At 34.1% G+C, this 47,209-nt stretch carries 43 protein-coding genes and 2 riboswitches (1 of these 45 running past the window's edge); of the genes, 38 read left to right on the top strand and 5 right to left on the bottom strand.

Annotated elements, in window-relative coordinates; all coding sequences use genetic code 11:
* The first annotated feature begins 191 nt into the window (after positions 1-191).
* The 5 genes from AN964_RS27555 (at position 192) to istB (ending at position 3,900) form a co-directional block, all read left to right on the top strand.
* Positions 192-515 (top strand): phage integrase N-terminal SAM-like domain-containing protein, encoded by a 324-nt coding sequence (locus AN964_RS27555; protein WP_083489406.1) that lies wholly within the window; start codon positions 192-194, stop codon positions 513-515.
* A gap of 95 nt (positions 516-610) precedes the next feature.
* Positions 611-784, top strand: coding sequence for a tyrosine-type recombinase/integrase (locus AN964_RS27550; protein WP_152982402.1), 174 nt, complete (start codon positions 611-613; stop codon positions 782-784).
* 449 nt (positions 785-1,233) lie between these two features.
* Positions 1,234-1,482 (top strand): hypothetical protein, encoded by a 249-nt coding sequence (locus AN964_RS18375; RefSeq protein ID WP_055741078.1) that lies wholly within the window; start codon positions 1,234-1,236, stop codon positions 1,480-1,482.
* Between the two features lie 373 nt (positions 1,483-1,855).
* Positions 1,856-3,142, top strand: coding sequence for an IS21 family transposase (gene istA / locus AN964_RS18370; protein ID WP_055738371.1), 1,287 nt, complete (start codon positions 1,856-1,858; stop codon positions 3,140-3,142).
* A gap of 5 nt (positions 3,143-3,147) precedes the next feature.
* On the top strand, positions 3,148-3,900 hold the full coding sequence (gene istB, locus AN964_RS18365) for an IS21-like element helper ATPase IstB (RefSeq protein WP_055741248.1): 753 nt from the start codon (positions 3,148-3,150) through the stop codon (positions 3,898-3,900).
* Between the two features lie 418 nt (positions 3,901-4,318).
* Here istB and AN964_RS18355 read toward each other — a convergent pair whose 3' ends face one another.
* Positions 4,319-4,930, bottom strand: coding sequence for a hypothetical protein (locus tag AN964_RS18355; RefSeq protein WP_055741076.1), 612 nt, complete (start codon positions 4,928-4,930; stop codon positions 4,319-4,321).
* A 1,120-nt stretch (positions 4,931-6,050) separates the two neighbouring features.
* Here AN964_RS18355 and AN964_RS18345 point away from each other — a divergent pair.
* The 22 genes from AN964_RS18345 to AN964_RS18260 all read left to right on the top strand — a co-directional run bounded on the left by AN964_RS18345 (position 6,051) and on the right by AN964_RS18260 (position 26,538).
* Positions 6,051-6,389, top strand: coding sequence for a hypothetical protein (locus AN964_RS18345; protein WP_055741074.1), 339 nt, complete (start codon positions 6,051-6,053; stop codon positions 6,387-6,389).
* 1 nt (position 6,390) lies between these two features.
* Positions 6,391-6,696 (top strand): hypothetical protein, encoded by a 306-nt coding sequence (locus tag AN964_RS18340; RefSeq protein ID WP_055741073.1) that lies wholly within the window; start codon positions 6,391-6,393, stop codon positions 6,694-6,696.
* A 433-nt stretch (positions 6,697-7,129) separates the two neighbouring features.
* Positions 7,130-8,107, top strand: a complete 978-nt coding sequence (locus AN964_RS18335) for an ABC-three component system protein (protein WP_055741072.1) — start codon at positions 7,130-7,132, stop codon at positions 8,105-8,107.
* Complete coding sequence (locus AN964_RS18330; RefSeq protein WP_055741071.1) at positions 8,094-8,321, top strand: ABC-three component system middle component 6; 228 nt, start codon at positions 8,094-8,096, stop codon at positions 8,319-8,321. The genes AN964_RS18335 and AN964_RS18330 overlap by 14 nt, the downstream gene beginning before the upstream one ends.
* Entirely contained in the window at positions 8,312-10,045 is a 1,734-nt protein-coding gene (locus AN964_RS18325; protein WP_055741070.1) for a DUF2326 domain-containing protein, read from the top strand. The genes AN964_RS18330 and AN964_RS18325 overlap by 10 nt, the downstream gene beginning before the upstream one ends.
* A gap of 850 nt (positions 10,046-10,895) precedes the next feature.
* Complete coding sequence (locus AN964_RS18320; protein ID WP_055741069.1) at positions 10,896-12,872, top strand: S9 family peptidase; 1,977 nt, start codon at positions 10,896-10,898, stop codon at positions 12,870-12,872.
* A gap of 214 nt (positions 12,873-13,086) precedes the next feature.
* Positions 13,087-13,491: a GNAT family N-acetyltransferase gene (locus AN964_RS18315; protein ID WP_055741068.1), complete on the top strand. Its 405-nt coding sequence runs from the start codon at positions 13,087-13,089 to the stop codon at positions 13,489-13,491.
* Between the two features lie 617 nt (positions 13,492-14,108).
* Positions 14,109-14,381, top strand: a complete 273-nt coding sequence (locus AN964_RS18310; protein WP_055741067.1) for a hypothetical protein — start codon at positions 14,109-14,111, stop codon at positions 14,379-14,381.
* Positions 14,382-14,460: 79 nt separating this feature from the next.
* Positions 14,461-16,395, top strand: a complete 1,935-nt coding sequence (locus tag AN964_RS18305; protein ID WP_055741066.1) for a DUF2075 domain-containing protein — start codon at positions 14,461-14,463, stop codon at positions 16,393-16,395.
* A gap of 263 nt (positions 16,396-16,658) precedes the next feature.
* Entirely contained in the window at positions 16,659-16,820 is a 162-nt protein-coding gene (locus AN964_RS26775; protein ID WP_163258581.1) for a hypothetical protein, read from the top strand.
* Positions 16,813-17,127: a type II toxin-antitoxin system PemK/MazF family toxin gene (locus AN964_RS18300; RefSeq protein ID WP_055741065.1), complete on the top strand. Its 315-nt coding sequence runs from the start codon at positions 16,813-16,815 to the stop codon at positions 17,125-17,127. The genes AN964_RS26775 and AN964_RS18300 overlap by 8 nt, the downstream gene beginning before the upstream one ends.
* A 183-nt stretch (positions 17,128-17,310) precedes the next feature.
* Entirely contained in the window at positions 17,311-18,588 is a 1,278-nt protein-coding gene (locus tag AN964_RS18295) for a DUF2399 domain-containing protein (protein WP_055741064.1), read from the top strand.
* A complete protein-coding gene (locus AN964_RS18290; RefSeq protein WP_055741063.1) occupies positions 18,564-19,973 on the top strand; it encodes a hypothetical protein in 1,410 nt (469 codons plus the stop codon). The genes AN964_RS18295 and AN964_RS18290 overlap by 25 nt, the downstream gene beginning before the upstream one ends.
* Positions 19,930-20,640 carry a hypothetical protein gene (locus AN964_RS18285; protein ID WP_083489405.1) on the top strand — a complete coding sequence of 237 codons (711 nt, stop codon included), beginning with the start codon at positions 19,930-19,932 and terminating at the stop codon, positions 20,638-20,640. The genes AN964_RS18290 and AN964_RS18285 overlap by 44 nt, the downstream gene beginning before the upstream one ends.
* Positions 20,621-21,328: an ATP-binding protein gene (locus tag AN964_RS27160; protein WP_235950503.1), complete on the top strand. Its 708-nt coding sequence runs from the start codon at positions 20,621-20,623 to the stop codon at positions 21,326-21,328. The genes AN964_RS18285 and AN964_RS27160 overlap by 20 nt, the downstream gene beginning before the upstream one ends.
* Positions 21,329-21,364: 36 nt before the next feature.
* A complete protein-coding gene (locus tag AN964_RS18280; RefSeq protein ID WP_235950502.1) occupies positions 21,365-23,842 on the top strand; it encodes a coiled-coil domain-containing protein in 2,478 nt (825 codons plus the stop codon).
* Between the two features lie 484 nt (positions 23,843-24,326).
* Positions 24,327-25,145, top strand: a complete 819-nt coding sequence (locus AN964_RS18275; RefSeq protein WP_235950501.1) for a DNA replication protein DnaD — start codon at positions 24,327-24,329, stop codon at positions 25,143-25,145.
* A 43-nt stretch (positions 25,146-25,188) separates the two neighbouring features.
* Entirely contained in the window at positions 25,189-25,368 is a 180-nt protein-coding gene (locus AN964_RS27420) for a DnaD domain-containing protein (RefSeq protein ID WP_367591797.1), read from the top strand.
* Positions 25,365-25,511 (top strand): hypothetical protein, encoded by a 147-nt coding sequence (locus AN964_RS26490; protein ID WP_161809280.1) that lies wholly within the window; start codon positions 25,365-25,367, stop codon positions 25,509-25,511. Before AN964_RS27420 ends, AN964_RS26490 begins: the two co-directional genes overlap by 4 nt.
* Before the next feature lie 102 nt (positions 25,512-25,613).
* Positions 25,614-25,919 carry a DnaB-like helicase C-terminal domain-containing protein gene (locus AN964_RS27345; RefSeq protein WP_083489404.1) on the top strand — a complete coding sequence of 102 codons (306 nt, stop codon included), beginning with the start codon at positions 25,614-25,616 and terminating at the stop codon, positions 25,917-25,919.
* 26 nt (positions 25,920-25,945) lie between these two features.
* The gene (locus AN964_RS27340) at positions 25,946-26,287 is read left to right on the top strand and encodes a DnaB-like helicase C-terminal domain-containing protein (RefSeq protein WP_055741061.1); all 342 of its coding nucleotides are present in this window, start codon (positions 25,946-25,948) and stop codon (positions 26,285-26,287) included.
* A gap of 11 nt (positions 26,288-26,298) precedes the next feature.
* The gene (locus AN964_RS18260; protein WP_161809279.1) at positions 26,299-26,538 is read left to right on the top strand and encodes a hypothetical protein; all 240 of its coding nucleotides are present in this window, start codon (positions 26,299-26,301) and stop codon (positions 26,536-26,538) included.
* Positions 26,539-27,023: 485 nt separating this feature from the next.
* Here AN964_RS18260 and AN964_RS18255 read toward each other — a convergent pair whose 3' ends face one another.
* Complete coding sequence (locus AN964_RS18255; RefSeq protein WP_055741059.1) at positions 27,024-28,373, bottom strand: reverse transcriptase domain-containing protein; 1,350 nt, start codon at positions 28,371-28,373, stop codon at positions 27,024-27,026.
* Positions 28,374-28,638: 265 nt separating this feature from the next.
* Here AN964_RS18255 and AN964_RS18250 point away from each other — a divergent pair, with 265 nt between their 5' ends.
* A complete protein-coding gene (locus AN964_RS18250; protein ID WP_055741058.1) occupies positions 28,639-30,522 on the top strand; it encodes an RNA-directed DNA polymerase in 1,884 nt (627 codons plus the stop codon).
* Between the two features lie 814 nt (positions 30,523-31,336).
* On the opposite strand, the gene AN964_RS18245 is transcribed toward AN964_RS18250, so the two are convergent.
* The 3 genes from AN964_RS18245 to AN964_RS18235 form a co-directional block, all read right to left on the bottom strand.
* Entirely contained in the window at positions 31,337-31,918 is a 582-nt protein-coding gene (locus tag AN964_RS18245; RefSeq protein WP_055741057.1) for a hypothetical protein, read from the bottom strand.
* A gap of 311 nt (positions 31,919-32,229) precedes the next feature.
* Entirely contained in the window at positions 32,230-32,661 is a 432-nt protein-coding gene (locus AN964_RS18240) for a DUF4279 domain-containing protein (RefSeq protein WP_055741290.1), read from the bottom strand.
* Between the two features lie 452 nt (positions 32,662-33,113).
* On the bottom strand, positions 33,114-34,538 hold the full coding sequence (locus tag AN964_RS18235) for a vWA domain-containing protein (protein ID WP_055741056.1): 1,425 nt from the start codon (positions 34,536-34,538) through the stop codon (positions 33,114-33,116).
* A 376-nt stretch (positions 34,539-34,914) separates the two neighbouring features.
* Between AN964_RS18235 and yiaA the strand changes: the two genes are divergently transcribed.
* From yiaA to AN964_RS18185, 10 genes are all read left to right on the top strand, one after another.
* Positions 34,915-35,385: an inner membrane protein YiaA gene (yiaA, locus tag AN964_RS18230; protein WP_055741055.1), complete on the top strand. Its 471-nt coding sequence runs from the start codon at positions 34,915-34,917 to the stop codon at positions 35,383-35,385.
* 255 nt (positions 35,386-35,640) lie between these two features.
* A riboswitch (cyclic di-GMP riboswitch) is annotated at positions 35,641-35,727 on the top strand.
* 142 nt (positions 35,728-35,869) lie between these two features.
* Positions 35,870-36,238 (top strand): hypothetical protein, encoded by a 369-nt coding sequence (locus tag AN964_RS18225; protein WP_055741054.1) that lies wholly within the window; start codon positions 35,870-35,872, stop codon positions 36,236-36,238.
* Between the two features lie 48 nt (positions 36,239-36,286).
* Positions 36,287-36,997 carry a hypothetical protein gene (locus AN964_RS18220; protein ID WP_055741053.1) on the top strand — a complete coding sequence of 237 codons (711 nt, stop codon included), beginning with the start codon at positions 36,287-36,289 and terminating at the stop codon, positions 36,995-36,997.
* A 43-nt stretch (positions 36,998-37,040) separates the two neighbouring features.
* Positions 37,041-38,195 carry a methyl-accepting chemotaxis protein gene (locus AN964_RS18215; RefSeq protein ID WP_055741052.1) on the top strand — a complete coding sequence of 385 codons (1,155 nt, stop codon included), beginning with the start codon at positions 37,041-37,043 and terminating at the stop codon, positions 38,193-38,195.
* Positions 38,196-38,528: 333 nt separating this feature from the next.
* Positions 38,529-38,613: riboswitch (cyclic di-GMP riboswitch) on the top strand.
* 121 nt (positions 38,614-38,734) lie between these two features.
* Positions 38,735-40,102, top strand: coding sequence for a sodium-dependent transporter (locus tag AN964_RS18210; RefSeq protein WP_055741051.1), 1,368 nt, complete (start codon positions 38,735-38,737; stop codon positions 40,100-40,102).
* A 35-nt stretch (positions 40,103-40,137) separates the two neighbouring features.
* Positions 40,138-41,787: a pyridoxal phosphate-dependent decarboxylase family protein gene (locus AN964_RS18205; RefSeq protein WP_055741050.1), complete on the top strand. Its 1,650-nt coding sequence runs from the start codon at positions 40,138-40,140 to the stop codon at positions 41,785-41,787.
* Between the two features lie 260 nt (positions 41,788-42,047).
* Positions 42,048-43,217 (top strand): DUF4317 domain-containing protein, encoded by a 1,170-nt coding sequence (locus tag AN964_RS18200; protein WP_055741049.1) that lies wholly within the window; start codon positions 42,048-42,050, stop codon positions 43,215-43,217.
* A gap of 273 nt (positions 43,218-43,490) precedes the next feature.
* A complete protein-coding gene (locus AN964_RS18195) occupies positions 43,491-43,988 on the top strand; it encodes an LURP-one-related/scramblase family protein (RefSeq protein ID WP_055741048.1) in 498 nt (165 codons plus the stop codon).
* Between the two features lie 365 nt (positions 43,989-44,353).
* The gene (locus AN964_RS18190; protein ID WP_055741047.1) at positions 44,354-45,430 is read left to right on the top strand and encodes a mechanosensitive ion channel family protein; all 1,077 of its coding nucleotides are present in this window, start codon (positions 44,354-44,356) and stop codon (positions 45,428-45,430) included.
* A 230-nt stretch (positions 45,431-45,660) separates the two neighbouring features.
* Positions 45,661-47,209: the 5' portion of a ribonuclease J gene (locus AN964_RS18185; RefSeq protein ID WP_055741046.1), read on the top strand. The gene runs 125 nt beyond the window's last position; the window shows 1,549 of its 1,674 coding nt (coding positions 1-1,549); it begins with the start codon at positions 45,661-45,663; the stop codon falls past the right edge of the window.

The following is a 47,209-nucleotide window of genomic DNA, read 5'->3' as shown; positions in this document are numbered from 1 at the left end:
GGAACCGCCGTATACGGAACCGTACGTACGGTGGTGTGAGAGGTCGGGGGTTAGTCACCTCCTCCTACTCGATTTCTTCCCCACTACTGGAATTTGCTAAATTCGTGTGCATCGAATCTTATGCATAGGGGAGATATGATGGCAAGAAAAGGACAACTTTCAGATTAAGAATTGAGAATTGTTAGTCGAAAATTACTGACGAGGAAGCATTTAAAAAGTTTGAACGTGACTGTCTTTTAAGAAACCTCAGACCTGCAACAATTAAGTACTACAGACATGAATTGGCTGCAACGAAAAACTGTCTACTTGAAATAGGTATAGACAAAGAAGTTGTAGAACTTGACCAGGAAGACATTGAGTCTCTGATACTTTTTCTAAAGGACAAAATCAAAGTTGTAAGTATTAATACGAGACTTCGAGCTATAAAATCATTCTTTAACTATCTAGAGAAAAATAAGCTTCTTTACTCCAAAAATCCAACTAGGAATATAAGGCAGCTTCGGGATCGTCAATAGATAATGGAAACTTTAGATGACGACGAAATAGTTGAAGTGGCCAGACATATTAAGAATCAGAAAAGCTTTGTTGGTTACAGAGACTATGAAATTTTATGCTAATGATTGATACTGGAATAAGACTCTCAAAATGCATTGGCATTAAGACAGACGATGTTAGAGGGAACAAAATCATTATCAGAAATACAAAAAACTTAAAAGAACGGACTGTATATCCTACTGCAAAAACTCAAGATGCTATTACAAAGTACATGAGGCTTAGAAAATAACTTCATCATAAGTTTTTGTTCATTAACAGTGACAATGTACCTTTACAGAGAAGAAGCGTACAAGGTGGTTTGAGAAGTATAAAGAAGTATTGAAATTCAAGAAACAGCTTAGTCCTCACGTTTTCAGACATACATATGCGACGAGGTCAATTATGTCTGGAATGGATGCATTTACTATTGCAGCTTTGCCCCTTCAATCTTTTCTTCTTCATAATGCAACAACACTTTCCAACCAAATTAAATATCATAAAGTTCAGGTAATTCCTCTTTCATTGCTACTTCTATTATGACAAGACAGCTCAGCTCATAAATTCACTCCTTTTCTTTTAATTATGGACTGATATGAAAACGGTTTAAATATGTACAATGTATGAATTTAAAAATGTTTATAGTTTGTTTTTTAAGATATAGATACTATGTAAGATGAAAACTAACTTGGAGGTCATATCATGGAACAAAACATTGAACAATTAAATCTAATTTATACTCGTCTAATTAAAAAGAAGAAAGATATTGAGGCTCAAATCTCTTCTGTTCAACTTCAAATAGCTGTTCTTTTTGAACTAATAAGGAAGAGACAACTAGAAAATCAAGGGGAATGGGAAATTGAGATGTTTAAATCTAGAGAAAAAGATGGTGGATTTGTAAGTGATTTAGCCTTCTATCCTACTTATGGATTTCCAAAAAGTCGAGCTTAGTCAAAAAAGACTATTTCACCCCAAAAATACACCTATATATTGATATTTTATTGTAAAAAATCTCCTGAAAACACATACATATTGACGAGTTTTTTTATTTCGTTTATTTTCAGTCCAGATGAATAGTTATTAAGGTCAGAGTAAAAATAACGAAGATTATTATAAAATCAATATTTTATTAATAGAAAAACAAAAAGGACCTAATGGGTCCTTTTTACGCTACATCAAGGTTAAATTAATTTTTAATCTTTCTCTTGTAAATTTTGCTTTAATCCTTTAAGGTAGAAATGCTAATTTAAATATGTACAATCGTGCTTGAATAAAGATGTACAAAATGGATTGCTCATTTCATACTAATCTTGGGGTGATTAGTATGTATATGGCGCTAAATGTTGAAACCAATTTTGAGATTACTAGTCTTTCAGACTTACCAAAATTCAAACAACTAATGGAGCATTTAAAAATGAAAATCAATAAGAGTAAATTAGCAGAAGAGTTAGGTGTAGATCGTAGGACAATTGACAAATACCTAAAGGGATTTGTGCCGAAACGGAAGAGAGAAAAGCCATCCAAAATAGATGAGTATTATGAGATCATTGCAGCTCTCCTCTCCGAGGATTCTAAACAAGTTTTCTATTACCGACGGGTACTTTGGCAGTATTTAAAAGATAATCATGGGTTACAATGTTCTGACTCTGCATTTCGTGCTTATATTGCACGTACACCAGAATTTAAAGCTTATTTTGAGGAAGATAAACGGATTGCCTCACCTAAAGGAGTGGTTCGATATGAAACACCACCAGGAAAACAAGCCCAGTTGGATTGGAAAGAAAGTATCCTATTTGAAACAAAGGATGGGGAACAAGTAGAGGTGAATGTGGCAGTTTTTCTTCTCTCTTATTCGCGATTCCGTGCTTTTCATTTAAGTGTCTCAAAATCTCAACGTGTGCTTCTATCATTTCTAACGGATGCATTTGAAACATTTGGGGGAGTACCTGATGAAATTGTGACGGATAACATGAAAACCGTAATGGATGAAGCACGAACAGAGTATTTCGCTGGAAAAGTAAATCCTAAGTTCGCTCAATTTGCGAAAGACTTTGGCTTTAAAGTGAGACCATGTATAGCTGGTCGACCAAGAACAAAAGGAAAAGTAGAAACAACAATGAAGCTACTGGATGAAATCCATGCTTATCAGGGACAGCTAACCCTCGAAGAGTTACATCAGTTTGTGCAAGATTTAAGTAATCGGATAAATCATGAAATGCATCAAGGTACGGGGAAGATTCCTATTTTTGAATTTAAAAAAGAAAAGAACCTCTTACACCAGCTACCAACTGAGAAAGTAAGAGATTCTTATCGCATCAAACATACGCTTGTCAAAGTCAATGCCTCAAACATGATTTCCTACAAATCGAATCAATACTCGGTACCCGCAAAGTACCAAGGAAAGAAAGTAGGCTTACAAGTGTATGATGATCAATTATGGATTTATTATAACACAGAGCTGATCGCCCAACACCCTATAAGTAACAAGAAGCTAAATTATCAGGAGGCTCATTATCAAGAAGCACTTGGTGTATCTATGCCTTATTTTCCAGATATAAATGATTTGGCCAAACGAAATTTAGCGGCGATTGGAGAGGTGTATAAAAAATGAATCCAATGACAACGAATTACCAACGACTCCTACAAAATTTAGAGTATTTAAAGTTAAAGCAAATGACATTGCATTTAAACGAAGTCATCGATTTCAGCGTGAATAATCAAATGTCGTTCATTGATACACTTATCAAATTAACGAATTATGAGATCGATGTACGCGAGCAAAATATGATTCAATCGATGGTCAAAGTGGGTGCGTTTCCGCACTTAAAAGAAATAAAGGATTTTGATTTTAGTTTTCAAACGTCCGTCAATCAGCAACAGATTTTAGACTTTTTAACGCTTCGCTTTATTGAAAAGAATGAGAATATCGTTTTTCTAGGTCCAAGTGGCGTCGGGAAAACCCATTTGGCCACTTCCATCGGAATTACGGCAGCAAAGAAACGAACTAGTACTTATTTTATAAAGTGTCATGACCTCATTCAAAATCTAAAGAGAGCACGCCTAGAAAATCGATTAGAAGCCCGTTTAAAGCATTATACAAAATACAAGCTGCTTATAATTGATGAAATAGGTTATTTACCTATTGATGCCGAAGATGCGAAGCTCTTTTTCCAGCTCATAGACATGCGTTATGAAAAACGAAGTACCATATTGACAACGAATGTGAACTTTAAATCATGGGATGAAATCTTTCAAGAGCCGAAGTTAGCAAACGCGATTCTAGATCGAATTTTACATCACGCGACTGTCGTTACAATCGTGGGAGAATCGTATCGCTTAAAAGATCATTTAGCGAAAGAAAATGAGTAATTTTGTACATTCTTATACAAGCGAAAGTGTACATATTTGTGTTGACATTTATATTTAAGGTAGCGCTTTACAGTATCTGTCTTTTTATTCCCGATTTTCTGGTCAAGGATATTGAGTTTCTCTGCAATATTAAGATAATAGTCTACCCAGGTAAAAAGAATTTCATTTCTTAGCTTGATTTGTTCTAATCTTAATTCACTACGGTTTCAAACTCTTGTTTGCTAAGACTATTAGCAATATCTTGAGAATAACTTTTATAATTTATTGATGAAATTGCAAATAATGGGTTGTTTTTGAACTCTTCATTTAGCCGTTTAACTAGGGACTCTAATTCCCTATCATATTGAGTCCATTCCTGAATATCTATTTTGTCCTCTATATCTAGGTTAAGCAAAATAGCCTAGTCTTTTCACAACAATTATCTAATAAAAAGGTCTGGTCCATATTGATAGTCTGGATAAGGAACTCTTCCCAATAAGTCCATTAAGAATGATAGATATTTTTTAACCTGATTTCTGAAGGTATTAAAATCGTCAATTTCCCTATCCTTGTAAGCATGAATCGCGTTTCTTTTTGCCTGTATTTCTTTAAGCCAGTCATTCTTATCTTGGCGCTCAGTATCAATCCAAACACTTTTTTCAAAGAAGGTTCTTAAGCCATCAAACATTGCTCCATCGGGATCAACTTGTTGTCCTCTTCTCTTCATTGCATTAATGTCATTCTTGTAGTCCTCATAGAAAACAGAAAGAAAAAATTTCATACTTCCTTCAACTAATGTTCCAAGATTGGCCCATGCTAAAATTAAATCTCCATACTCAGCTTCATTTTGAGGATTGATTTCCCATTTATACAAAGAGTAACTTAAAGATACCAACCAATCTAATCTGGATTTACTAAGTAAATCTGCTGCATCAATTGGTGCCCAACCATGAGCATTAGACCAAAAACTTCGAATATGCTTATTAAGTTCAACAATTTTATCCACAGTTTCTTTATAGGATAAGTCCTCGATTGTTCTACGGTTAAACATATGTAAACCCTCTTTCGTAATATTCCTAATAAATAGAATACCATTGTTTGCTAATAGAATAAATTGCTTTTTATGTAGTATATAAAATTCTCATTTTATAATAAAAACTTTCTTCGATTGATTTACGTTTTTCATACCGCAGATATATTGCATATGTGGGAAAATAAGGTATTGTGGGAATTTTCATTAAAGAAAAAATTGAATTTAGGTTTCGAAGAATCGACAAGTTGGAAAATGAACTTTGCTCAAATATCCAATAATGTATTTTGTCTTTTAAAAGGAAAAGCAACTGCTTATATGGTCTACAGTTATTTGAATCATCGATATAATGCGAGTATGAATTTTGCCCTTCCTTCAATAAGTACAATTCAATAAGATTTAGGTATTGGGAGCAATAAAACAGTTGTTAAGGCAATTGAAATTTTAGAAGAAGAGGGTCTAATAAAGGTCCTACTAGAAAAGACAAGTGCTAATAAAAATGCAGTAAATAAATATGTGGTTTATTATCCGGTCGAAGTAAATACTTTAACTAAAGAAGAAGAAGAGCTTGCACCAGAAGAATTTTAAAAATGGTTGCTTTATAGGCGACCTTTTATTTATTCAATTTGAGTAGTGTAATAAGTGCACTTTAATTGTGTAAAAAATACACTCTAATAATATTTAAATAATAATATTTAATTTTAAAAATTTATTTATGCAAGAAAAACAAGTTTTTCTTGCAATGAATTTCTTTTTAAACAACATTGAAGTCAATCGGTGTTGATGAAGTTAGTTATAGATTTGTTAGAAACTTTTGTTAGGACTTGTAAGTATCGCCTATACTGCCAAACATAAAGCCTTCGAAAGAGAAAATAAACGCGGGAGATCCACTTTTAACGACTGTACATATTAATGAACCTTGTGAAAATAGAAGAAAGGAATTATTTTATGAACATTAAACCAGCTTATTTGAAGCAAGATAGTAAACTATACCGACAGAAACAGAATGAAAAACAGAAGCAAGAAATGAAAGAGCAATTCAAGCAGTCGAATTGACCCCACCAAAGCACTTCCATTTACGAAACGAACTTGTGATCGTATTCACCTTTCGAACCTTGAGAAGCTTTCCCTAAACGTTTATTTGAAAGATATTGACACATTTTCCTTGGTCTCTATTGCAAATACGATTGACTTGCTAAGTGAGATTGAAAGAGATTTTCAAGGGAATGGGACTACGACTATTGGTAAAGACAATCAAGGAAACAAGAAAATAATTGCAAGTCCATTAGTACCAATGGGAAATACGACCTTGAATACATCGAATCAACAGTTAAAGAACTTACAATTAGACCCTTCTTCAAGACTAATGCTAACAAGCTCAGTTCTTAACGATGTGAATATGTTCGAAACAGACTTTGATTCGATTGAAGATGATGAAGACATTCAAAGCATAATTGCTAAAGCAGTTGGAGGTAAGTAATATGATTTTAGACTTGATAAATATACTAAATGGAACAGTAGAATCTGAGACATTCGATAAATCTCGGGAGTATCTATCAAATGCCAGGAAATACAGTCCAGAACAAGCTATGAGTTTACTGTTGAAAAAACCAACTGTTTTCTTAGCTCCAGTTACTTTCATTATGTTCAGAGCAGATACTGGACTTAATATTTCTATTAAAGACTTTGCAAGGATTATCATGAAGCAAGCTAGGAAAAAGAACAATCAAAAGCTGTTTGAAGCAGCAAAGGCAACATATGAAATTGGAAAGAAAGCTGACTTTTAGCAGCACTGGTCATTATATTAATTGGTACTGCCCTTGTTTTCTTATTTATGATTCAATTTTTTAATTGGTTTCAATCCTTCAATTTCTCCAATCCTTCACTTAAACTTTTTGTAGCACTGAAAAATTTAAAAAGGCGGTCCTCGTGTAAAGCAAGTTTTTTATTTGTGTTTCTTTAAAATAATTTAATTCTTGTAAAGCTTCTTGTTGTTGCAATAGTAATTCTTCTAAAACAGTTTCAATATAAGATATCTGTACAATCTTTGGTATCTCAATTAAAAACTCTTAGTCTTCTATTTTTCATTGGTATGCCTCCATTCAAGCACATTTTACTACAAGTCAACTAAAAACAGCTCTTTTTTATACATGTCCTTCAAAATTTAATGTTTTTGTAGTAAAATTAGGAAAAAAGTGTTTTTAATCAAAGGGTGTATCTATGAATAGGGACTTCTATTTTTCGTATATTGCAGAAAAAATTGAATTGCTTTGTTATAGAATTAAGAGTATGGGAAAATTAAATATATTGAATCTTAACATCCACGCAGAGTTTTTTTATAGAGATTTATGCAATAAAGTGTATGGTTACAACTTACAAAATGCAAATGTTGAAAGCCAAAATATTGCAGCAATTGATTTGTTGGATAATAGTAATAAAATCCTAATCCAGGTATCTTCAACGTGTACTAAACAAAAGATAAACAGTACTCTTTCTAAGAAAAATTTACTAGAATTTAAGAAACAAGGTTATTGTTTAAAATTCCTGTTTTTTTCAGATGCCAGTAATTTAAGAGATAAGGAATATGAGAATATACACGAAATAAAATTCAATCCTCAACAGGATATCTTAGATAAGGATACTCTACTAAATAGTATCTTAGAGTGTGAAGTTGAAAAACAAAGGGAAATATACGAATTAGTTAGGGATGAACTAGGGGAGAAGCCTGATCCATCAAGGATATCATCTAATTTAGCGGAATTAATTAATTTACTTTCAGAAGAAGACTTAGGAGAAGCTCCAAAAGAAACAAATTTACATGAATATAATATTGATAATAAAATAACATTTAATAGTTTAAAAAAAGTAAAAGGTATAATAACTCAGTATAAAATATACTATCCAAAGATAAACAGCATATATATGGAATTTGATAAGCAAGGAATAAATAAAAGTCTCTCTGTATTTAATAAACTAACACGATTTTATACTGAAGAACTCATGAATGATGATACAAATGAAAATCAAAAGTTTTTCAATATAATTAATAAAACCATCGCTCACATCCGTCAAAGCTACAACTATAATGTATTACCCGATGAAGAACTTGAACAATGTGTTTCAATTATAGTTGTTGATGCATTCATAAGATGTAAAATCTTTGAGAATCCGGAGGGCTATATTCATGTTATTGCCTAGAGATATTAATCCTGAATTAAGCATATATTACAATGGAGCCATTATCTTACAGCAGCTTATAAAAGAAGATAATGTAGATATAATTAATTTATACAGAAATGTGAAGAATGAGAGCAACATGTCTCTAAACACATATATGCTTTCATTGGATTGGCTATTTTTATCAGATATTGCGGTTGTTAATGAAAGTGGTGAAGTTAAGTTGTGTTCATAAAGTACCTTAATATTGAAGATATAAATGGAATAGTTAGAGATATTCAGTTCCATAAGGGAATAAATTTAATTGTTGATGAAACTGTGAATGTTACGGAGAAAGAAACGGGAAACAATGTTGGAAAAACAACTGTGTTAAAATTAATAGATTTTTGTCTTGGTGCAGATCCTAAAATAATTTATACAGATAATGAAAATAAAAAAGAAATCGAGATAGTTAAAAAATATTTAATTGAAAATCAGGTTTTAGTTACACTAGTATTATGTCAAGATCTGGATGATGAGAAGTCACCAGAAATAGTTATTGAAAGAAATTTTTTAAGTCGTAATAAAAAAATAATGCGCATTAATGGAGAAAATTTAACTAAAAATGATGGGAAAGATTTTGAAAATAAACTCGACACCCTAATAATTGGTGAAAGAAGTGAGACGAAACCCTCTTTCAGGCAAATCATATCTCATAGTATTAGATATACCGATGAACGGATAAATAATACACTAAAAGTTTTATCAGCATATACGTCCTATGCCGAATATGAAACTTTGTACTTATATCTTTTTGGAATTTCAATAGCGGATAGATCAAAAATACTTAAAAAGATAAAAACTGAAAAAGACTTTAAAAAGAGAATAGAGAAAAAGCAAAGTAAGACTGAATTAGAACTATCTCTTGCTATGATAGAAGATACTATTTCAAATCTAGAGCAAAAGAAAAGAACTTTAAATATTAATTATAATTACGATCAAGATTTAAGTGGCTTAAATGAAACTAAGTATCATATAAGCAGAATTAGTTCTAAGATTAGTGAATTGACTCTTAGAAAGAAAATTATAAGTGAAGCCGAAAAGGAGCTATTACAGAATAAGTCTAATATTGATTTGCAGCAATTAAAAAGAATTTATAGCCAAGCAAAAGAAAACATGGGTATAATACAGAAAACTTTTGAGGATTTAGTCCACTATCATAATAATATGATAGTGGAAAAAATTAGATTTATTACCCAAGACATTCCAGAAATCGAATCTGAAATTTCGAGTTTAGAGAATAGTTTAAAGGATTTATTATCAAAAGAAAAAGAGTTATCACTAAAAATTTCTAAGAGTGACACTTTTCAAGATCTAGAAATAATTATTACTGAACTGAATGAAGTATATCAGCGTAAGGGAGAAATAGAAAATACACTATCCCAAATTAAAGATGTCGATAGTAAAATTTCTTCTTTAGAGGAAGAACTTTCTGAAATTGATGAAGGCTTATTCTCTGATAAATTCCAAGAGAAGTTAAAAAAACAGCTGATGCAGTTTAATAAGCACTACTTCTCTGAAGTATCAAATGAATTATATGGTGAGCAGTATGGAATTTCTTACAGAGTTAATGTAGATAAAAAGACTGGCAAGAGTGTGTATGTATTTGATTCGTTTAACGCTAATAGCAGTTCAGGAAAAAAGCAAGGTGAAATCTTATGCTTTGATTTATCATATGTTTTATTTGCTGATGACGAGGAAATACCCGTTTTACACTTTGTCCTCAATGACAAAAAAGAACTTATGCATAGTAATCAATTAATCAAGGTAGCTGACTATATTAAAGATAAAAATATTCAGTTGGTATTTTCCATTTTAGAGGATAAACTTCCTGAGGAATTAAACAATGAAAAGAATATTATTCTAAAGCTATCTCAAAAGGATAAACTTTTTAGAATTGAAAGCCGCAATTTGAATTAATTTTACTTGTATGAAATAAAAATTTCTTCTATATATACTTTCCATTTCTGATCATGTCGATATAAGGATATCGAGGTGATTTTTAATGCTGCCAGCAACTGATACAACATTTATTAGAAAAAATGACTATTCAAGATATTGCAGAGATTTACGGAACTACTTTTCAGAAGGTAATCCAGCTTATAAAGAAATACAAGCTAAATACTAACGAACTACGAAAAGTGGTTAATTCATTGTTTATGAACATTCTATTGACGATGAGGTTGTTTATGTTGGAAGTGGAGTTTGGTATCGATGCAGAAGGTATACTAATAGAAGAAATACGGTGCATCGAAAGCTCATGAAAGATGGAAAGATTGAATGCTTCGGTTTTAGTTAAATTTGAATGAACTGTTGATATAACTTGTCCGGTGTGGCGGAAACATAAGGTCGTGACTCAAAATCGTGTTCCTTCTGGAGTGTCGGTTCTACCCCGACCACCGGTATCAAAATAGTTGAAGACCATGAAATACATTGAATATAAATGTATTTTATGGTCTTTTTCTTTGTATTACTTTTCAATACAATTCATTAGTGATAAATATTGTAATTGTGAAAAACTAAATACATTTACGTACTGAGTTTTTATACGTGTAAAAATGACCTACGTTGGAGAATGAGAAATTGGAAGCGTATAAATCCGTCCTAGAGAAAATAGGGGACAAGCCAGTTGTTGTTCGTACATTGGAGGGAAAGTGGGACAAAGTGCCTGTCCCTCTGTCCCACTAATTAAAGTTTTTTAGTTAAAGATGATTTTTTAAACTAATGTCGAATAGATTAATAGATAAATATAAATTAGGGGGAAAATGAAATGAATAACAATGAGCAAAGGTATTTAACCATTGAAGAAGTTATATCATTACCTCAATTTAGGGATACAGCTATTTGTCCTGATGGAAAGAAAGTAGCCTATGTTAAGCAAACCTCGGACTGGGATGGTAACTCCTATCCGCAGCATGTTTGGGTTTATGATAGGCAAAAAGAGACACATTACCCTGTAACCGCTGGCAATATTGAAAGTATCCATCCACGGTGGTCCCCGAATTCTCAGCAGCTTGCTTATTTAAGTTTTGTTGGAGAAGGTGATAAAAAAAGAAAACAAATTTTTCTCCACTCGAGTGATCAGGTTGACCGTATCCAAGTTACATATTCAGAAAATAATGTTGATAGTTTTAAATGGTCACCGGATGGAAAAGGAATCTTTTATATTACACAGCGCGGGGAATCAGAGAAACAAAAGAAGCGTAAGGAAATGTATGGTGAATTTAGTTATATAGATGAAGATTTTGAGTACAATATGCTGTATTACTTGGAAGTTGGAAATAGCCAAAATAGAAAGTGGAACCAATATCCAAAAGATTTACGTGAAAAGAATGAAGAAAAAGCCATAGCCCTAATAAGCGATTTAGATGTTCACATTCAGGGGTTTGATGTTTCTCCAGATGGGAAAAGAGTTGTATTTATTGGGACACCTACCCCTCGTATAATAGATCATCTTGAGCAGACCCTTTATATGCTAGATGTGGAGACGAAAGGAATCACCACATTAGATGTATCACCACTACTTGCTGGGAATGTGTTATTTTCACCTGATGGTTCTAAAATTTGTTATACACGTTATTTAGAGGAAAAAGCCTTTTTTAACAACATGATTCTAGAAACCTATCATTTGGAAAGCAAAGAAACGACTCGTCTTGCTAAGAAGATTGATGAGAATATTTTCCCTATTGTGTGGACAAATCTTGGTATTCTAATTTCCTGGCAAGCTAAGACAAATATTTTAGCAGGTCTTGTTTCAGAAGAGGATGAGTTACTTTATCTAGTTGACAAGGAAGACATGGTTGCGACAAGTCCAACGATCACAACGGAGGGGGATGTTTTTGTTTGCGTAAAAGCGACATCCGAACAAGCAGCAGAAGTTTATGTTAATGATCAGAAAATAACGGATCAATATAAGTTATATGAAGGAAAATTGAAAAGTAAGAAAGAAGTAATTGTCTGGAAAACGAAAGATGGGTTAGAAATTGAAGGAGTTCTTTCACTACCTGTCGATTACGATCCTTCTAAGTCCTATCCACTGATCGTTGCTGTCCACGGTGGGCCGACTGGGACATCCTTTGCCACACCGACTACACACAAATATCAACCTATTGAATCATTTGTGGAAAAAGGTTTCTTAGTGCTCGAGCCTAATTACCGAGGCAGTGCAGGATATGGTGAGACGTTCCGAAAAGCGAACATTCGAAAGCTTGGGCTTGGAGACTATGAAGATGTTATATCTGGAGTTGACTACCTCATCGAAACAAGAGGTGTAGACCCTGAGAAAGTTGGTATTTTAGGATGGAGTCAAGGGGGATACATATCTGCATTCTGCGCGACATATAGCAATCGATTTAAGGCAATATCTGTTGGCGCTGGAATTTCCAACTGGATGACTTACTATGTTAATACCGATGTTACCCACTTTACGCGTTTCTATTTAGGATCGGATCCATGGAAGGATGAAGCCATTTATCGAGAAACATCACCGATGACTTATATCAATAATGCCTCCACACCAACTTTAATTCAGCATGGAGAAGTGGACCCGCGAGTTCCTGTTCCCAATGCTTATGAACTATACCGTGGTTTAAAAGACGTGGGTGTTGATACAAAGTTAGTGATATATAAAGGCATGCAGCACGGATCGACGAAACCAGGATTAAATCGAGCAATTCTCAAGCAGAATTTAGATTGGTTCTGTCATTATATTTTAGGAGAACCGCTGGATGAAGAACGGGTATATTAACAAAGGCTCTTTACGTAAACTTTGAATTAAGGTTGAAAAGATATCTGGTGAACAACAAAGTTGCGAAAATAGTTAAAACTAAAAGGATTTTTAGATTTTATGTCGAACAATTGTATAGGATTCTAGAAATGCTTGGGGGACACTCTTTTGTTACTTTACTTTTGATACAAATCATCTGCCTAAAATTCTAAAACAAATTAGGAGATGATATAGTATGATATTTAAAAACTCACTCGAGGGTATATCCTCTAATATGCTTAAAGGTTTCTTTGTAGGCTGGCCTAACCCGCCAAGTCCACAAACACATTTAAACCTCTTAAAAAAAAGTAGTAAAGTGGTTCTTGCGATGGATGATAATACGACTCAAGTAGTTGGATTTATAACCGCTATTAGTGATGGAATTCTTTCGGCTTACATTCCGCTTCTTGAGGTTTTACCAGAATACAAGAATAAAGGTATTGGCAAAGAATTAGTCAAGCAGATGCTAAAAGAACTTGATAACATATATATGATTGATTTATGTTGTGACGATGACTTGGTTCCTTTTTATGAAAAGTTCGGTATGATGAAGGGCAATAGTATGATTTTTAGGAACTATCAAAGGCAATCAGGAAGTTAAAATAAGATTAAAATGAATACATGTAGTGTAACGAGTTCTCTTTTGAAGATAAAAAGTAAAAAAGGTTAAATAAGAAAACAAAAAAGCATGGTAATATAAATTCGCCATGCTTTTTGCGTCTCATTAAACTTGTATAAAACTAATTCAAAAGCAAAATCTTCCGAATAGATATTCTCTATCTAATAATTGAATTGCTAAAAACAGATATTTCATTCATTGATGTGCAAATTTTTTTGCATGGATGTCTGTTATAACAGAATGTTGATTCCACAGTGTTTGAAAAATAAACGGAATAATTCCGCTTAAATTTGGGAAAATACCCATATTTCCTTAAAAATAAAGGAAGTTTTTCCGGTTATGTTATCCAATTCTTTGGATTTCTTCTTATTTAGAGCAGGTTAATCGGAAAATCTCCGCTTATTTCTGCTTCAAAAGCCTCCTATCTATACATTAACCGGAAAATCTCCGCCTAAAAAGCATGCATCTTAAGGAGTTAACTGTTTGAGAACAGCCCTAACGCTTTGTGTAGAGCTGTTTTTTTTATAAAGAAAATCATTTTTCTATTATTTACAAAATAGTCTTAATATATGTATATTTGAATTTAGGGAGGGAGATTTTTGAAAAAAGTCATTACAACGATAATTATTGGGGTATTTTTCTTAACTTTTAGTGTGAATAGTGCATCCGCTCATTCCGGTAGAACAGATAGGTTAGGTGGACATTTTAGGACAAGTGATTGTGTTTATATGTTTCATCATCCGACAAGTAAAGTTTCGGGGAAATCAAAGGCTAAAATTGTTTCTCTTATAAAACAATATAATAGTAACTATAGATGTACTAGAACATTAACAACTAAAAAGGTGTTGTGGAATACAGTAAGACATAAATAGTATTACCCACCATATACGGTGGGTTTTTATGTATTATTAATGATATATAACTAGAATCGTAAATAGGGGATAGAAAACATTGATTATATATGAAGCTACTAAATCTGAATTTATTTCAGACGTTACAAATGAATTATTAGTTGAACGTTTATATACTTCTTATCAAGAAAAGATAGGTCGTACATCTAAGCAGGAAATTTTATCATGGGAGAATTCCCTCCAAAGAATGTCAAACGTTATGCAAGATAAGGATATCCCTCAGGATGCAGCAGTTGCGATAGAATTCAAAATTCCTAACACATCCAAACGCGTAGATTTTATTGTAGCTGGTAATGACGGAAAAAAAGATCATGTGGTGATTATCGAATTAAAACAATGGACAGAAGTAGAAAAAATAACAAGTAAGGATGCTCTAGTTAATACTTACCTCGGAGGTTCTAAAAGGGCTGTTACGCATCCTTCCTATCAGGCATGGTCATATGCCGCATTAATAAATGATTTTAATGAAAATGTTCAGAAACAACAAATAGAGTTAAAGCCGTGTGCATATTTACATAATTATAGAAAAAGTGAAAATGATCCATTAACAGATAAACATTATCAAGAGCATTTGATGAAAGCCCCAGTATTTGCAAAAGGGGAGATTCAGAAATTAAGAGATTTTATTAAAAAATATGTTCGGATAGGTGACCAAAATAAGTTGATTTATCAAATCGAGCACGGTAGAATTCGTCCTTCAAAATCTTTGCAGGATTCCCTTACTCTTATGTTAAAAGGGAATGAAGAATTTATCATGATTGACGAACAAAAAGTGTTCTATGAAGAAGCATTTCATCTGGCAATAGATTGTGTGAAAAATAATAAGAAACAAGTAATGGTCATTGAAGGTGGTCCTGGAACTGGAAAATCAGTAATGGCGGTTAATCTTTTAGTAAATCTGCTTAATCAAGATTTAATGACCTTATATGTTTCAAAAAATTCAGCGCCTAGAGAGGTGTATGCATCGAAATTAAAAGGCACAATCAGAAAAACGGAAATTGATAATTTATTTAAGGGATCGGGAAGTTTTACCGATTCAAAATTAAATGAGTTTGATGTCATTATCGTTGATGAGGCGCATCGCTTAAATGAAAAGTCCGGTTTTTATGGGAACAAGGGAGAAAATCAAGTAAAGGAATTAATTCATGCATCAAAATTTACTATATTTTTTATTGACGAAAACCAAAAGGTAACCTTAAAGGATATTGGTAGTGTGGATCTAATTGAGAAATATGCAAAAGAGTTTGATGCTGATATTATCAGAGGAAAGCTAGTATCACAATTTCGGTGTGACGGATCAGATGCATACATTTCCTGGTTAGATGATGTTCTTCAAATTCGGGAAACAGCAAACAATGATTATTATGGTGTAGACTATGATTTTCGTGTGTACGATAACCCGCATGATATGTTATATGAAATTGAAAAATTAAATAAGGAAAATAATAAATCTCGAATGTTGGCCGGTTACTGTTGGGAATGGCCCACTGCTGAGAGAAATAATACAGAGCATAAAGATATCGTAATTCCAGAATTTGATTTTGAAATAAGCTGGAATCTACAAGATAGTATCTGGGCTATTGATCAGGATTCTGTTAGTGAAGCGGGATGTATTCATACCTCACAAGGTTTAGAGTTTGATTATGTAGGGGTGATCATTGGACCAGACATGAGATTTGAAAATCACGAAGTAATTACAGACTTCACAAAACGTGCAAAAACGGATCAATCTTTAAAAGGGATTAAGAAAATAGAAAAAGAAGATTCAGAACGAGCTAAAGCCATTGCAGATCAAATTATTAGGAATACATATCGAACTCTTATGACACGCGGACAAAAAGGCTGCTTTATCTTTTGTACTGACCCAATGCTGAACAATTACTTCCAAAACCGTCTTATAAAGACATTAGCATATGGTGATTTATCGCCGAGTTTGGTATCTAAAGTAGCAGAGAATACAGAAGGTTATAATTAAAAACATTTATTTAAAATTGATATAGATTATCTATTGGCAACTAAATTGAGAACAATCCCCAAAATTTGGTGTCAACCCCTTAGTAAATTAAGTATAACGCACTAGGGGGAAGGCACCACAATTAAAATATATCCCCGAAAGATACTAGCTTCATCGATACTTTTACTTTACTCTGTTTTAACGTTTGCTTAATGTTTCATTAATATTTAATACTACTGTATAATTGATTAAAATCAATTTATTCAAAAATGAGGTGGTTATAAATGACTGCTGATGAGATCATGAAAGCAATTAAAGAAATGGATAATGGGGAACGGATAAAATTACTCAATATGTTATTTGATAATTACTTTGATAGCAGACCTCCTAAAGAGCAAATAATAAAAGAGAAAGAAGAAATGTTTTGGGGTAAAGAAGATGAGTAAGACAGGCAAACGCGGAGAGGTTTGGACTGTAGAGTTAAATGGAAAAAGAAGACCAGTCGTAATTGTGAGTAATGAAAATGTAATTGTAGAATTAGATCATTTGATTGCGACAGTTACAAGTCAACATGCAAGAAATGAATTTGATGTTATCATAGAATATTGGAAAGAAGCAGGATTAGATAAACCTTCTGTTGTCAGATGTTCAAAATTAAACACGGTACATTTTAAAGAGTTATTATTTAAAATCGGAAAGTTACATGAACATGATTTAGATAGAGTGTTAACCACAATACGAAGCTATTTTTAATTAATGTATTTACAAAATAATTGATGCGGGAAAGTGAGGAATTGCTCTCCCGTTTTTTACGTTGTTTGAAAGTTACATTCCCAAAATGAATATGTCCAATTTACATAAATTGTTATTTCTTTTGAAAGAAAGTCAATCCTTGCTCTATGATAAAATAAAAGTACGTTAGAGGGGGACTAAAGTTTGATAAATAATGCATGGAAAGATTATTTGTATGAATATATTTTATTGAAAAATGAGGAACTTAACTTACTAGATATTAGAGAGAATAATGGAATTATGGATATTCCTGTTGTAAAAAAGACTGCCCGAACTAGAAGGACGGTTGCGATGTTGACGGTGGGGGTTCATAACCAAAATGTTCCACCAGATAATTTGGTTAAAAATTTTACAAGCCCAAAGACAAAGAAACCATTCGAACTTACAAATGAAACGTATGAGTGGATTCGAAACGGGTGGATCATTAGAGAGTATCGCTTGGCAAAAGACGAACGAACTGTTAAAAGTGAACATTATCGAATGGGGTTATCTTTATTCCAGTATAAAAAGCAAATCGAGCATGACCAAGAAACAGAGAAAATGGAATCCATCCTCGAATGGAAAAATCAATGGAATAAAATAAAGAAATCCCCTTCTTCATTTAACCTTAGACGTAAAGAAATACTCAATAGATTAAAAGATATTTTAGATGAAATGGTAACAGCAGATAGAATAAACCACAGTAATTCTACTTGGAGGTTTCAAAAACAACTGTTATTTTTACACTTTTTAGTTGCCTTTTATCAAATTTCAATGGTCGAACATCATTTTGATTGGAAGCAGATTGGAGCAAGGTATTATCGGAAAATTGGGGGCTCAAAGGAATTCGATTCCTATAAAAAGGAATTCATTGAGGGTGCTGAAGAACTGCTTGAGTATCCACTGCATTTACTCGGGCTAAGCAGTTTAGGTACGATTACCCCGATTTATTTTACTGGACCAATGCATGGGGAAAGCGTCTCATACGACTATGGACCAATTCATGCAACAACAGATATAGCGGTTTTTACCGAGGAATTTCAAACAGACGCGCAAGTTTTGTGGTTGGTTGAAAATCGAGGGATTTTAACACGGATGGCATATGAAAAGGACTTTTTATTAGATTCAAAGAGTCTTGTATTAGGAATCGATGGCCAGTTAAGGTCTGCACACCGAAGATTGATTGAACAGCTTGTTTCCAATGTGAAACAAGTGATTATTTGGACGGATGTTGATGAAGCAGGACTCACTATTGCGAAAAATGTAGGAGAAACCGTAGAAAAATGTCAGGTAATAATTAAATGGATTGTTCCTCCATTAGAAGTAGTTGTAAATGTTGAAGAGTTTAAATCACGGTATGAAAAAGCAATACAGGTTCAAAAGGAAGAACAGGAGCAAGAGATTGGGGGAGTAGAACAGTGGAAAAAATGGATAAGTCCTTAATCTCTATTTTTAACATGGATGTGGACAAACCAGAGCTTCTCCAAACGATGCGCGACATGGCTGCATTAGCAGGTGTTTTAAATGATTTAAGTGATAAAGAATCATTTCATGCTCCAAGGAATGTATTACGCTTCATACGAATACTTAATCTCATTAATCAAGAAGCGCTTGGTATGACGGATCCGATTGAAAATGAGGACACACTCTTTTATCGGTATCGCCACACGTATGGCTATGACGAAGAGATGACTATTGAATATGTGAAACATTTAACCTATGTATTAGGGAAGTTTAATTGGATAACGAAGACTGCAAAGCGAATAAAGATGCGAGATCTAGGAAAAAGAATGATGGATGTTTTAATTCGATTGGCCAATGATTCGCTTGCTTATTATATGAATGACGATGTTGCTAGATCCTTGTTCCAAGCAAAGAGAGATGCAGAAATTAGTGAAGCCTATGATGACAAGGGTATTTCAGGTGGAAATAAATTAGCAAGTATGATTAAAAATGTAGAAGAAGCCATTTTGCTGCTTACTGAAAGGGAGTTAGAATATTTAGCTGATCGAAATGCATTGTCCCAAGTAGAAGTAATTCATCAATTGATGAAAGAATTGGAAACGAAAATGGTCGAACGTCTGGCCAAATTTGAAACATTTGATCAGGAATTAGTGTTTGCTTCTATTAAACAAAGAGGTATGACTGCAATTAGTGAAGGAACAAAGATTAGCCTTGGCACCATTAACAAAATTCTGAAGTTCGCACATCTACAAGAGACAGATTTTATTGAAACGATTCAACCAGATTTACTTAGAAACTTTATCGTGCAATCGTTTGATCCGCCAATTGGTTCAGAAATTCCAAATGCCCATCAAATCCTTAGTTTTATGGAACAAGGTCAGTATGAGGGCGAAGAGTTGGATGGCCTTTGGGCACCAGTTAAATTCGCTAGCCCCTTATCTCCGAACGCCATTGATGAGGGAATAGACTATATCGAGAATTATGAACCTGTTACAGATGCAATTGAGGAAGAGGTGGAGGAGGATTTTCAAGAAATAGATGAAATCATGGAGGATCAATTAGAAGAAATAATGGGTGATTCAAAATGGCAAATGACGAAACAAATGATTCATACGGAGCACATTGAAAAATACCTTGATGAGGTAGAAGAAGCGGGATTAGATGAGTTAGTTATTCAAGCTGGGTCTGACAAGTGGAGTGATGTATTAAACGGGTTAATAGGAGTGTCTGCGCTAGTTGCGAATAAAAAGGCAGATATTGATGAAAAAGCAAACCGAAAAATAAAAGGTCATATGGAAGAAAGAGATTGGAGGTGGGCAGATGATAAACAAGGAAGCTATGCAATTAGAAAACGAAGAAAATGAATACATGAACGATAATCCCTTGAGTGCATTACAGTCGATTCAAGGATTTTTAACGAAGGAAGAAGAGCTTACTTTTATGCAAATTTTATTTTCCTCTTCTGCTACGATTCGAATGGGAAACTTTGGGCTTTCCCGCAAAGAAGTGGAGAAATTACTAGGTGTAAATAATGAGGAGGCATTTTTCTCTTTTTTAAAGCGAGTGAATCAAGCTGTTAGCCGTTATTTTAAAGTGATTTATGATGAACGGAGGAATCAAGTAGTGGCACTGATGCGTGTTCCCGCAAAACAGGCCAGAAATGTGTTAAATAAGGAAAGCTTGGCCATTCTTATGTTTATTTTTTATCATCAAGAAGTGCTGCAGAATGAGTATACATTGTTCTCACAATTGATCAATAGTTTTGGTCATGAATCCCTACAGGTAACAAGGAAAATTCAAGTGAATCTTGACCCCTTGAAAAAAATAGGTGCCATTGAAGTCTATGACACCAACTCAGATGAAGAGGCGTATCAGTTAACCGCGATTGGCACCCATCTTTTTTCTGATTCGTTTTTACGGAGGTATGCCGAGTTCAGTCAATCGAATCAGCTTCATATGGAGGATGTTCTACGATTCTTTAAACGCTACAACATGAATGGAGGGGTGACGGATGATTCCTTGGAGGCTTAGATTTTCTGGGATTCGAGATTATGTTCCAACCGTATTAGATTTATCGGAGGAGCATGATCATATTCTTATCTCCGGCCCTAACGGAGCGGGTAAATCGACCGTAACCTTTTGTATGGGTGGGGTTCTTTACTCAAGTAAAGTGGACGTGGAAGGACTAAAATCTAATAATCTACCATCCGACCAGACTTGGCGGGCAAAAATTGATCTTTTATTCAAAAATGCAGGGAAAATGAAGGTGGATGCACCTCAATATGTACAATTCCGCCTGGAAATAGAACAAAAACCTGGTGACCCCATTAAACGAGAGTTTTATATTGAAGAGGGGGATGAAATCGACAAATGGGAGCGTACCACGAAATTTACTAGTGGCGGCAATTTGAATTTTTCGGAGTATAAAAATCAGGTGCTGTATAAGTATGCGGTCGACCCAGATGCATTTTATTTGATTTGGTACCAAAAAGAAGTCAACCAGTTTGCTATCATGCATCCAGAAGAACGTTTTCGGATTTTTAGTGAGATGAACGGCATCGATAAAATCCAGAAAAACTGGGAAGAAAGTAAAGAACTTGTAAAGGAAACGGAGCAAAGCTTGCAAGAAGCAGAAAGTAAACAAGGCCTTAATAAAATGCATTTAAAGCAAAAGAAAATGGAACTTGATCGGTACCATGATCGCAATCGCCGGCGTTAAGAGGGCTTTACTCAATATTACCGAGGATTAAAATGGTTGGAAACATATTACCTAAAACAAATCGATTCCTTAAAAGTACAAATAGAAGAATTGTTAGCAAATAAAAAGGAAAAGATGGATGCCAAAAGAAAGACGAAAATTCATTTCGTGGAGAAAAAGGAAGAACTTGAACAGTTCAGGGTGCTGGTCAGGGAACTTGAAAACCGGGAAGAGGAATTGGAGCTAGAATTACAAGCAATAAATATACAGCTAAAAGAGACGAACGAGAAGATAGATGCAATTTCTGAACAAATTGCCGAGATCACAAAGCAGGTTGACCGTATTGGAATGTCAGAAGATGAAGTAAAGGTAAGGCTAAAGGAAGCGGAAAAGAAATATAATGAGATAGATGCTTCTATAAAGGCAATGGTTACAAAGGCTAATAGTCTATCAAATCGGTTAAACGATCTAATTCCCGAACAGGCGAAATTGTCTCTAGAAATAGATCAGGATAAAGTTCAAGAAAGAAAGTATAAAGATTTAATCGACACGTATCAAAGCAGTAATACCATTCAAGCTGAAATGGATAAAAATAATCTTGAAATCGAGTATAACAAAGATAGATTACGTGATTTGAATGAAAAGGAAAGAAAGATTGAAAAAGTACTGACACTTCTAAAAAATAATAAAGTGTATAATCCGCGTCAGGAGCAGTCTATCCAATTTTTTAAAAAGAATCAAATTGAAGTTTACCCTTTACGTGAGCTTTTGGAATTAGATGAGACAGCGGGGCAGCACGATGAATATTTATTCGATACAATCAAATATACATTATTCGTTAATAAGAAAGTTTTTCAAGCACCTAATGACCTTTATCACGTTTCATTACCTAACCTAATTCCAGACAAAACAATCATGCATTTACCAGACAAGCATCTAAAGGTTAAAGATCATCTGGATGAACGCCTTTATCCATACGCAATAAAAGCACTTTGGTGGGTAGAGTCCTTTTTTAAAGATGAAAAGCCTTTAATTGCTAACGGTCAACTGGTGGATGAAAAAGGAATTCGAGGACCACAAGAGGAAAAGAGAATTATTCTAAGCGAAAAAGTATTGCAATCCCATCAGTTGAAACTGAAAGAAGAGCTAACACAGATAAAGGATGAAAAGGTTCAAGTTGAAAAGGATATTCATGAACGTAACAATCGAAACTCTATCCTATTTAGCAGGAAAGAGTCCCTTAAAGAGGCTGAAGCGTTTTTTACGAAAGAAAATGAAAGAGAATGGCGGCAAAGTCAGCTTGATAAAGTAACGAAAGAGATAGAATCAATTAAAATTGAAATTCAATTGATTCAAGATGAGTTAAACGAACAAAGAACGTCATTAGTTAGGTGGGAACAATCCTTATCAACTTATCAAGAGTATCTAGAAATCTACCAACAATTTCGTAAAGAACAAGCAAAAATAACGGAAGTTCAAAGATTAAAGAGCGTCCTAATAGGGCTTAATCAAAATAAAAAGGAAAAAAACAAGCAATTAGATGAGCTTTCCAATGCGTTAGATGCAAAAAGACGTTCCGAAAAACAACTATCAAGGAAACTAGAAGATGTAGAAAATAATCTTTTTGGTCAGGATCGAGAAATAGAACAAATGGAGCGGCAAATAAAAGCCAAGTCAGAAGAGCGATTATCAAATGAAGAGGGATATTCTCGTACAAGAAAAGAAGTACTAAAGCTTCAAGAAACCGCGAAAGACTTAGTTACTAACTTTAACGATGAGATGAGGCGTTTTTCCGAGTTGACAAAGCGTCAAGCGGAGGACTTATGCAATAATGGAAAAACTACCTTTGAATTTGCGATAAACCAAACTGGTATAGATGAAGCGGCACCTGAAAACTATGCAAAAATGAAGGAAGAATATGATCGGTCAGAGAATGAAGTGAAAAAATCAAAAATCTTACTTGAAGAATACTCAGAACGAATGGAACGGTTTAAAGAAGATTTGGAAGATACCATCAATATGAAGATCATTGGTGTGAACCAGAAATTTGTTAACTATATGTCTTTATTCGGCTTTGAAGGGAAAATTGAATGGGATATGAACACCGATCGGCGAGGCCAAATTCGGTATACACTATTTATTAAAGCAAGAAAAGAAGGTCACCGAGGAAAATTAGAAGATGTTAGTGTGAAAGCACGTGGCGGTAAAGTTGGAAAAGGTGTATCAGGCGGTGAGGAATCACTCAGTTCTTTATTGTTTGCACTGGCATTATTGCAAACAATCGAGGCATCACCAGGATACATTGTACTAGATGAATTTGATAGTGCCCTTGATGAAGGGCGAAAAGAAAAAGTGTTTGGATTATATGAACAAGAATTGCAACGAAAAATGATTATTCTTACTCCAAAATCTCATGAAGAAGAGTACTTGTATCGTTTCTCGAAAGCATATGTCGTGCACCATAATCCAAATATACCTAAAAGTACAGTGTTTAAAGTGAAGCGGGTGTGTAGGGACAAAGAAACAGATTCATAGTATCAAAAGGGACGAAATACCCCGTTTTTTATAATGAAAAAAATTAAATTTGTTATGCGTTCTTGCCTTTGAACTTGGAACTAATTTTATAATATATGGATGGACTCAATCGTGGAGTTTTAGTTCAATACTGGAGAATGTGAAGCAATTCTTATTAAGTATACTGTTAGAACCTATGTATTTATGATTGGCGGGGTTATTCTGGTTTTTCTTGATACTGTCATAGATGTAGTAAAAAAACTTTTGAATATTAGTTGAAGTGAATATTTGAAATAAAGTAGAGCTTAGGGCAGACCTTAAGCTCTTTGTTTTGTGAAATATAATTCTTGCCATTACGAAATGCGATTATCTGTGTTAAGTACCACAGAATGAATTTGTCACAAAATGTTCATAATCCCATAAACAACATAGTGTCCTTTTTCTCCCTAAAACCCTATATCAAATAAGAAGACTATTATATTTGAAGATTGGGGAGTGGAGAAAAATGGCAAAATACAGAATGGTGCGTACTGATTTTTGGAAGAGTCCGATTGTTTTAGAGGAGATGACCCCGGAAGATAAGTATTTCTACCTTTATCTACTTACGAATCCGCATACGACTCAAATTGGAATCTATCGAATTACGAAAAAAAAAATGGCTTTTAATTTGGGATATTCCATTGAAAGTGTTCATTCATTAATGGAGCGTTTCAAGGAACACTTTGAGTTGATTCGTTACAATCCTAAAACAAGGGAACTGGCGATTAAGAACTGGGGGAAAGAGAATCTCCAAAAAGGTGGAAAGCCGGTCATGGATTGTATTATTTCCGAATTGAAAGAGGTTGAGGATCACTCACTTATCCAATATGTTGCAGAATCTATACATAAGGAAGAGATTAGAAGGTTATATGAAGCATTTTATCGTGAAAAAGGGATGCTCATGAATACAGAAGAAAAAGATCCCAGTGAAGAATTGGACGATGCGTTGCCACCTCGTTATACGACAGGTGTTCAAAAAGAAGAGGCTGAAAAAGATCTCTTTATGGAATTGGATGATACGTTTTCGTCTCGTTTTACGACACGTGGGCAAAAAGAAAAACAAAAAGAAAAACAAAAAGAAAAACAACAACAACAAGATCTCTATCCAAGTAAAGAGAATAATCCAGGCATCGTGAGTCCGTCACAGAGTCATCCAAAAACAGATGATGTGAAAGAAATTATCGAGTTTTGGGATGCGAATGGATTTGGTTTTACAAACATAAATGCGAAACAACAGTTGTTGTCATGGTTAGACAATTCTTGTTTTTACAGCCAAAGGAAATGATACTAAAAGCCATGAATATTGCGTGCGCCAATAACAAGCGAAGCTGAGTTATATTACGGGAATCCTGAAAAACTGGGAAAATGAATCTCTACTTACGGTTGAAGAAGTGGATTCGTATGATGAAATCCAAAAGTACTCTAAACCATCAAACGTTTCATTTCCTGCCGGAAGAGCGATACCAAGCGAATTTGTATTTGATCCAACGGCAGGTGAAACGGAATGAGTGTGGTGGAAAAAACGTTCTTAGGAAGCTTCATGAAGGCGGATTATTTACTTCATGATACCTATCATTCAACCCGACCAGCTAGAAAGTGCACGCCTTATGGAATTAATGCGAAAAATGGTGGAGTTAAAGCGTGCTGGTAAGGGGATTGGTTTGCTTACCTTCACCACCTGACCTGACCTGGAATCATTTGGCAGAATTTCTTATCTTACAAATATCGGGTTCGGCAAGGTTTCTGCCACGTAATGCCAAAGAAGCTTATCACCTCACGATTAATGGCTTCAACAGGAGGGTTTAAACGCTCAAAAATGCGGGATCCGAAACGAATGCTAACTCAAAGTCAAAAGAAGAGATGGTCAGATGTCATTGGAGATCTCGATGAAACTGATATGCAAATCTTTGATGGGGCTGGGCAAACAGTAGCTGAAATAAGAGTGAAAACAAGAAAGCTCATGCATGAATTCCCATCCAAGAAACCAGTTGTTTTTATCGATTACTTAACCTTGATCCAATCAAATGAATGTTATGGGGGAATCCCCATTTACAGGTAACGGAAGTATCAAAATCTCTCAAAACGATGGCAAAGGATTTTGATTGCTCCGTCAGTTGTTTGGCACAGCTCAATCGATCAGTGGAAACGAGAGCGAATAAACGGCCGATGATGTCTGATATTCGGGAATCGGGCAGTGTGGAACAGGATGCCGATGTCATTTTGTTCTTATATCGTGAAGCCTATTATGACAAGGATTCCGAGGATCATTTCCTTGAAATGATTGTCTCGGAAAATCGGAATGGTTCAGTTGGAACAATCAGTTTACAGGAGCTATTGAGGACCAAAACGGACAGAATTCGGCTGCCAGTTAACCCATATGCAGCTCTTTATAAGGGGGGGCCATGGTTGATGAAATCTAAAAACTGAGGTCTTATCACATGTTGGTGAGAGAGATGTATGAGAATCTTATTCTTTATGAGGAATCCACATTGGCTCATTCCCTATATTATTTATTAGCGGAGAAGAAAATCTCATTAGATGACGATGTATCCAATATAGACATGAATCGAGTAAATCATGAGAAAATAGTGCAAAAGAATGTATTAGATATTTATAAGATTGGCATCTACTCCCTTAAGATGGACCAGAAAACCTTTATTATTATCTATAACAGGTAGCGAGGAAGAGGCAAGGCAAATACAATTCTATCAGAAATCACTTCGCAAAAAACTATTAAACTGCCACGAATATTCGCTAGATTTTGAGTTTACTAGAGGAAATGTGTAATTTCATTTCGGGTAATGAAGCAGGAATTTGATTGTTTTCATGTGAAGCAGGATATTTTTTGAGGGGGAGTATACAGGAATTGTTCGAGTCTATTCACTAGATTATTATAATCAATAAAACAAAGCCAAATATCCTGAGTTAAGCAATGTATTGTATTTGCCTTTTTGTAAGCATCTGGCAATCATTTCTCGACACAAGTACGGATTTGGGACCTGTGAAAAAATAACTTTAGAGAGCAACTTGGATTTATAATAGATGCAGTTTTATTTAAATAGTAAAGTATAGATATAAGCACCCTATAAGGGCGCTTTTTAACAGCGAGTGTTTTATTAACCAATTCAAAATTTATCCTGATAAGATTAATATATTTACATTATTACAACATATCCGACCTTAAAAATTTAAAATACATTTTTGAGAGTTCCTTATAACTATAATTCTTTAACTCATTAAACGTGTACATTGGATTTATATCTATTAACTTTTTAATGTAATCTTCTTTTTTATAACGATATATTGCATTGTAAATATTCATATTTTTTGATAATGAGATACTAAATAGCCTATGTTTACTTTTATTACTAATATTGAATTTATAGGAATTTAAAATAAACTTTATACTATTTATTTCTGACTTTAGTAGCTCATCTATATATTTTGAGATTCTGATACGTTCATTTTCACTAATCAGGTTATAATTTTCCATAAACCCATAACAAATTTTCTTCTTCCTATATCCAATTTCTTTATTTCTTGAGATAAATTGCTCTTTCTTAATAATAGCATTTTTTTTTGTAAGAAAATCTAATCGATGTATTAAAAGTTCCATGTTACGGTTTTTCTTGAAATCAACAAAACAAAACTTGATTTTTTCAATATACTTTCTGATTTTTTCTTTAGTAATCGAATAGGAAAGTTTTTTATTTTCTATTGTAAATCTATAACCAAGAAAATCAAAACCATATTTATCATCTTTTTTTGGGTTTAGAAGTGGAAATAATGTAAATGAAAACTTACTCTCATTAATTTTTAAGTGATAACGTTTGAAAATAGTGGCGATTTTCTTTTGAATAAGATTGATTTCACTTTGAGTAAGCTTTCCATTGATTATGAGTAGTATGTCATCCACATATCTACAATAATAGTTTAGTCTATTATGGATTTGTTTTAAGTCTTGATCAAAATGTTCTAAATAAATTTCCGATAGAACATTACTAACTGAAACTCCTTGCGGCAGTCCTCTGTGAGATTTTCTAAAAAGTTCTTTTAGAATAAAATATTCGTGAGAAGATAATAAAGATTTTTCTTTTATTTTACTTAACAATATATTGTTGGGTATTGAGTCAAAAAAATGTTTAATATCGAGTCTTATTATATAAAAATCCATTTCAAAATTAAATTTTAATTGGATTGTTTTTATAATATCATCCCTATTTGGAAAGTTTATATGATATTTTTGTTTTATTCTGTCTTTTAAATATTCTATTACAAGTCTATCTCTTATGGTTGGAATAAAAACTTTTCTGTGTGAAGGTAAAATTATTTCCTTTAAATCAGTGAATTTATAACTTTGATTATCAATTTTTTTTAAAATTAAATTAAACTCAGTCTCTTTTATTTTATTAAAATTACTTGGATTAATTCTGTCATTACCTGTTCTTAATTGGTCATAATAAGTTGAAAAGTAATTTCTTAATAATTCTTTTGTTAATTGATATTTCACCATTAGACAGCTCCTATATACATATGGCTAGGCGAACATTTTGGGTTGTGTATATCCAACAAGGTCAGAAATATTAATCGATTATTATTTCTTTTTAACCTGTTAGGCAAATATTTTTTATTTTATGAGTTCAAAATCTTGATGCTATTGAATAGTAGGGCAATAAAAAAGCATTACTCTACTATACTGACGCCTAACCATACAGTATAATATTACCATATTTATTTGTTAGGAGAGAATAATTATTATTAAAAAAAGTAGATTTTTATTGACTGATGTATTGCCCTATGAGCTACCGCTAATATTTTCAAATGATAATCTTTATGAATATTTACAAAATCTAGATCCTAATAAATTAACTTATTGGGAGGAATATTCCATTGATAAGCTTTTTAATAAAAGAATTGAACAAACCGAACCTTTTAACTATGTAATTTACAAAAATGATACTAGTACAAGACTAATCAGCCTTGTTCACCCACTCTCTCAACTTTATATGCTTAAGGTAATTGAGAAATATGATTTAGAAATTGTTAACCATTTAAGACAAAATGCAATTTTTTCAGTAAGATACCCACACATTATTAGTAATAAGTATATTAGTTCATTTGATTCAATATCAAAAAGAATGTTATCAATATTAAATGATGAAAATGAAGAATCAACTACATATCCTAATAGTTACTTTGTAAAGCGAAAGTTTACTAAAATAAATCACTTTTATAAATCAAATTTATTAAGAAATCTTGAGATTAAATATTCAAAGTTGCTAAAGCTAGATTTTCAAAATTGTTTTTATAATATATATACACATTCTTTAGATTGGTCTTATTTGGGAGATATAAAATTAGCTAAAGAACTAAGAAACAGTTTAAGAGTTTCATCCATTTTAGATAAAGTTATGCAATCATCAAACTATGGAGAAACAAATGGTATCGTTGTAGGTCCCGAGTTTTCAAGATATATTGCTGAATTTGTTCTTTGTGAAATTGATAAAACAATATACCATGAGTTGAAAAATAGTAAAATAATTCACAAAGTCGACTATGAGATTGTTAGGTTTATGGACGATATATTTATTTTTTGTAATGAGGATACACATGCTATTCATATTAAAGAGGTAATAGAAAGAATATGTTTTAGATACAGGTTATCTATAAATGAATCAAAGAGTAAACTTGAAGAAAGGCCATTTTTAAAAAGTAATTTGTGGGAAAGTAAATTACGTCTAAAACTTGTTAATTTCAGTAACATGTTAATTGAAAAAAGTGGGGAAAATTATAAAGTTATTGAAAATGTAATTCAGGAATTAACTGATGAAATAAAATCATTGCTAATAAATTTTTCAAGTGAACAACATAAGATAATAGGGTATTCTTTAAAATTTTTTGAAAACAAAATTGATTATATAATAAAACAAATTTCTAATAAAGAAGAGTCGATTAGAAGGTTTACCTTGGCTAAATTAATTGATTTATTTCAATATATCCTCATTTTTTCAATTAACACACCAAATATATTAAAATATATTAAATTAACATTATTTTTATATCTAAATGAAAATGAGAAAAGTGAAGATATTACCGACTTATTATATAAGAAAGCTTTAGAGATACTTAAATTTCACTCTAGAAAAAGAATAGAGGTTTTAAACTTATTTATTTGTTTAAAGTTTATATCAAAGGATTTGCCAGAGAGCTTATTATTAAAATTTCTTAAAGAATATGATGATTACTTTACTTTGGCAACTATTTCTTTTTATCTAGGAACAGAAGATAGAAAATATAAGTATCTGAAAGTAAGAAAATTAATAAATCAAGCGATTGATAAAAAAATACGTAGTATTTTTGAAAATGATATAACAAACAAAAACTATATAAAAAAAATTCTCCTTTCAAAAGAATTCTATTTAATATTTGATTTTTATACTAGTGAAGTCTTGTTTAAAGATACAAAAGATAATTTAACTAAATTCAAGAATATAGTGGATAATATAAATATTGACTGGTCAGAAAAAAACTTATACAATTTTTTTCTGGATTTTATAAAGGGATTTAATAAACCTTTTATTAATTGGCATGCTGGGATAAAGGATATTGTTGAAGTATTAGATAGGAAGTCTGCTAAATTAGATACACGTGCTTCAGATTAGTAGGGTTGAAAATGGGGTAAAAAGTGGAACCAAAAATAAGATTCAATGGTCATCGAGTCAATTCTGCATCAAAAACGAAAATGATAGATCATACTAATAATATTGTACTAGAACTTTAATAACTAAGAAGGTATTAAGGAATACCATAAGGCATAAATAGTATCACCCACCATAAAAGGTGGGTTTTTGTGTATCAGTAATTTAAAATAGGGATGTTAAATAATGGTTATATTTGAAGCCATGAAACTGAATTATTCCCAGATTTCATAAATGAATTATTATCTTGAACGTTTATACACTTCTTATCAAGAATAAATAGTCGTACTACTAAGTAGGACATTTTATCATAGAAGAATTCCCTTTAGGAATGTCGAATGTTATGTAAGATAAGGATATCCCTCATGACGCAAAAGATGCGATAAACAAGTAGCAAAGCAAAGTTAACAAGTAAGGATGCACTACTAGTTAATATATGTCCTGATGGTTCTAAAAGGGCTGTTATGCATCTATCCTATCGAGCACGGTCATATACACCCTTAATTATTTGTATTTCAATAAAATAAAAAAAGAAGAAAATGATCTATTAACAGATGAACATTATCATGAGCATTTGAAGAAAGTCCACAGTATCGCAAAAGGTGAAACTTAAAAATTAAGAGATTTCATTACAAAATATGTTCGGATAGGTGACCAAAATAACTTAATCTATCAAATCGAGCACGGTAGAAATTGTTCTTCAAAACCTTTATAGGATTCACTTATTCTTATGTTAAGAGACAGCAATGCGAATTAAGATGTTCCAAATCATACTTCATTAATCAACCACACGAATATTCATGGCATAATGACTGTTCGGTAAATAGAGAACTTCCAGTCTTTTCCCTTTCATATTTTTTTCAAAATAATCTTGGTGTATCCATAGATGTATAGCTTCAACTGTTACATCTTCAAACATGATCTCATAAACCCTATTCGGTCCAGACTCTGGATTATCATATTCCACCTCTTTCGGGATGCCAACGATCTTTTCGAATTGCTTATTTTCATACGCGACCTTATCGTTATAAATCATTTTCACATCTACCATGAGTGTAGTTGCAGCATAGAAAAAAGCGATTGTTATCAAAACACCTAATAGTTTCCAAATCCAATTACGAGTCATAAAAATTATTGTAATAAAGGCCGAACAGAAAACAAGTGTGAAACAAATCCCACTAATCAACTGAATGATCTCATGAACAATCCAATCATCTTTGAAGAAAAATGAAATTCCATAAATGATAAGCGTCAAAATGAAAAATATGGCGCACACGATCATAAAAAAAGTGCCAATTCGTTCCCCTATGGTTTTTACATTATTGGATTTATATAATCGTTCGATAAACTTTGGTTTCATTGCTTTCACCCTTTCACCAAAAAACTAGTTAATAATTATACGTTAAATATGCAAATAGGTTTTAAAATTTTACGATAAAGACCAGTTGCTTTATGTTTAAAATCCTATTTATTTCCTCAAAATTGAGAAAAAACTATGGTATTTCCTAGTGAAAAGTGTTCCCCATGAAAAAGAGAGTTCGCAATAAAATTAACGGGTTCCATTTTTAAGTGCAAACAAGATAAAACACATCTTGTTTCTCAAAGAAAATCTCAAAGCAATTCATCACATTAGAAAACGCTGTTGATTCCAACATCAACAGCGTTTTTATTTTAACTAAATATATATAAATCAAAATGAATTTCCGCTTGAATTGAACTAGCGAAATCAATAATGACTTTCTGTAAATACATTGCTGGCGATTCATTATTCTCAACTTGAATCACTACCATAAAAAGAAACTCTAAACCATATTTCTCCTTGAGATGTTTTAATTGTTCCGTTTTCCCTTCAAGCGATTTTAGAATTACATTCAACTGATTATTTATATCGTATGATTCTTGGTATCCAGTGCTTAAAGTCCAATCAGTCTCTTTTCTATATCTGATTTTGGTGGATACAAGATTAGGATTATCAGGTCTTTCGATAGCATCTCCTTTTTTATAAGTATTTGTAGGCTCAATACCAAGAGCTTTGGTAACTGCCACCACAGGAAATTCATCACCCACAGCACTAAAATAAGCCTTAACTTTGGTTTTATCCAGATAATTTCCTCCTCCATTTTTAGAATGGTTTTTATGCAAATTCACAACCATTTTCGCACGTAAATTCTTAATGGACAACAAGTGTTGTCACATTGAAAAAAGTCGTTGTGATTTTCTTGCTGTTTTTTCAAGCGATATAGAGAAAATGTTGAAATATAAGAATAATTAAAAGCGTGAATTCGATTGTGAATTCACGCTAAAAACATATTTCGATTTTCTTTTTTGCACCCCGTATCGGAACCCGTTACAATAAAATGCAAACTCTCTTTTTTAGTTGCCCCTGCCAAGGAATTTAATTTTACCATAAACCGATAGAAAAGTTTATAGTGGACTAGGGAATCTTTGTGGAAATAGAAAATCTGATTTCATGAACACAGCTTTGATATCGATTGGCCCAGAATAATTTTCATGCCGGGGTAAAAATGTTCAAATCATGTTCGTTTCTTACTTTACTACCATACCTTCCCGCTTTCTTTTCTCAGCTTCCACATTCTATCTGTCCATTCTTTTACCTTTTTACTAATTTCACTCGCTCTGTCATCGATTTCTTTATATTTTTCTTGACTTAATTGGGAAGCGAAATTTCGTAATTGTTCGTTTCTTTCCGATAACCACTTCCGCAGGGTAGAAGATGTCTCCGAATCAATCCAATGGTTTTCCTCCAGTAACTGGACTGCCTTCGTATACCTGTCATTTTCCCGCGATATCATATTTTTCAGCGGTTCATTTAGTGCATCAAATCGTTTATACTCTGCTAAAACTTCCCATGGATCAGGTGCCTTCGTAAAAGAATAAGCAAGATCGAGCGCGGAAGGAAGCCATTGTTCTTCAATAGTTTTACTTAAATCGTTCGGATTATTAGCGGAATAATACTTGCCGTTCCCCGCGTCCGCCACTTTCTTTAATTGATCTTCCGATTTGGAATCTACATCAAAGCCGATGATGTTTACTTTATACTCATTATTTACAGATGCGAATGCTTCGGCTTCTTTTACTGGATTGCCTCCGCAGGTTTCCGCACCGTCACTGACGATATAAATCGTCGTATCGGCTTCATAGTCTTTTGCCATTTCCTTCGCTTTCTTTATCGCTCCTGCAAGCGGTGTCCACCCTTTCGCTTGAAAGGAGTTTACCGCTTTGACAAACGTATTTTCGTTGTATTTTCCCATTGTATATTTCTCTTCAATTGCGCTGCACGACTTTTTCATATCTTTATCAGCAGAACTTCCGACATGACCATATACAATGAGAGAAACATCACTGGATTGCCCGATTGTTTTCGCAAAACGTTTGACCGCATCTTTGGCAATGGCCATCTTCATTTTGCCTCCAACTTTCTGCAGCATACTGGAGCTCGCATCCAGTAATATGATTGCTTTTGAGCTTTTTGCTTTCCCCTTTTCTGTTTTAGTCATTTTTTCCGGTTCCGGTAAATCCGGTTCTTTAAAGTCAGGTTTAAATGCTTCTGCTGTTTCAATGACATCCTTATAATAGGGACTCCCAAGTAAATAGAGTAATCCTTTTTCAAGCTTTTCCGGGTTCTTCGTTTCCTCGGTTAATGACTTTAATTGTTCTGTCAGCTTACCCTTCAGTTCACTGTCCATATCAGTCGGGAACAATGGGACATCTTTTGTTTCTTGTTCCTTCGTATTATCTTTTACTAATATTCCAGCTTTTTGATCCTTTAAAGCTTCTTTGGTTGAATCCAGCTGGATATCGTTTAGTATTGATTGCCAATTATTCTTCTCTTTCTTTTGCGCCGCTTCCGCCTTTTTTGTTTTTCTGGAATGATCGTTTTCTTTATTGGCGACTTTTTCTCCGTTGCAGCCGACAAGTAGCAAACTAACCGTTAAAAAAATTCCAAACAGTTTTTTCATTTCCCCCACACCCCTTCAAGCAAAAAAATGTGATTTTTGCACTAACAAAATTGTAAATACATACTATATCTTCCAATTATAGCGAAAAGTTTTTGCCTTTTTTCCTTATAATTAAAAATTCCGACTTTATACCTATAAGACTTCTGCTTTACTCTTGATGACAGGGTGTTCTGGAATACAAGTTGTAACGAAAAAAAAAGACTAGGCAGTGTGTTTTCCCTTATTTGCGAGTATAAAAATCATAAATAGGAATTAAATGAAAATATATACCATTCCGAAAAGTCGCTATATAATAGATGTAAGCAGAACACGATCATGTAACTATGGAGATGGTGTTCCACTTTTTTAGATATGAATATGGGGGGAGAAACTTTCGATGTCTGTTGATAATGAGATTTTAATGGATAAAGAAAAACAAAATGAACCAAAGGTGAAAGTGGAAAGAAAAGAGGGAGAACCGACTCCAGCTTTCAAAGGTGCTTCTTGGGCAGCGCTGTTAATAGGTGTTGCTGCTTATCTTATCGGTTTGTTTAATGCAACGATGGAATTGAACGAAAAAGGGTATTACTTTGCGGTTTTAATATTTGGACTCTATTCAGCGGTATCCTTACAAAAAGCGGTCAGAGATAAAGATGAGGGTATACCGGTTACCAATATTTATTATGGCATTAGTTGGATTGCACTTATGATATCCATTTTATTAATGGCCATCGGTTTATACAATGCGGGAAGTATTGTTTTAAGCGAAAAGGGTTTTTATGGCATGGCATTTGTCCTTAGTTTATTTGCGGCCATAACAGTTCAAAAAAATATTAGAGATACACAGAGAGCAAGAGTAAGAGATTGAACACGCGGGGACGGTTCTGCCGTTTCAAACTAACGAGAAAGCGCCACATCCATAAAAAAATAAGATATCTCTAATGAAAAAGAAGCATTCGTCATTTTATGTCGAATGCTTCTTTTCCTATATATAACGATGCATTGGGATTTGCCTAATCATATGCAAACAAAGTAAAAAATTCTAGTTCGACAAAAAATTACAAATAATTTATAATGTAATAGTTCAATATCATCATGAACTTAGTACTGCTTTTTTGTCTAAAATTGAAAAAGGCAAACTTATCGAAAGGTAAGGACGCAAAGCTACGAGTCTAATATCCTCTAGGATAATGATAGTCGGGTTGCCAAGAATAATAAACATGCGATTATTCGATGATTTGGCTGTCCTTATCTGTATCTGGGATAGCTTTTTTTATTGCACTCGTTCGAAAAGAATGTGCAAAGGTTAACAAAGAAGTATAGCAGACTATAGAGAAAAAGGAGATGAAGAGATGATAGTCGTAGATAAAAAGAAATACAAAATGGCAATTAATGAGACCGCGAAGGAAGTTCATGTACAGGTGCATGGGTTAATAAGGGAGGAAGACGCAGAAGGTTATATGAAAGATTTACAGGATACGATTAATAAAGTATCGAGACGTGAGTATACGTTAGTTGTTGATTCAACTCACCAAACACCTGTCCCATCCAAGGTTTTACCGCAGTTGGAGGGAGCGATGCAATTTTATACTACCTTAGGTTTTAAGGATATCCTTGTAGTTAAACCTTCCTCTAAAATTGCTCAAGTGCAAATTAGGAATGTACTTGAAAGAATTGTGTTCACAGGTAAATTAGTCGATAAAATACCTCATTCTATGTAATCAATAGCAAGGGAATTTTTAATCAGAATTTGAAAGGAAGTTCAATCAATGCAAACAACACTAGAATTGTATACATATGAAATTATAACGAAGGAACAAACAGATTTAATAGAGAAAGCAGCTGAATGTCTAGCTCGTACATTTATTGGAGTGGAGGTTGCTGGGAAATGGGTTCAGGAACCGATGGTAGGTCAATTAAATTTAGGCTATGAAGATTTCTATCAGTTTACCAAGGATTATTTAGACTCTACAGTAGACCAGGGATATTGCGTAGTCGCAAAGGATGCTCAGAATAATGTTGTTGGTGTGCTTGCTGGCGATACAAATGCACCAGAAATTATTGGAGAAGATATATTTGAAGGTTCTTTTTCTAACATGAATGTCATTCTGCATGTTTTGGAGGATGTGGATAAACGTTTCATGGAAGATTATCAAAAACGAAACGGAAAAGAAATCGAAGATGGAGAGTTATTACACCTATTCATGATAGGAGTGATAGCAGAACATGGCCGTCACGAAATTATTCAGGAATTAGGAAATAGTTTGATCACAAAAGCGAAGTCACAAGGGTTGAAGGCTGTTTTAGTCGAAGCGACAAACCCGAAATCAGTACGAATATTCGACAAATATCATAATATACAAAAATATAAAGATTTAGAAGGAAATTATATTGTTCATAAATATCAGGAAAATAGTAAATTGAATGGTATTCCTGAAAATGTAGCGGATGGAACATATATTCTATTAAAAGAGCTTTAAAATAATGATCAATAATTAAAAGGAGTTAGGGGATTTATATATCATGGAAGCTATTTTGCTAGGTATTATTGTTATTTTATTGGTGGTATCAGTCTATTTTGCTTACCGGTATTATTCAATAAAACGTCATCAAATTAATAAAGAAATAATAAATGGAATGAAAGAAGTAGCAGCAGGTAATATCATAAATAAAGTGAATGAAAGAAGTTCTGATCATACTGTATTTAATCAATTAATTGAGTTTTTCAGCCGAGTTAGGGAAACGTTTTTTTCCTTTTCAAAAAATGTCAATGATATAGGAGAAAATCTCGCTAAAACGGGTGAATATGCTTCTGAGAAAGCCGATATTGTAAGAGCGGCAATTGATGAGGTAGGCAGAGGCTTACAGAAACAATTAGTCGCCACAGAAGAAAGCGCAGCATCTATGGAAGAAATGGCACAGGCTATCGAAGATCTATCAGTGAGATCCAATCAAATTTCAGAACAATCGAATACTACCTTAGCATTGACGCAAGATGGAAACGAGAAGCTAAAGAATTCCTTAGAAAAGATGGAGCAATTTAATCAAACGATAAATACAACATCTGATGCAATAAATAAACTCGGAGAAAAATCTCACGAAATCGGCACTATTGTAAAAGTGATTACAGGGATTTCAGAACAAATTAATTTATTAGCATTGAATGCAGCAATAGAAGCTGCCCGTGCGGGGGAACATGGTAAAGGATTTGCGGTTGTTGCGGATGAGGTTCGAAAATTGGCCGAACAATCACGCCAGTCTTCTTCTGAAGTATCAAATATTGTAAAGAATATACAAGAAGAAACGGAAATAGTTGTCGAGTCCATGCAACAGGGAACAGAAGAATTTAAAGAAACAAATTCGACTATTGTCGAGGTTGGAGCCATGTTCGAAAAGATACTATCTACTACAAAGATCATTGCTGAAAATAATGAAAATACTTCCGCAAGTACAGAAGAATTATCTTCTGCTACTCAGCAGATAATGACAGCAATTGTGGAGATAGCTTCTATTTCTCGGGAATCTGTTGAAATGTTTGAGGAACTAATTGAAATTAGTGATGATGAACTACATACAATGGAAAAACTTGTAGAGGAAGCAAAAGATCTTGTAGAGTTAAAAAATGATGTAAACAAATTACTTGTATGGAGTAATGGTGTTGAAACTGCTGAAGCTTAAGTAGGACAAGATGGTGAAAATAAGGTCAGTGCAGCAATATAAAGATTTTCACCTTGCTGGCTGATAAGTATATGTTGCTTCTCAGAGGTTTATCCAACTTGTGGGAAGCTTCTTTTTTATGCGTGGGCATGAACGGATATAAAGTGCAAAAGGAGCAAGTTGTTTTATTTTGAAGCAAGCAAATGTGACCACAGAAATTATATTAGGAAAATTTTATCTTTTATTAGGATAATAATAATGGTAAAATAATACTATTAAAAAATGCGTTTATACCAACAATTTCATATTAGTAACTTTTTCAGGGTAAAAAATCATTAGTATTTTGTTTTATTCCTTCGACAATAGCAAACCCATTGAAAGATGGGGACGCAAAGCTACGGGCCTAAAGGAAGATTTCTATGGCAGCCGGGTTGCCGAAAAGGTTGGATATCTACTTATGGAAGCAATGTTTTGCTTTTTTATGTCCACCTGTGTGGGCTTTTTTTGTCGATTTTTATGAAAAATGAGAAGGAATGGTATTCAAAAGGAAAGGGAATAGAATGTCACAACAAGAACAATGGAAATCAAAAATAGGCTTCGTTTTAGCAGCAGCTGGATCAGCGATAGGTTTGGAAGCAATCTGGAAATTCCCTTATGTCGCGGGAACAGGTGGTGGAGGAGCTTTCCTTTTAATATTTTTAGCTTTTACACTAGTCTTAGGGATGCCCTTATTACTAGGAGAATTTATGATTGGGAGAATGGGTCAAAGTGATCCGATTCAAACATATGGCAAACTTGCATCCAATAAGAAGTGGAACTTTATAGGGAAAATCGGTGTTTTTACATGCTTTGTCCTTCTATCGTTCTATAGTGTCGTAGGTGGCTGGATCATTCTGTACATTATGAAAATTTTGAGCGGCGGGTTAGCTGGGTTGACTCAGAATCAGTATGGGCAGTTATTTGGTGAAATTATTTCTAACCCGTATGCCACCATTGCGGCACAGCTTGTATTTATGATCATCACCATTCTTGTCGTTGCCCAAGGGGTTCAAAAAGGAATTGAATTAGCAAGTAAAGTCATGATGCCGGCATTACTTCTTTTATTTATTATTTTAGTCATTCGTTCTTTGAGCCTGGATGGGGCAATCGAGGGTGTGAAATTTTTACTAGTACCAGATTTTTCGAAGCTTACATCTGAAAGTATTTTATTTGCCCTGGGACAAGCATTTTTTACACTGTCATTGGGTGTTTCTGTCATGCTTACATATGCTTCTTATTTACCAAAGACGCAAAATCTACCGCAATCGGCCATTTCTATTATTTTATTAAATATTGTCATTGCTATATTAGCAGGCTTAGCTATTTTCCCAGGAGTTTTTGCCTTTGGACTTAAACCAAACGCAGGGCCGGTCTTAATATTCTCTGTTTTACCTGCAGTATTTGACCATATGCCTTTTGGGATGCTCTTCTTTTTGGCGTTTTTACTATTATTCTTATTCGCTGCTTTAACTTCCGCTTTCTCTATGATTGAAATTATTGTGGCGTCTGTTACGAAGAATGACTCGAGGAAGCGTAAGAAAACCACTTGGGTGACCGGTATTCTTATTTTTATCGTTGGCATCCCAGCCTGTCTTTCTTATGGTGTGCTGGCAGATGTCCAACTCTTTCATAAGACGATCTTTGACTTGATGGATTATGCAGTCAGCAATATTTTGATGCCTTTAGGTGCATTATTCATCGCGATTTTTGTTTCTTGGAAAATTTCAAAACAAGATTTGTTTGCCGAATTAAAACAAGGATCGAATATAGGATACGTATTCTTTTCAATCTGTTATTTTCTCTTAAAATATATTGTTCCAATTGCCATCATCGTCGTTTTTTTAGATGCAGCAGGATTATCCGATTGGATTCTACATTTGTTTAAATAAACTACTGCCAGTAAAAACATCAGGGGGGTAAAACAATGAAGGAAATACAAAAATTATTTCCTAGTATGGACGGAAATGACTTTCAAAGAGAGGAATTATTGTCGTACTTTAAGACGATTTTGACAAAAATAGATGAATTAAAGGATCCTAACAAATTAACGCTGGGAGAAATGCCCGAGTACACAGCGGATTACTATAATCGTGTCATTCAAAACGCTGATGTTCCGGTTAGAGGTGTGGCGATGGAGGAAGTGATTCAAAAGCTTCTAAAATTGGTAGAAGGACACCGGTACGTCAATCGAAATTATGTAGCCAATGCGGCGCCGCTTCCGAATATTGCCAGTATCATCGGGAACTTAGTAATGGTGCTGGTCAATGGGAACAATCTTTGGGATGTAGAAGGCCAAGCAGCTGCTACAGCAGAAATCGAAGTAACTAGTATGCTATCCAAACTGATTGGATATGATGAAAGCATCAGTGCAGGATATACAACTTGGGGAGGACAAGGGGCTGTCTTTAACTCTTTACGTCTTGCCATTGCCCGTTACGCGCCGTTCTCTAATCAACATGGTGTACCGCGAAATCTCTATTGCTTCTGTTCCGAGCTATCCCACTACAGTCTGTATAAATCGGTAGAGGCAACTGGGATTGGTGTAGAAAATATGATTCGCGTGAAAGCGAATGCTGATCATTCTATGAATCTAGAAGATTTAAAAGAAAAAATGGAGCATGTTATTGCCAAAGGCGGCGTTCCTCTTTATGTCCTTGCCACAATGGGAACTACGGATACATTTGGGATTGATGACCTTGTGGGCATTAAGAGGATAGCGGAAGAATTGGAACGAACATACGGGATAAATTCCATCTATATCCATGCAGACTCTGCAATGGGGGGCATGTATACTTTCTTTAATGATTACGACTTTGAAAGCAATCCTCTGCGATTGGAAGAAAACGTACTTGAGGTATTGAAATCCTATCAGCAGAAGTTTAAACATATCAAGCTTGCAGATAGTATGGTTTTTGATTTCCATAAGCTTGGACAAACGCCATATACTACGAGTTTATTTTTAATCAAGAACAGAGAGAATCTTAAGTATGTTGATTTAGATGCAGCGGAAACGCCGTATGTTGGAAATCGCGGTTATGGCAGCTATCATACAGGCTACACGCTCGAATGCTCGCGAATGGGAAGTGCTTTGGCAATCTATGCGTCTTTATTAGCATTTGGAATCGAAGGGTATCAAGAACTTCTAGCCAATTATATTCGTGTCAATATTGCATTTAGAGAGACTTTAACGAAAGAAATTTCGAATGTGGTGGTCACAAATGAGGTTTCACCGATTACAACATTCCGTTTTTATCCTGAAGAGACAAAATGGAATGATGAATGGAACGGACATTTAACCTTAGAAGATATAATGGAAATTAATCAATTTAATGACGAGTTTGCAGAGGTAATTGGTGCCGAACGAGATACCGTCTTCTTTGGAAATACAAAAAAGCAGCGTCTCGTGGAAGCAGCAAACTCAAACAAGCGGATAGCCGTCTATGCACATAAATTTTTTGCAATCTCGCCATACACAACAATAGAAGAGGTCGACCGTTACGTTGGATTTCTAAAAGAACACCTAGAATTTTTCCTGAAAACGAGAAGAAGGGAAAATATCATAATAAGATCCTAAGGTGGTCTTCTAGTATAAAAACTTCTCCTCCTTAACGTGGCTCACAACCCTTGAAAAAGTAGGGGATGTGAGCATTTTTTTATGTTATTGTAATGGTAATTTTGGTGAAGTGCTATTTTCAAAGTTGATAAATCTAGTATTCATCATAGAAAAGCGAACCCACTAAATAAAAATCCCCAATTGCTATCAAAATTGATGAAAAATCAAGTATTACTATTTTCTCGTCCTAACAGTATAATCAGGGATGGGAGATGAGATAAATGAATAAAAAAGACATCGCAAAAATCCGAAATCAATTTAAATTAAATAGCCGATATATGAAAATTCGTGAAATATTCAATGTATATGTAAAGAAAGAATCAGGGGAGATTTATCATCAAGTCAGCCAACCGTTTGAAATGTTAGAACAGGAAGCACAAGAATTGTTTTTAACTAACTTTAAAAAGGTTTTGACAGGGGGGCTTGACTCCAAGCTGTTTGAACTGAAATTTCGACGAGATGTGGAAGAGAGCACACAAATGATTCTTTTCAATGGATTACATGCAGCATCCACGGAAGATTGGAAAGAACATATGCTCCAGATAGTAGCGAAAATGTTTGAACATGCAAAGTATGAATTTGATACAGTCGTAACCTTTATCCGCGGAGAATATCAAAAGGCAACAAGGAAGCGGGATATGGAATCCGAAGAAGGTGGGGATGATGAGGTATACTCCAGTGAGTTTGTCCTTTGCAGTCTTAATAAAACGGATCAGCCGAAAAAAGCCTTGCTGTTTGATTATATTGAGAAAGAATTTAAATCCAATAATGCTGTGGATCCCATTATCAATTTAGCAGCTCCATTAGCCGGTTTTCTGTTTCCTGCCTTTAATGATAACGCAGCAGATGTGAATCATATTCTTTATAATGGCGGAAAAGCGAATCAACCAAGTGAAATCTTTATCGTGGATGTCCTCCAATGTGAAGAGATCATTACAGCGGTAGAAGAAAAGGACAGCTTCGATCAAATTTTGAAAATAGTGGTAGGAGATGAAGTGGATTCCAAGGTCATTTCGAATGTTTATGAGGAAATTGATAAAATGGTGCAGGAGAGTCAAGAAAATGAACAAAATGAAGAAAGTGAACCTCCTAAACTGGATTCCAAGGATATCGAACGAATCTTAGAGGCTAGTGGAGTGGAAGATGTAAACTCAGACAAAGTGGAGCATGCATTCAAAAGTGTTGTCTATGATGAAAAATATGAAATCAAAGCAAGCAGTGTCATTCCGAAATCGATTAAAATCGAAACGAAGATTGCCAATGTAACCATTAACCCGAAAGACCTCAAAAATATTAAGTATATTACTTTTAATGGAAAGAAATGCCTATTATTAGAGGTTGATGAAGAAGTGGTAGTCGAAGGATTTAAATTAGAAGAAGCAGAACTCTAGTGAATTTTGCAGGATAGGGACCATGGTATTTAAATCTTATAACGTGCTCCAATTTTAATTTTATTCCAGAAGCAAAATCCTCCATCAAAAAATGGGGGATTTTTTACCTTTAATAAACACGGGGACGTTTCATTTGTTTCCTTAACTTTCAATGGGAAAGGGTATGATTTTTTGAAACGGTAGGACCATCACTGTGTTTCTTTAAAAATGTATTCATGTAACACAAAACAATAATATACTTATAGTAATATGCTGTATCAAAGGGGGAATAGTATGAAGCAGCTTTATATAAAGCAAAAGGTATTCAGTCTAAGTGGAAAATTTACAGTAAAGGATGAGCAGGAGAAGGACGTTTATTACGTGGAGGGGAGTTTTATGCAAATTCCAAAGACTTTCTCCATTTTAAATACTACAAGGGATGAAGTTGCGCTCATTACGAAAAAGGTGTTCAGCTTTTTGCCGAAGTTTTTTGTTGAGGTGAATGGTCGAGAAGTGTTAACGATTAAGAAGGAGTTATCTTTCTTTAAAGCACGCTATACGATTGATTCTGCAGGCATTGAAGTACATGGTAATTGGTGGGATATGGATTTTCAAGTTTTCCAGCATGGTGAATTGGTCGGTAAAGTGAGCAAGGAATGGTTTACTTGGGGGGATAGCTACAAGGTCCAAATATTGAATGAAGAGATGGAAGCCATCATGATTGCCCTCGTTGTCGCAATTGATTGTGTGAAGGCTGACGATGCAGCTGCCTCCTCAGCAGCAACGACTTAATGTAGGGACGTCCTATATAAATGCTGAAGGGTTATCTTAGAAACTCAAAATTAAAATAACATCAGAAAAGTAGGGAGGTTACGAATAGATTCCCTGCTTCTTATTATGCTCGTGTTTTCTTATTCAAGAAAACGGTCGAGTTTCCGATGCCTTTCTGATGTTTTTATTTATATTCTACTATTCATCAGAGGACGTGATTTTAAAGTTTTTTCATTTGAGATATTTCGAATAGTTAATCATTAAGATTTCAAAAAAAAGATGGACTTTATACCCATCCTTCTTTATTATTTATTTGCTAGAATATACAGGGAGTTTACTCTTTAATCAACTAAAGTGGAACTGCAGAAAATAATGAGGGTGAAAAAATGGATATTCATACATTAAAAAATTGGATTCTTTCTTTTAATTATATAAGCATAATCATTATTGCAGCTGTTGTAATTGGAATGTTAATATTGCGCTGGATTCTTCTTACAGCTTTCAAGAAGCTTCCCAAACATCATGCTGCGTTTAGAAGCATCGTAAATTGGTTTACTTTTTATGGAACCCTGATCTTTTTGCTCCTATACTTTTCAAAAGCAAAATGGATGTTTGCCAAGATATTCAAATTCGGGAAAGTGGATATAACGCTTTTCCTAATTATTGTAGCGGTTTTAATTATTTCTTTAGCTAGCCGACTTTCCAAAATTTCAACTAATGTTTTATTGCCGGGGATATACAATCGATACCATTTAGATAAAGGTACGAGATATACGTTTGACCGAGTTGTGCATTATTCCATTATGATTATTGCGATTATTGTCAGCTTAACAACTGTGGGGATAAACCTAAGTGCATTAACGATGTTTGCTGGCATCATCAGTGTTGGAATTGGGTTTGGACTGCAAAACATTGCTTCCAACTTTATCTCTGGGGTTATTATCTTGTTTGAACGGCCAATAAAAGTCGGAGATCGCGTTCTTATCGATAACATTATTGGAGACGTTGAGAAAATTAATATGCGGGCGACCATCATTAAAACGGTTAACAATGAACATATTATTGTGCCGAATTCATACTTTTTAGGGGAAAAGGTCGTCAATCGTTCGTTTAGTGATCCAAGAATTCGACTAGCCATTCCATTTAGTGTTGCATATGGAACAGATGTAGAAAAAGTAAGAGACATGCTCATGGAGATTACAAGAGAGGAAAGTTTAGTTTCACCAGCAGTTTTATTGGATCCGGAACCATCTGTGAGTTTTGTAGGCTTTGGAGATTTCGGCCTTAATTTCGAATTATCGCTAATGATAGCTGATTATAACCAACTTGGGACCATAAAAAGTAATATAAACTTTAGAATAAATAAGCTATTTCTTGAAAAGAAAATAGAATTTCCGCATCAACAACGGGATTTGTATATAAAAAGTCTTGATAGAGAGGTAGAGAAACAACACATTTTTTAATACACTGGCTTTTAAAAGCCTGCCCCGTTCAAAATAGGATAAAAAAATGAAAAAGTATGCTCCTTTATGGTAATGTTTAATGCAAAATCAAACAAACGCTATAACGGGACATACTTTTTCTTATGAGAAAAAGGAAACGCGAGAACGGTCACAAAGTTTCTCTTCACCCACTGATAAACGAACAAACAAAGGACATACTAAGTGTATATTTAGAGTGGGAGGATATGAAGGTGAGTACAAATGAGAATATCTTATCTTTCTTCGCATTAGGTGGCATAAATGAAATCGGGAAAAATATGTATGCAATCGAGTATGCAAACGATATTGTGATTATCGATTGTGGAAACAAATTTCCAGATGAAAGTTTATTAGGAATTGATTTGATTATTCCTGATATAACTTACTTAATAGAAAATAAAGATAGGGTAAAGGCTTTAATTGTCACACATGGTCATGAAGATCATATCGGAGGGATTCCGTACTTTTTGAAAAAATTAAATGTACCCGTTTATGCTACCCGTTTCACGCTAGGATTAATTGAAATCAAATTAAAAGAACATAAAATTTTACGAGAAAGCAAACTTATTGAAATCAATGCAAACTCAAAATTAGAATTAGGAAAAATAAGTGTAGAATTTTTCAAAGTGACTCATAGCATTCCTGATTGCTTGGGAATCATCTTTCGCACACCGGAGGGCAATGTTGTTCATACCGGGGATTTTAAGTTTGATTTAACTCCTGAGAATATCGAGGAGCGTCCGGAGATTCATAAAATGGCTGATATCGGTAAGGAAGGGGTACTCCTTCTATTGTCCGAGAGTACAAATGCCGAACGTGCCGGTTTGACCCCTTCCGAACAAATGGTAGCAGATCATTTGGAGGTTGCTTTCATGAATGCGGAACGTAAGGTTATTGTTTCCACCTTTGCTTCCAATGTTAGTCGGGTGCAACAGGTTGTAAATGCAGCATATAAAACGAATCGTAAACTTGTCCTGCTTGGAAGAAGTATGCTGAATGTTGTAGAGGTAGCTTTAGACCGGGGTTACTTAAATGTTCCAGATGGGATGATTATTGACCAAAATGAAATGAATGCATTCCCTCCTGAAAAGATAGCGATTTTATGTACTGGTAGCCAAGGAGAACCATTGGCTGCACTTGCCCGCTTGTCGACTGGAAACTTTCGCGGTGTTGAAGTTTTACCAAAAGATACGGTTATTCTTGCTGCCGGCCCAATACCTGGGAATGAAAGAAGTGTCACAAGTATTGTAGACAATTTCTATGCAATTGGAGCCAAGGTGATTTATGGATCCGGAAGTTCATCCGGCATGCATGTTTCAGGTCATGGTTATCAAGAAGATTTAAAACTAATGCTTACCTTAATGAAACCAAAATATTTTATTCCGATTCACGGTGAACTTAGAATGCTGCACCATCACCGTTTATTAGCTGAATCCATTGGAGTGGAAAAAGGCAACACGTTTATTATTAATAATGGCGATGTTGTCGATATTGAACATGGAGTTGCGCGCCAGACCCGCGATATACCTGTTGGGAACACTTATGTAGACGGTGGAGATGTTGGCAATGTAGGGGAATTTGTGTTACGAGACCGTAAACAGTTTTCGGAGGATGGTATGCTCATCGTAGTGTTAACAATAAGTAAATATGACGGAAAACTGCTTTCGGAACCGGAAACTATTTCCCGAGGATTTACGGACGGTACTTTCTCAGAACTTCGAAAAAATGTGAATGAACTTACTGCAAAAACAATTAATGGGC

Origin of the sequence: Heyndrickxia shackletonii (assembly GCF_001420715.1) — a bacterium.
GTDB classification, from domain to species: Bacteria; Bacillota; Bacilli; order Bacillales; family Bacillaceae_C; genus Margalitia; species Margalitia shackletonii.
Note: the sequence above shows the minus strand (reverse complement) of the source record. Positions and strands in the feature narration are given on the sequence as shown.

What these genes read in the sequence shown, in the direction of transcription:
- AN964_RS18195 (WP_055741048.1), top strand. Translation starts at nt 43,491, where the DNA reads ATGAAGCAGCTTTATATAAAGCAAAAGGTATTCAGTCTAAGTGGAAAA.
- AN964_RS27345 (WP_083489404.1), top strand. Translation starts at nt 25,614, where the DNA reads ATGCCAAAGAAGCTTATCACCTCACGATTAATGGCTTCAACAGGAGGG.
- AN964_RS27160 (WP_235950503.1), top strand. Translation starts at nt 20,621, where the DNA reads ATGATTCCTTGGAGGCTTAGATTTTCTGGGATTCGAGATTATGTTCCA.
- AN964_RS18340 (WP_055741073.1), top strand. Translation starts at nt 6,391, where the DNA reads ATGATTTTAGACTTGATAAATATACTAAATGGAACAGTAGAATCTGAG.
- AN964_RS18320 (WP_055741069.1), top strand. Translation starts at nt 10,896, where the DNA reads ATGAATAACAATGAGCAAAGGTATTTAACCATTGAAGAAGTTATATCA.
- istB (WP_055741248.1), top strand. Translation starts at nt 3,148, where the DNA reads ATGACAACGAATTACCAACGACTCCTACAAAATTTAGAGTATTTAAAG.
- AN964_RS18275 (WP_235950501.1), top strand. Translation starts at nt 24,327, where the DNA reads ATGGCAAAATACAGAATGGTGCGTACTGATTTTTGGAAGAGTCCGATT.
- AN964_RS27550 (WP_152982402.1), top strand. Translation starts at nt 611, where the DNA reads ATGCTAATGATTGATACTGGAATAAGACTCTCAAAATGCATTGGCATT.
- istA (WP_055738371.1), top strand. Translation starts at nt 1,856, where the DNA reads ATGTATATGGCGCTAAATGTTGAAACCAATTTTGAGATTACTAGTCTT.
- AN964_RS26775 (WP_163258581.1), top strand. Translation starts at nt 16,659, where the DNA reads ATGACTGCTGATGAGATCATGAAAGCAATTAAAGAAATGGATAATGGG.
- AN964_RS18235 (WP_055741056.1), bottom strand. Translation starts at nt 34,538, where the DNA reads ATGAAAAAACTGTTTGGAATTTTTTTAACGGTTAGTTTGCTACTTGTC.
- AN964_RS18225 (WP_055741054.1), top strand. Translation starts at nt 35,870, where the DNA reads ATGATAGTCGTAGATAAAAAGAAATACAAAATGGCAATTAATGAGACC.
- AN964_RS18330 (WP_055741071.1), top strand. Translation starts at nt 8,094, where the DNA reads ATGTTATTGCCTAGAGATATTAATCCTGAATTAAGCATATATTACAAT.
- AN964_RS18245 (WP_055741057.1), bottom strand. Translation starts at nt 31,918, where the DNA reads ATGAAACCAAAGTTTATCGAACGATTATATAAATCCAATAATGTAAAA.
- AN964_RS18300 (WP_055741065.1), top strand. Translation starts at nt 16,813, where the DNA reads ATGAGTAAGACAGGCAAACGCGGAGAGGTTTGGACTGTAGAGTTAAAT.
- AN964_RS18375 (WP_055741078.1), top strand. Translation starts at nt 1,234, where the DNA reads ATGGAACAAAACATTGAACAATTAAATCTAATTTATACTCGTCTAATT.
- AN964_RS18260 (WP_161809279.1), top strand. Translation starts at nt 26,299, where the DNA reads ATGTTGGTGAGAGAGATGTATGAGAATCTTATTCTTTATGAGGAATCC.
- AN964_RS27340 (WP_055741061.1), top strand. Translation starts at nt 25,946, where the DNA reads ATGGCAAAGGATTTTGATTGCTCCGTCAGTTGTTTGGCACAGCTCAAT.
- AN964_RS18255 (WP_055741059.1), bottom strand. Translation starts at nt 28,373, where the DNA reads ATGGTGAAATATCAATTAACAAAAGAATTATTAAGAAATTACTTTTCA.
- AN964_RS18315 (WP_055741068.1), top strand. Translation starts at nt 13,087, where the DNA reads ATGATATTTAAAAACTCACTCGAGGGTATATCCTCTAATATGCTTAAA.
- AN964_RS18215 (WP_055741052.1), top strand. Translation starts at nt 37,041, where the DNA reads ATGGAAGCTATTTTGCTAGGTATTATTGTTATTTTATTGGTGGTATCA.
- AN964_RS18220 (WP_055741053.1), top strand. Translation starts at nt 36,287, where the DNA reads ATGCAAACAACACTAGAATTGTATACATATGAAATTATAACGAAGGAA.
- yiaA (WP_055741055.1), top strand. Translation starts at nt 34,915, where the DNA reads ATGTCTGTTGATAATGAGATTTTAATGGATAAAGAAAAACAAAATGAA.
- AN964_RS18190 (WP_055741047.1), top strand. Translation starts at nt 44,354, where the DNA reads ATGGATATTCATACATTAAAAAATTGGATTCTTTCTTTTAATTATATA.
- AN964_RS18285 (WP_083489405.1), top strand. Translation starts at nt 19,930, where the DNA reads ATGATAAACAAGGAAGCTATGCAATTAGAAAACGAAGAAAATGAATAC.
- AN964_RS18355 (WP_055741076.1), bottom strand. Translation starts at nt 4,930, where the DNA reads ATGTTTAACCGTAGAACAATCGAGGACTTATCCTATAAAGAAACTGTG.
- AN964_RS18210 (WP_055741051.1), top strand. Translation starts at nt 38,735, where the DNA reads ATGTCACAACAAGAACAATGGAAATCAAAAATAGGCTTCGTTTTAGCA.
- AN964_RS18335 (WP_055741072.1), top strand. Translation starts at nt 7,130, where the DNA reads ATGAATAGGGACTTCTATTTTTCGTATATTGCAGAAAAAATTGAATTG.
- AN964_RS18205 (WP_055741050.1), top strand. Translation starts at nt 40,138, where the DNA reads ATGAAGGAAATACAAAAATTATTTCCTAGTATGGACGGAAATGACTTT.
- AN964_RS26490 (WP_161809280.1), top strand. Translation starts at nt 25,365, where the DNA reads ATGAGTGTGGTGGAAAAAACGTTCTTAGGAAGCTTCATGAAGGCGGAT.
- AN964_RS18200 (WP_055741049.1), top strand. Translation starts at nt 42,048, where the DNA reads ATGAATAAAAAAGACATCGCAAAAATCCGAAATCAATTTAAATTAAAT.